Source organism: Alteromonas pelagimontana (assembly GCF_002499975.2).
Taxonomy (GTDB): Bacteria; Pseudomonadota; Gammaproteobacteria; order Enterobacterales; family Alteromonadaceae; genus Alteromonas; species Alteromonas pelagimontana.
This window is the reverse complement of the sequence record NZ_CP052766.1, coordinates 57,672-115,342: the sequence shown is the minus strand read 5'-3', so window position 1 is coordinate 115,342 and position 57,671 is coordinate 57,672. Positions and strand designations below refer to the sequence as shown.

The window sequence follows — 57,671 nt, the reverse complement described above, 5'->3', positions numbered from 1 at the left end:
CCATCTGGGCGCAAGTGGTGTGGCTCACGGTTTGTTTTTTTATTTATTTGTTGTATCTGTTATGCGGCGCGACGCGCGTTCCGTCGGGCTTATGATGATCGCGTTTTTTATGTATGGCGGGATGGTAATGACTATTTTTCCCCGCGATCCTGAAATTTCCTATGAGGCGCATTTTTTCGGTGCTTTAGGCGGTACCGTCTGTGCCCTGCTGTTTTGGAAGCGGGATCCAAAACCCACGCCCAAGCATTATGAATGGGAAGGAAAAGACGAAGACGATCCGCTCATCGGCAATTTATGGGAGAGAAATTCGGCTTCAGACGATTCACGAGAAGTGAGCAACAAAACTCAGTAATCGGTTTTTCTGTTAAATAGCAAAATAGACCTTAATTCCGGCAAGCGTATTGGCTGTTGCCAGTGAAGCCAGAATAAGGCCCATTACCCGGCTGATAATACTGGCTCCGGCTTCACCAATTACTCGAATGATGACATTGGCCATAATCATAAGAAGAAGGGTTAAAAACAATACGCCCACCATCACCATTGCTGTTTGAGCTTGTTCCCAAAGTGTGTAGACCTTATTTTCGGTGAGTAAAACAGCGGCGAGCATAGCGCCGGGGCTTGCAATAGAAGGAACCGCGATGGGGAAAACGGCTATTTCACGCGGCGACTTCATCATTCTTATTTCTTTTCCTGGCTTTCCTTCGCCAAAAATCATAGTTAACGCGAACAGGAAAAGCACGATTCCACCTGAAATTTGAAATGCGGGTAACGGAATTTTCATAACGGTCAAGATGAACTCGCCAGCAATGATAAAAAACAGCAGAATACTGGTGGAAGTAAGAAATGCCATTAGCGCTATTTTACGTCTTTCTGCAGCAGAGTGGCGTTGAGTACACGCCACGAATACTGGAATGGTGCCAATGGGATCGATAACTGCGAAGAAGTAAATCAACACTGGCACAATTTCAATCACTGATTCATGCTCCATTGCGGGTTGAAGATCTGGTTTCTACATTCTGCTTTTTGCAAAAGGGTATACTCTTTCATTATTGCGCCAGGTTCGAATGCCGGGCATAGCGCCTTTGAATTACCCATACTCGTGATCCCAACATCACCGCAGCGCTGCTTAATCCTACAATAAACCCAATCCAGAATCCGGCTGCGGACAAAGGCGCGTCGGTCAGCCAGTCGGTACGTCCTAATATTATCCCTGTAGGAAGTCCAATTAGCCAGTACGCACAAAAGGTAATTAAAAACATTGCCGTGGTATCTTTATAGCCGCGAAGTGCGTTGGCGGAAATAACTTGTATGGCATCAGAAAATTGAAACAGAGCGGCAAATATCAGCAACGAGTTCGCTAATTCAAAAACCTCATCATCGGTAGTATATAAACCAATAATGAAACTTTTAGCCAAGACAGTAAATGACGCGGTCAATATTGCTACTAGCAATCCGATTGTTAGTGCACTTTTTACTGCCACTCTGGCCTGTCGATAGCGATTTTGCCCAATGCGATAGCCAACGCGAATCGAAACTGCCATTCCTAAGCTCATGGGAAACATGAACATAAGTGCAGAAAAGTTTAGAGCAACCTGATGCGCAGCGACAGTAGTGGCACCAAAAGGCGCTAACAACAAAGCAACAACGGCAAATAAGGTGACTTCAAATAGCAGCGTCATGGCGACAGGCAGGCCGAGTTTAAAGATGCGCGCCATCATTCCCGCTGAGGGCGAAAATACCTGGGCAAACAGCGCGTATTGTTTCAGGCGAGAAGAAAACCTTACATAAACAGCAGTCGCTATCATCATTGCATAAATGACAATGGTGGTGGCAATGCCGCAGCCTGCGCCACCAAATGCGGGAATAGGCCCGGCACCGTAAATAAACAGGTAGTTTCCCAGCACATTAAAGGCCAGGCCAATGACGGTAATCACCATGGTGGGCTTAGTATTACCCAGCCCTTCGCAGAAGTTTCGTAACCACTGATAGAGCGCAAAACCTGGCATAGAAAGAAGCACAAAATGTACATAGTCTACGGTGATTACTGCTAATGCATCTTCCATCGGAAAGAGTGTTACCAGCGACTCGGTAAACGGATAAATACACATTATTATCAGGCTGACAATCACCAGTAAGTAGCCCGCTTGCTGGGAGGCGCGAGCAATATCGCTGGTCGCGCCTTTACCGTGAAAACGGGAAATGATAGGCGGCAATGCTAAAGCGATACCTTGAATAAAACATAACAGCGGTACCGTTATGCTAAATCCCAAGGCTACGGCGGCCATATCTACGGCATCGTAGTGTCCAGCCATAACAGTATCTACCACGCCCATCAACATCTGCGTTAGCTGCGCAACCAATAACGGCCAGGTAAGTGAAACTAACCGTTTGCTTTCAAGGGCAGAACGGCGGGAAATAATGATCATGTTAAGGTGGTGTCCAGTTACCGGTTACAGAGAAGGGTTGGATTATTACGGTGTCTCCAACTGCGAGGTTACCTTGTTGGGCAGGGATCACCAAAAAGCAATTGGCTTGCGTCATCGATGTCATTACACCTGAGCTTTGCTTAGGCAGAGGCTTTACACATAGCTGATTATTATTATCAGTGAACATGGTTGCACGCTGAAAGTCTTCTCTGCCGGGGCGTCTGACAACCTCTTTTTGAAGTATGGCGTGTAATGTAAGCTGACTGCTTGTATTTGGTAACTGTTCACCCTGCAGCTTTCGAATAAGCGGCATTACTAACTTCTGCGTGGTCACAAACGCCGACACAGGATTACCGGGCACGCCACAAAAAAGACAACGCCCCAGTGTTCCAAAAGCAAAAGGTTTACCGGGTTTAATGGCAATTTTCCAAAAATCGATGCTGCCTAATTCGCCCACTATTGCCTTTACAAAATCGGCATCGCCCACCGACACGCCACCACTGCTAATAAGAATATCTTCTTTCTCAGCGGCGCGAGTAAATATGCTCTTTAATGCGGCAGGATCGTCCTTCACGATGCCATAATCTGTGATTAAGACTTGAAACGGGGCCAGTAAACTGCAAATGCCAGCGCGATTGGATTCGAAAATCTGGCCGTTACTCAATGAACCACCAGGCGCAACCAGTTCATCACCGGTAGCCACAACGCCTACCTTAACTTTGGGAGTCACATGCAAATGCGCCAAACCCAAAGATGCCAGCAACATAATGTGACTGGCTTCGATTCGAGTGCCACGTTCGATCACAGTTTCACCTTTGACTATGTCGCTTCCACAGCGGCGAATATTGTCTCCCACTGAAGCAGATTGAAGCACAGTAAGGCAGTCACCTGCACGATGGGTATCTTCCTGAATGACAACGGCATCAGCACCCGCGGGAATAGGCGCACCTGTCATTATTCTTATCGCTTCGCCATCTGCGACTGTGAAAGGGGCTGGGTCCATGCCTGCGGTGAGAGTGCCAGTAATGGTTAATTTACCTTCTGCTACCGCGTTACCTGATTTCACAGCGTACCCATCCATGGCAGAGTTATCCCACGGTGGTACATTGACTGGAGCAGTAATATCATTGGCAACCACACGTCCCAGGGCGTCTTCTAATGCAATAGACTCGGCGCTTGAAACAGCGGGCGCCGCCTGCAATATTCGATTAACGGCTTCGGAAAGTGGCAGCCAGGCAGAAGAACTCTGTAACACCATTATATCTCCCAAAGTTGAATAAAAATAAGTGAGTTAATTCTCGGAAATAATCGCTTCATATACTTTAATTAGCAGTTACGAGGGCTCATTTTATGAGTGCAGTTTGAGAAAAGCGACATGGATCACCCGCACCGCTAGCGTAGTGGCGATTACGTCAGTTTTTCCAAAGAGGGGATTATCGCGTACTTACAACAGCTTGCCAACGAAAGTGTAGAGAATAAACACAGATAGCGGGATGCTATCTGTGTCGGTTACAGACGAGTGAATAAGAGGGACTTTTTATTCGATATCCTGATTACTGATCCACAACGTTTGATAAGGTTTTAACTGTATAAAGCCGCCCACATCAGTAATTTCTTCACGAGTGATTAGATTTATCCACACATCCGTACCAATCAGATTAATATCTGAAAGCAAGACGGCCTGTTCTTCATCGCTGATGTTATTGATGCAAAAAATGCTTTGTTTGCGATCAAGGCTTTGGCGCCAATAGCCAAACAGTTTGTTGCCCAACTGCAAAGTAAACTGTGTGGCGTTAGGATGAAACGCAGGTTGCGCTTTTCGGATGCGAATTAGTTGAGACATGCGAGTCAACACTTTGTGATGTTGCGAGTGAGGGGAATCCAGTAATGTTTCCAGCTCACCATAATCCCAACGCCTGCGATTTATAGAGCGATTTTGGCCGGTATTCGCCACTTTCTCATAATCGTTCGACGTTCCCAGCAGACTATGGATATAAATTCCCGGCATGCCTTCCATCCCTAACATTATGGCGTGGGCGCAAATAAATCTGTCGACCTGCCATTTGTCAGGGCCGTTTGCTGTGCCTTGTAGCGCATCAAATAACGTAATATTGATTTCGTATGGCTTTTGTTGCCCATGTGCAGAAGCGCGCCAGGAAATCTTGCCGCCAAAACTTTGCATGGTATGAACAAGGGTGGAGATTTCCTCATCGCTGAGCAACCCTTCTGCCGGACGTAACCCGATGCCGTCATGGGAGGCGATGAAGTTAAAATACGTCGTTCCGTTTTGCGCCGGTGGCATGCTCATCATCCAGCTTTTCAAATACCGACAGTCTCCGGTTACGAGCGTATTCACCAGTAAGGGTGGTAATGAGAAGTTATAAATAGCATGGGCTTCATTGGCATTACCGAAGTAAGTCAGGTTTTCGCGGTTCGGAATGTTGGTTTCAGTAATAAGAATAATACTTGGATCAACATGTTCAACTAAGGTGCGGATTAAGCGAATCACCTCATGGGTCTGCGGAAGATTAATGCAACTGGTGCCTACCACTTTCCACAGAAACGCTACAGCATCCAACCGAAATATCTTGGTGCCCTTATCAATATAAAGCCGAATTATGTCGACAAAGGCGACTAATACGTCAGGATTGGAGAAGTCGAAATCGACCTGATCATGACTAAACGTACACCAAACATACTTTGTACCCTCGGCGGTCTGAGTTTCCCGAAGTAACGGCGACACTCTGGGACGGGTAACTTGTGATAAATCATCGCCAGGATCGGCGGTAAAGAAGAAATCGCTTCCTGGGCCTTCACCTTTGATGAAATTATCAAACCATTTGCTTCTGGCTGAGCAATGGTTTACTACCAAATCCACCATTAAGCCATACTCATTGGCAATCCGGCTTATCTCATCCCAGCTGCCTAGCGCTTCATTTACGCTGGAGTAGTCAATAACCGAAAACCCATCGTCTGAGCTGTAAGGAAAGAACGGTAAAATGTGTACATTATTTATGCTGTTTTTGCAGTAGGTGTGCAAAAATCGCAGCAATGTAAACAGCGGTCTTTCTTGCTCGTTTGTAATGCTATCACCATAGGTGATCATGACGATGTCGCCTTCGTCCCAATAATTGTTATGGGCCGCCGACACGATAATATCTTCGTCTTTTGTAATCCTCATCTTCTGCAGCAGTATCGTGGCCAACTCACCAACGGGAGTCTTAATGACCACGTCAACATATATGGCCTGCAAATGATGACTGACCTTTTCGTGTAAGAGGTTCCAGTTTGTACTCATTCTTTACCCTAATAGTTCTGAGGTATCAGCTTCTACAGCCTCCAGTAATCGATCCAAAATATCTGGCACTGCGCTTGTTACCCGGTTCCAGCTAGGAATAAATGGGGTTTCCATAGGATTTTCGAGAAAGCTTTGGCCCGCTTTCATAATATTACTGGCAAACATTTCTACTGCTTTTTCTTCGCTATGGATATCCAGGTTCAAGCCGTTCATTACCGCATCGTTATGATAGGTTTCTACGAAGTCCAGCGCTATTCGATAATACGTCGCTTTAATCGAACGGAACATTTCGTTACTGAACGCTTGCCCCTGAGTGGCTAGTTTTCGAAACACCGCTTTGGTGATATCAATTGACATTTTTGACAAGCCGCCCTGGTCGTTGTTCAACGACAAATCCTGGTGTTTATGATCGTAAGCATCAGCGATATCAGCCTGACACAGCCTGTTATGATTGTAGTTACGATGCATCTCAGAGAGTACGCCGATTTCCAAGCCCCAATCACTCGGAATACGAATGTCGTTAAGCACATCCCGGCGGAAGGAAAATTCGCCAGCCAGCGGATAACGGAAGCTATCCATAAATTCCAGATATTCGTTATCGCCTAATGTTCTTTTCAGGGCGCGAAGCAGGGGCGTTACCAGCAGGCGCGACACCCGCCCGTTAATTTTACCGTCAGCCACCCGCGCGTAATAGCCTTTGCAAAACTCATAGTTAAACATGGGATTGGCTACAGGGTAGATCAGCCGCGCCAGTAAATCGCGATTATACGTCACAATGTCGCAGTCATGTAATGCTACCGATTCAGCTCGGTTAGAAGCCAGAATGTAGCCCATGCAGTACCAGACATTTCGGCCCTTACCCAATTCTTTCGGCGCCAGGCCTAGTTCCATAAGTTCATCATCAATGGCTTTTAAGCGAGGACCATCATTCCATAGCACCCTATGATGCTGTGGCAGTCGCCCAAAAAACTTGAGCGCGTGTTGATATTGTTCTTTTGAGGCTCTGTCTAGTCCGATAACGATTTCAGACAAGTAAGGGACGTTTGTCAATTCGTCAACGATATGCGGTAGCGCTTCACCTTCGAGTTCTGAAAATAATGAAGGTAAAATTAGCGCCATGGGACGTTTCTGAGAGAAGCGCAGCAGTTCTGCTTCGAGCTCTTCTGTGGGACGGCGCGATAAGTTATGTAATGTCGTGACGACACCATTTTGATAAAAGTCAGCCATGTATCCTCCTAATCTTCTAAAGAAAGCAAACGTGTAAGTATTTCTGTCCAGCCTTCTGGCCCATGCAGGTTACTGGTATAAACCTTTTCTTCTTTTTGTAGTGGTGGAGGAGGGTGACTGGGGGACGCTATACGTACAGCAATATTTGCTGCTTCCAGCATTGCTATATCGTTTTTACCGTCACCTAATGCGATTGAGGTAGCATTCACACTGGTCTGCCGGTGATACTCTTCCATAAACCATTGCAGTGCGTTTCCTTTATTGCAATCTCCAGATATGTGAATAAAGCGGCCGCCTTCCAAGGGAAAAGCGCCGCGCTCTCGAATTGCGCGAATAAACTCTGTTTTGCGCTCTTCAGAGCCCAGCCATAGCACTGGTTCGCCAAATTGCCTCTGCGCAGCACGCCCGGCGGAAGCCTCGTCCAAGCCGGTGGCATCCTGAATGTCAGCAAGAGTCATATTGCTGAAATGGGTAAACTCCCCGGCAAAGTCATTCTTTATTATTTCCAGCATTTTCAACCAATAATGTTTGGAAGAAATAAAGGCTTTGCACCAAAAGCCATCTTGCCAGACCGTTCCTGCTGGCTTTTGTTGAAAAAAGCCGTGCGGAATGTAAGCCGCTGCGCCATTTTCTACGATAAAAGGGCCAGAAAGGCCAATTTTCTTTCGCAAATCAACCAGCTCCGCGTAGGTCTTGCTGGTTGTCGGCAGTACCGGAATATGCCGTCGGGATAGCAATTCAAGAGTAGGGCGTGCGGCTTCAAAACTATAGGTATGGTGGTCCAGCAAAGTACCATCCATATCAGTAAATATTACGGTGTTCGCGTTTTGCATTACTTCGCCTTTATTACGTTTACTATCTGACGGTTCCCATCTAACTCAAATACCTGATCACATTGGGCAGGAAGCGTAGCGAAGCCGTGTTCCGTTAGCCTTTGGTAATGTTGAATAAAACGCGCTATCTGCTCGTCAGTCATAATACCTGCTCCGCGGTTACCAAGTTTTGCTGCCAACTTATGTTCTTGCTCACAACGCCACTGATAGACATGCTCAAATGACGGCCCTTTAAGCATGACCCAATAATTCATTTCATCAAAGAGAGTCTGGTAATCGCCAGCTAATTGAGTATTCACAAACTTCCGCCAGATGCCAACGGGATCTTCTTCCTGTTCGAGTCTGTTTATCGGAAATTTAAGTTCAGATTCGGCTTGCGGGGGAACGCCCCAGCACCATCCTTCCATTAAAACGATATCGGGCGGCGTATTGATCACTGGCCATTCATTAACAGGAAAGGGATTATCCACCGCTTTATTAAAGCGAGGGAGCGGTGCGTTACCTTCATGCCTTAATTTCGCGAAGGTTGCCAGCGCCAGTTCGGTATTGTGAGTTCCGGGAACACCGCGAGTAGCTAAAAGAGGATGCACGTCTTTCGCCAGCGACGCGCGGTCTGATTGCGGTAAGTAGAAGTCGTCCAACGACACGCTTACCGCGTTTAGGTTATAGGTAGCGTTCAGATAACTAACCAGAAACTCACACAGCGTGGACTTTCCTGATCCCTGACATCCATTTACACCCACAAAAAATGGCTTAGCTGCACCATCTGCGTGCGTTTTAATCTCATCAGCAAGGGGAATGAACCATTGTTGTGCGATGGATGCGTAAGAAGTTGGCAATTGATGCTGGGCTAAAAAATCAGCTATATCCATGAGCTACCTATGTCGGTGCAATATCCTGCATTCGTTTTGTCGAATCAGGTTACAACATCTGTGCCAACTTCTTTTATATCTGGAAGATAACGCCCGCTATTTGCGTGTGGCCACGATTACGGCACGTTGTGGTGCAGGATATCCTTCTATGGTGCGTGAAAGATCTTCAGGATCCAGAAAATCTTTCAGTGACTGGGAGGTCATCCACGGCGTCTGGCGTTGCTCATCCAGCCTGGTGACATTCACATCCACCATTTTAATATTGATAAATCCCAGCCGCTCAAGCCAGATTATTAACGCTGCTACGCTAGGAAGAAACCATACATTTCGCATCTGCGCGTAGCGTTCACCGGGCATAAATACCGTGTTTTCGTCTCCCTCTACCACCAGGGTTTCTAATACCAACTCGCCACCGGGGCGCAACTGATGCTTCAGTTGGGTTAAGAACTGCAACGGGTCTTTACGATGATAGAGCACTCCCATGGAAAAAACGGTGTCGAATGCGTCAAGTGCCTGCATCTGTTCAATTCCCAGGGGGAGAAAGTGAATCCTGCTGTCTTGAGCAAACCGTTTAATAATTTGAAACTGCATAAAGAATAAAACGGTAGGATCGATACCAATTACGCGGCTGGCATTCTGCCCCAACATGCGCCACATGTGGTAGCCGCTGCCGCAGCCAACATCTAATACGGTACGGCTTTCCAATGGTGAAATATGTGGAACGACACGATCCCACTTCCAGTCAGAACGCCATTCAGTGTCAATATGAATGTCATGTAAGAAATATGGTCCTTTCCGCCACGGCATAAACTGTTTAAGCAATCCCTGTAACTGCTTTGACGTGTAATCATCAATATCTTCTGCACAGCCGATGCGTACCTCACTTGCGAATTCGATTTTCGAAGGTGTAGTGTGAGGCATCTTTTCGATTAGCCGCGTCCATTTATCGAATTCGCCGTGCCGATCATGTTTTAACCAGTGGCTGATTTGCCCAGGCAAGGTTTCCAGCCAGTGAGACAATGGTGTGCCTAAGAGTGATTGATAGCATTCTTCAAACCAGGTTACAGCAGTATTATTCATCACGATCCCCGCGCTTTGCTTTCACTGCCAGCATCGAAGTGAAGTTGTAGCACTTAAACCACATTACCACATCACTGAAACCCGCTGTTTTGAGACGCGCTTCATGTTCGCTGAAAGTATCAGTAAGCATGACGTTTTCAAGAGCCGCGCGCTTCTGACTGACTTCAAGCTCACTATAACCATTATTGCGTTTAAACTGGTGATGAAGGTCAACCAGCATTTCGTTGCCCGTAACGGATGGGTGACGGATTTTCTCCGATAACACCAATATGCCGCCAGGCAGCAGCCCATCGTAAATGCGTTTAAGTAGTGCAGGGCGGACATCAGGCGGTATAAATTGTAAGGTGAAATTCATCACCACCATAGATGCATTAGTGATGTCGGTGTCTAGTGCGGATTCACATCTTACGCTGACAGGGTTTGGCAAACTAAAACTTTGTATAATGCGTTCGCAACGCGAAACCATAGCCTGTGAGTTGTCAATAGCAATAATATTACAGGGAATTTGTGCAGTGCCGCGGGCAATGGCAAGACTGGCGGCGCCTAAAGAGCAGCCAAGATCATAAACATTTGTAGAGGGAACAACGAAGCGGCTTGCCACTTCGCCAATGGTGTCTACTATTGTTTGGTAACCCGGAACTGAACGCTGAATCATGTCGGGAAAAACATCGGCCACCGCTTCGTCAAACTTAAAATCTTCTACTGACGTTAGCGGAGTAGCAAAAATATTATCGGATTTTTGCACGTAATTTGTCTCTGCTTAGGCTGTAATTGGGCGCAATTCTACCGCGTTGACCGCAATTTCCAAACCCAAGAGAATACTTTAGAGCAATTAATTGCCATAGATACATTACGACGTAAAGCAGTATGCTGCACACCGAATTCTCCTACGCCCTTTTAAGCCCCGCAAAAGATGCAGCGTGTTAGTCTGTGCTCAGGAGAAGGGAATTGTTGTTCAAGTGCGCAATAGCGCGGTTGCGCTACGCCACCTTCGCTATGGAAAGCTATTGTTTTGTCTGTGGAAGCACCTTTTCTTTTGTTGTAGGAACTGTCATCTCGATATTTTTTGTTTATTTTTCATACATGCAGGGTCTGAAAACTTCTAATGCAATTATTGTTTAGCCGTTTTCGTTTACCTGCAGATATGGGGATACAAAATCGCGGCTAAAATGTCACAAATATACCGTTTTACTCTTGCAGGCTCTCTTAAGTCTTTGAAAGGCAGCAACGGGGAAGGGAACTTCCTGACAGCCCAATGAGAAGGAAAATTGAGCCGTCCGGAGATAGTAGCTGATTTATTATGCGGTTCGTTTTACCAAAAAACGTTTATTGTTTTTTAACGGTTTGATTGGCAATAAGTTCGTCATGTGCAAAATCATCCACATTGATAGTACGTAAACGTCCTGCTTCCGTTTTGTGTAGCAGCGCCGCTTCTTGGTCATCAATGATGCCTTCGTTTAATGCCTCCTCTGCGAGCTTATCCAGGTTGGTAAACGGAAGTTTCGCTTGTCTGTGTTTACATATACGTTCAAATATGGGTTCGCATGCTAAGACATCTTCAAGGGTTTGCTCCAAATCACCATAAAGATTCCCTTCCTCGCGAGTAATGTACTGTCCATCGCCCAGCCGGGACCTTGCAGAGGAAGGTTTTTGCAGAATTTGCGCGATAACGTGTTCAAGGCGATCAGATGGTTTTTCACAGCGTCGACCAAACGGTATTACTATTGCTTTAAGCGCAAGAGCCACGGTTCTGTTAGGAAAGTTAGCAAGAAAACTCTCAATCGCAATTTCTATATTATACAAGGTATCTTGCACTGCCCAATGCATCAGTGGGGCGTCTTCGTGAAGACGTCCATCTTCATCGAACCGTTTAAGTGTGGCGCTCGCAAGGTAAATACCGCTTAATATATCACCAAGCCTGGCTGACAATCGTTCGCGTCTTTTTAAATCGCCGCCTAGCACGCCCATCGATACATCAGCGAGCAGCGCAAGATTGGAACTGTAACCTTGCAGTAACTTATAATAGCGAGCGGTGTCATCAGCAAAAGGCGAAGTGTGGAAAATGCCGCCGGTAAAAGAAAACCACAAGCTTCTTACTGTGTTAGCAATGGCGAAACCAATATGACCAAATACAGCTTTATCAAAGGCGGCAAGTTGTTCGCGCCGATCTTCCATTGCAGCAGCTTGAATTTCCTTTAGCACATAAGGGTGGCAACGCATCGCTCCCTGACCAAATATCATCATATTACGTGTCAGGATGTTGGCACCTTCAACGGTAATTGATATGGGGGCGCCCTGGTAACCACGACCCAGGTAATTATTTGGCCCTAACATGATGCCTTTTCCGCCATGGATATCCATGGAATCATTAATAACCTGACGCATCTTCTCCGTTAAATGATACTTACTGATAGCCGAAACAACTGACGGTTTCTCACCTAAATCCACACCTACGGTTGAAAAGCGAGTGACTGCGTCCATCAGGTAAGCATTGCCGCCAATTCTTCCCAGCATTTCTTCTACACCTTCCATCATTCCTACAGGAATACGGAATTGGCGGCGAATGCGTGAATACGCGCCTGTAGCCAATGCGACAGTTTTAGCGCCGCCCGCTGCAGTGGAAGGCAGGGTAATACAACGACCGACTGATAAACATTCCATCAGCATCCGCCAGCCTTTACCAGCCATTGGCGCACCGCCAATAATGTAGTCTAAGGGAACAAAAATATCTTTGCCGCGGATAGGTCCGTTTTGAAAGGGAGTGTTCAGTGGCAAGTGGCGCCGTCCAATTTCAAGCCCTGCGGTGTCCCGAGGTATCAACGCACAGGTAATTCCCAGTTCTTGCTTACTACCCAATAAACCATCCGGGTCGCGCAGCTTAAATGCAAGACCGATAACGGTCGCAATTGGCGCAAGAGTGATATAGCGTTTATTAAAGGTCAGCCGCATTCCAACAACTTCCTGGCCTTCCCATGTCCCTTTACACACGATACCTACATCGGGAATGGCGCCAGCATCGGATCCTGCCTCTGGGCCGGTTAAAGCAAAACACGGGATCTCGTCACCATTGGCTAACCGCGGCAGATAGTGATCTTGCTGCTCTTTTGTTCCATAGTGTTGAAGTAATTCCCCCGGTCCAAGCGAATTAGGGACACCTACGGTACTGGATAATACTGCACTACGGCCTGCCAACTTTTGCAATATGCGCGATTGCGCAAAGGCTGAAAATTGTAACCCCCCGTATTTCTTTTTAATAATCATGGCAAAGAATTTGTGTTCTTTGAGAAAATCCCAGATATCAGGCGGCAAGTCTGCATCGGTGTGGTTGATTTGCCATTCATCAACCATATGGCAAACCCGATCTACCGGGCCTTCTAAAAATGCTTTTTCTTCTGGAGTTAATCTCCCCTTTGGAATCGCGTGCAGCTTTTCCCAATCAGGTTTGCCGCTAAAGATATCGCCGTCCCACCAGACAGTGCCGGCGTCAATGGCCTCTTGTTCTGTGGTAGACATCTCAGGCATGACTTTACGATAAAACGACAGGATCCGGCTTGAAATGTACTGCTTCCGAATGTCAGTAATGCTTAACGGAACAGCAATAACGACGAACAACAACCAACCCAACCAATCGATGTCGCCGAACAACGTACCCAACACCATAACGGCCGCCACAAGAGCAACCGTATTGATTAAACTCATACGTTTATAACTGGCAACAGCCAGGGCGACGACTATTATTAAAAACCAGACTAACTCTGCCATTCTTCAACTCCTGAATATAAATCTCGGCCATTTCCTTTCATTTCCTACGTTACGCAAACCACCTGCAATGTCGTAGAAATTTTCGAGGTCAGACCAGAATGAGTTAAAACTATAGTTTCATTTCAAAAAGATCAAGAAAATAACGTTGAAGGATAGTAAACGGTTTAAGAAAAACGCTGCCGAATGCAGCGCAGCTTCAGCAATCGGGAGACACTAGGTTAAATGAGAAATTAATTTATGCCGATGGACTTACAAATGCCGATAACTTTGCAGGCGGATCTCTCCTTGTTCATCACCATCTTTAAACTGTTGCAGACGAACCAGGTTGTAATCCAGCGATGGCGCGAACCAGGCAAAAGTCACACGGGATTGGGACTGGCGAATCAGTTTTACTTTAATAGTCTTTAGCTCACCGTAAGGCAGAGAGAGGGTTTCACGCCCAAGAATTTCTATGCCGTAGGTTTTTAACTGGCCGCGATAGTTAATGAAGTGATATTCGACGTTTTCTTCGCCTGCGGCGAGCTGCCGGGGAAGATCAATTCGGTAAAGCTGGTTATCCGTTTCAGCGTGCCAGGGTAGCTTCTTCTGTTTGTCTATTACAATTTTAGGCGAGGGGGCAGGTTGAAAATCAATCTGAAGGTGTTTGTCTGATCCGGTTCCGGTGCGGCTGTAATAGTACTGATCAGGTATTAGTTCGCCATCGATCACGTTAAAGATAGAGTGTTCAAAACGTTCGTCTGAGAGAAAAAACTTTGAGACATCCGAAGAATAGGTTAAGGAATACTGCGCCTTGGCAAGCTTTTCCAGTTTTAGCTCTGCTTTACCTACATCATCCTGCCATTTATACGCTGTATAGGTGGCATGAAAAGGAACCAGTGGGAGACGATCTGCTTTTTCGTCAGCATGTGCTGACATGGAAGATATTGCCAGAGCAATACATGCTCCGGCAAAGCGTGATCTAATCGTTTGCATATCCTGAAACCGGAAGCAATTCATTATCCAGTACCGCCTTATTACCCTGCATGGTCAGACGACCTTTTGCAAACCATTGTAGCACTAAAGGATAGATACCGCGTTCCTGTTCTTGCACTCTACTGGCAAGTTCTTCTGCAGTATCGCCAGGAAAAATCGGTACCCGACACTGGACAATGACAGGTCCGCCATCAAGTTCGGGTGTCACAAAGTGAACGCTCACGCCGTGTTCTTCATCCCCGTTGTCAATGGCGCGCTGATGAGTATGTAGCCCTTTATATTTTGGTAACAGGGAGGGATGAATATTCAGCAGCCTTCCAGCAAAATGATGCACAAATTTCTCTGTAAGAATGCGCATAAATCCGGCGAGCACTACGCAGTCCGGCGCATACTGTTCAATATGCTGTTGTAGCTGCTCATCGTATATTTGTCGGTCGGCAATGTTTTTATGATCAAGACAAACTGCAGGAATACCAGCATTCCTGGCGCGCTCGAGCCCGTAGGCATTCGGCCGGTTTGCAATGACGCACACCACCTCAGCCTCTAACCGGCCCAGAGCAATCGCATCAATAATGGCCTGCAGATTTGAGCCATTTCCCGAAATCAATACACAAAGTTTAGTTACAGCAGTCATCGATCAGTTTATCTCAACCTGACTATCGCCGTCTTTAGCTTCAATATGGCCGATTAGCCAGGCATTCTCGCCGTGAGACTGCAGCATTTCTATTGATGCTTCAACGTCACTTTCATCCACTACTATTACCAGACCTACGCCGCAGTTAAACGTGCGATACATTTCATGACGGGTTACGTTGCCTTGAGTTTGTAACCAGTTAAAAATGGCAGGCCATGCCCAACTGCTCTCATCAATTACTACTTTCGCATCGGCGGGAAGAACACGGGGGATGTTTTCCCAGAAGCCGCCGCCGGTAATATGAGAAATGGCGCTTACATTGACTTTATCCAGAAGCGCCAGAACCGATTTCACATAGATACGTGTGGGCGCAAGTAAATGAGATTTCAAAGATTTACCTTCAAGATCACTTTCCAGATCTGCACCGCTCACTTCAATAATTTTCCGCACCAGTGAATAACCGTTAGAGTGGGGACCGGATGAGCCTAGCGCAATCAGCTTTTGCCCAGGCTTAACCTGGCTGCCATCAATGACGTTATCCGCCTCTACCACGCCGACGCAGAACCCGGCGATATCATAATCTCCACCGTGATACATGCCAGGCATTTCGGCTGTTTCGCCGCCAATTAATGCACAGCCGGCTAACTCACAGCCTTCTCCAATTCCCGCAACCACAGTCGCAGCAGTGTCTACATCAAGTTTGCCGGTAGCGTAGTAATCAAGGAAAAACAGGGGTTCAGCACCCTGTACTATTAAATCGTTTACACACATGGCAACCAGATCGATACCAACGCCATGATGCTCGTTGGCATCCATGGCAACACGAAGTTTTGTTCCCACACCGTCGGTGCCGGATACCAGCAGCGGACGCTTGTATTTCGCTGGAATTTCACACAGCGCTCCAAACCCGCCCAGACCGCCTTTTACTTCCGGGCGATGGGTACGCTTGGTTACTGATTTAATGCGTTCAACAAGCTGATTACCGGCGTCAATGTCTACACCAGCATCTTTATAACTTAACGAAGTTTTATTCTCGCTCACGGTGGGGCCCTGATGCTAAGGATGGAAAAACGCGGATTCTACCAGCAAGTGGACGCAAGTCCAATCGACAATCTATGCCCTACGCATCAAGGTGGATTAGTATTACAACCGCAGGCAAAGTTTTCGTGAAATTAAAGATGAAAAAATTTTATAAATGACAGACAATGGCTGCTCTTTTTTATCGTCTGTATTTTATCGTGATCACGGAGCGACAACGTAACTTGATGAGCTATGTTAAGCAGCCTGCGCTACACCTTCTGACCTTTTCTCTCTTTTTCCTTTTTCTCGAGAGTGCTTTGTGCCAGCCGGCTTTTGCCAGTAGCGTTATAGAGGCCAACGTTGCACGGGTGAAAGTTGAGAATCAATCACAAGCGACGCAAAATAAAGCGGTAAAATCAGCATTAGGCGCTGTTTTTGTCAAAACTTCAGGTAGCAACGAGGTACTGAATAATTCGGCAGTTAAATCTGCCTTACGTTCCGCTACCCAATATTTGCGTTCCTACCGCTTCGAAGACAACGGAAGTTCCCTTATTTATATAGCCGAGTTTGATCGCCAGGCCGTGGTGTCTTTACTTCGGGAACAGCAACTTCCCGTTTGGGGAAACCGTCGACCTGACACAATATTTTGGCTAGCTATTGAAGATGAGCACGGCAACCGTCAAATCATCGATGAAGCAAATTCCAACGGCGTAAGACGAGCGGTTCAAGACACTGCTAAGCGTCGTGGTATCCCGTTAAATTTCCCCTTAATGGATCTGGACGACAACAACGCTATTTCTATTTATGATATATGGGGCAGGTTTGCCAGCACGTTAACGCAAGCGTCTAAGCGTTATGGTGTTGATTATGTTATTGGGGCGCGTGTGTATACAGCTACCGCCGATAAGGTAGCGGATTCTCTGAGCGAAGAAAGCAGAGAAGCCCGTACCGCAAGAGCGTTGGAAAATGCCGATCAGTTTTTACAGGACTTCACGCAGAAATCGGTACCGGCGGCTGCGGATTCTTCTGCCGAAAACGCCCCGGAAATTAATCAACAAGAATTACACTCTATTGCCACTCAGTCTGGTGAAGGCGAGTTTGCGCTGGACTGGGTAGTCATTACGGGTGAAAGAGTACAGTTTGGCACTATCTACGGCGACGATCCGCAAGTGCTGTCAACGCAATTCATTGACGTTTATGCCGATTTTCTGGCGACGCAATTTGCCATTACACCGGGTACCGAAAAGGGTGCCACTACCAGGCTGACTATTTCTGTGGCTAACCTTAACAGTCTCGCAAAATATGTGCATGCTCAGCGTTACTTAAATAATTTAAGCGTAGTCGGTAATGCCATCTTATCTGAACAGAAAAATTCTGTTGCTAGCTTCGAAGTCTCGCTGCTGGGCTCTGTTGACGATTTTCGAAATTCGTTATCGTTAGATTCCCGGTTACAACCTGTCAGGGATGCCTTCGGCCAACCTGTTGAAGGATTGAATTTTTACTGGAACGAATAGCGATGCAACTACCGTTGCCCGTCACTTTACCCACTGATGAAACCTTCACCAGCTTTGCGAAAGGGACGAATGAAGAACTGGTCGGGTTGCTGCAAGCCATAGCGGATGCCAGCCCTGCATGGCAGGAAGCGCAAGCCCTGCGTTCGCTGGTGGTTTCGCGGTTGCCCCTGGTAACGATGGTCGGTAGCGAAGGGCGAGGCAAAAGCCATTTACTCTACGCGCTGTGTCATCAATTGGCCGCTAAGCAGGCGCAACATATCTATCTTAACCTTGAAGAAAGTAAGCAGTGGACGCGCCACGCCTTTGATGGGCTGGAAAACCTGCCATTAGTTTGTCTGGACAATATTCATTGCTTGGCGGGTAGCCATGAGTGGGAGGAGGCACTGTTTGATTTGATTAATCGAATAGTGGAAACTCGACGCGCCATTTTAGTGTGTACATCTGAATTTGGCCCTAGTCATCCGGCCTTTGTTTTGCCCGATCTTCGCTCACGCTTAGCTTGGGGAACAACGTATCAGGTCCAGGGGCTTAACGATGAAGAGCGCAAAAGTGTCGTTCGCAATCGTGCCGAGCAACGGGGTCTGAAGTTGTCTGAGCAGGCGCTTCAGTTTTTGTTACATCATTGTGAGCGAGATCTTCCAAGTTTAATGGCGTTGTTAGAGCGCTTAGATAAGCGCTCTTTGCAAGAACAGAAAAAACTATCGGTGGCGCTAGTGAAACGAGAGCTGGAACTAGATTAATATAACCCGCGCCTTAGTTTTTACCTTCAAAATATTCACGCTCTCTCTTCATCTCGTCTTTTAGCTTCGTTAGACCCAACCCCAGTTCCTTGCCTCTTCTTCTGGCAAATACGCAACAACCCGTGAACATCAGCATTACCAGTATGAGTTCGATAGCTGCATAAAGCCTTTCAGCTTCTATAGCGTACATAACCGTACAACCATGAATGAGATAAAACAAAACCACAAAATTTGCCCAGGCGTGGGTGTAAGGTTTTCCTTGTATCATTCCTTTGGCTGGCAAGAGTAAGGGCAGTAGATAAATAATTGCAATAAATGTTAGCGAGTAGGAGTGATCGGTATTTAACAAAAGTTGCCATACCGCCACCCAGGCGAGTAATCCGATATAGCTTCCCAGCGCGAGGTAACGGTAAAAACGTGTGGTAGGGGACATGCTGTCGCTCCGGTTATGCATGGTGATGTAACTTCCTTGCCAGTGAGCCCAGCCTGAATCCCTGGGCCATGGCCAACGCCTCTTCGTGGGAGGTAAGTACAGGACTTTCTGTTGATGTCGCGTGGGGAGTAGCCACATGAGATACACCGTAAGGTGTACCACCAGACTGGGTCTCGTGGAGGGCAGGTTCCGAGTATGGTAAACCGCAGATTATCATGCCGTGATGAATCAAAGGTAACATCATACTTAATAATGTCGATTCCTGACCACCGTGCATACTGCTCGTTGAAGTGAACACACATCCGGGTTTATCTATTAAAGCACCTTTCAACCATTGCGTGCTGGTGGTGTCCAGAAAATGCTTAAGAGGAGCTGCCATATTGCCAAAGCGGGTAGGGCTGCCTAACGCCAAGCCACTGCACAGTTCCAGATCCCGAGCGGTTACATAAGGCGCGCCACTTTGGGGAACAGTATCAGGGGCGTGATCAAAACAGGTGTAAATAGGAGGAACGGTGCGTAACATGGCAGGCGTGCCAGAACTTTCCACACCCTTTGCAATGGTTTCAGCAAGCTTTTTTGTCGAGCCGTGGCGGCTGTAGTACAGCACAAGAACAGGAGCCACTAAAGAATATCCAGAACGGCTTCTGGCGGACGACCAATTTTGGCTGCATTGCGATTTATTACAATCGGGCGCTCCAGTAATTTAGGATAATTGGCGATGGCTTGAAAGTGCTCTTCGTCAGTGACATTTTCACGATGCAGTCCAGCTTCTTTAAATTCCGCTTCTTTGGTTCTCATCATGTCAGTGACTTCGGGTAACGCCAATTTTGTAAAGAGCTGCTTTATTTCTTCTACCGATAGCGGAGACTTTAGGTAATCCACAATTTTGGGGGCTATTCCCTTCTCCTCGAGCAGCGCCAAAGTTTGACGGCTTTTAGAGCAGCGGGGATTGTGCAGAATGGTAATGCTAGACATGGCAATACTCACTGTGTTGTTATGATACAGCATGCAATTTTAACAAGGTTCATCAAGAGTTAAACATGGGATTGCAGAATTCTTCAATAAACATTGCCGGTTTCGCTAAACCTGTCTTTTTTGCGGCGCTGGCTATACTGGCTGTCAGTACCGGAGCGCTGACTTATCAGTTTTCCCGGTACGATATACAAACCTTACATGGCGAACGCTATCGTTGGCAGGCATTAGAAGGAAAATGGGTAATCGTGAACTACTTTGCCCAGTGGTGCGCACCTTGTCTTCGGGAGCTTCCTGAGCTTAATAGTCTGAATCAAAGTTTGCCAGAAGATGTCGTGCTCCTAGGCATCAATTTTGATCCGATGACCGAGACACAAGCCCGAGCAATGGCAGAAAAACACAATATCAGCTTTGACGTGATTATTGCTGACAACCAAACCTCCATGCCTATGACTACGCCCCAATATTTACCTGCCACCTATATTATTAATCCGAAAGGACAGGTAGCGATTAAATTGGCAGGTGAACAAACCGAAGCCGGTTTGCTGGAAACGCTCAATAAGCTGAAATTACAGACGCTTTAAACGTTCCTCTTCATCCCGCAACTGCTTGATACGCGCACGTATACGTTGTTTCGCTAAATAATTGTCACCACTAAAGTTGTAGGCAAACTGCAACTCGTCCACTGCGCGGCGGTAGGCGCCATTCAGTACATAAATTTCTGCCTTGTTCTCGTGCATGTCCTGATAACGCTTGGATGACTGATACGCTTCGTCGAGTAACTGATATGCCACTTCATAATGTGGATTAATCAACAAAAAATCTTTGAGAATAGAAATGGCTTCCCCGTGCCGTTTTGCTGCAATTAAGGCGTTAGCCTGATTCATTGCTAATACGATGTTTCTTGGTGTTCTGCTTAAATGCGGAGCCAGCCTTTCAATGGCGTCGCTATATTGTTCTTGCGCCAGAGAAATATCAGTAGCGGCATCCAGATAAAAGAGGTTTTCACTGTCTTCATTTAATAGTTTATCAATGATAGGTTTCGCCTTGGCTATGTTCTCAGTTCTTAAGTAGGACAATGCCAAGCCATACTCGGCGGCTTCACGTAGAGCATAATCATTTTTCTCTACTGCGGCCTGAAAATACTTAAGACTATAATCTTTATCCCAGGTGTACCGAGCCATAATTCGTGCTTTGGCTAGATGAAAAGCCAGGCTCTCCTGCACCCGAACCTTCGGAAAATCAGCGGCTCTGGCTCGGGCATCTGCAATCCGGGATTCAGTAAGTGGATGAGATAGGAGCCGTGCTGGCGGACGCGATACCATACGGGATTGTTCGGCCAGGGTAGAAAAGAAGCCAGCTGCCGCATCGGGATCGAAACCTGCGCGAGCCAGCATGGCTATGCCCAGACGATCGGCTTCTTGCTCATTTGAGCGGGTATAATCGATTTGCATCTGGGCAGAGGCCGCCTGACCTCCCGCCATTGCCGCCATACCTGCTTGCGGATTTGCCATCGCCAGCAATACTCCACCAAGCATAGAGGCTATTGCAATGGGCGCAGCTCGCTGCTGCGCTTGCATGCGCCGGGCAAGATGACGCTGGGTAACGTGAGCAATTTCATGAGCCAGGACAGACGCCAGCTCGCTCTCACTTTGAGCATTGTGAATGAGGCCAGAATGCACGCCAATGTGACCTCCAAAAAATGCGAAGGCATTGATGGCATCATTGTTAACCCAGAAAAATTGAAACGGAAACTTGGCGTTGTCGGCATATACCACCAGCCGGTTGCCTAAATCCTGCAAATATTCATCCAGCAGTGGGTCCATGATCAGCGGCGCCTGACCGCGCATCTGGCGCATCACAGCATCACCAATGATCATTTCTTTACCTAAGGGCAACGCATCCGATGCGACCACGCCAATTTCAGGTAATGCGTTCTTATCATTGAATTTATTGGTTTGGGCAACGGCAGCAAGACTCATGCTACACAGCAACAGCCCTACCTTTAATCCTTTTTGCGCTATTAATCTCATTGAACCTTAGTCTATCGAGAACTACTCTTGCGTTAAGCCTTAGAGTAGGCTTAGAAGCGATCAGTTTCATTTTTCTATCGTGATATTTAAGCATTGTGCCGTACCTTGCAAGGGAATACCACTTGCTGCAACGTGCAATTTGATAATCACCTTCATTTGCAGCGACAAGCCGTTGTATTTCTAAAAGTTCTGATTGTTGCGGCCACCCCCTGTATTACTCTATGATGCGGGTCACTGACGAAAGTCCGAGAATATTACATGAGTTTAGTTACGGTGTTCGGGCGCTGGTACCGACGCAAATTTTCTGATCCTGACGCAGCTATGCTGTTGATTTTAATTCTGCTTACTGCCGCCGTGCTAGTTGTATGGGGGGAGATAATCATGCCAGTGCTGGTGGCGGCGGTGATTGCCTATCTGCTGGATTGGCCTGTGAGCAGGCTCATTCGTGTTGGTGTCAGGCGTTCGGTGGCTTGTAGTCTGGTATTAGTCGGCTTTATTACCCTCACCATTATGACGTTGGTCGGGCTGGTGCCTATCATATCCCGGCAAAGCATCAATTTAATCCAGGAAACGCCCCTAATCTGGCAAAAAGCGCAGGATTGGATCCTGACCCTGCCGGACAAATACCCTGATTACGTCCAGGTTTATCAAATCCATCAGATGATGGAAGGGTTGAATGAGAGGCTGGTGGAAGTCGGGCAGCAGCTGATTTCTGCGTCGTTTAGTTCTCTGGGCGATGTAGCAGCGTTGTTGGTGTACCTTATTCTGGTGCCTCTTATGGTCTTTTTTATGCTGAAAGATAAGCTTTTCTTCCTAGCAAGCATTCATAAGGCATTGCCCCAGGAGCGGAGATTGATTACGCAGGTGGGACATGAAATGAACTCTCAGATTGCCAATTACATTCGCGGCAAAGTGATAGAAATCGTGATTGTGGGTATTGTTTCCTGTATTACTTTTATTTTAATGGACTTGCGCTACGCTATTTTGCTGGGCGTGCTGGTGGGCCTTTCTGTGCTAATTCCTTATATCGGTGCTGCGGTCGTTACTATTCCTGTTGCGGTGGTAGCAATGTTCCAGTGGGGGATCAGTCCTGAATTCTGGTATCTCATTATTGCGTATAGCATTATTCAGGCACTGGACGGTAACCTGCTGGTGCCGTTGTTGTTTTCCGAAGCGGTAAGCCTGCATCCTTTATACATTATTGTAGCGGTACTCTTTTTTGGCGGCTTGTGGGGTTTCTGGGGTGTCTTTTTCGCCATTCCCTTAGCCACCCTGGTCAAAGCTTTAATTACGGCATGGTCGGGGAATCCTGATCCTCGTTTCCATCAGCATCCCAACTAATAATAATCCGCGAGAAGAATGCATGATCAGCTCAGGGATTGAGAATTAGTATAAATCTACAGAAAATAAAGGAGTCGCTGGACTCCTTTATTTTTGCTTCTTTCTCTAAAAGGTCGATGTAGCTTATCGTTTAATAGGTTAATTTTTTTGCAAAAATACTCAATCTCTTACAGATTGGTATAAGCTTACTGACAAAATAAAAATGCTGGCAGCAATCGCTGTTGTGACTCGCACCCTAAAATTCCGATAGAGGAGGGGCTATGATCTCATTCAAGCTTAACGGAAAATCTGCGCAATTTGATGGCGATCCTGATACGCCCCTGTTATGGGTTATTAGAGACAACCAAAAACGCACCGGCACAAAATACGGCTGTGGTATTGCCCAATGTGGTGCTTGTACTGTTCATGTGAATGGCATGAGTCAACGTTCCTGCGTAACGTCAATCTCATCTGTACAAGGAAATGAAGTTACTACCATTGAAGGAGTAAATGGTAAAGAAGCCGAAGCAATCCAGAGCGCATGGATGGATATTGATGTGCCGCAGTGCGGCTATTGCCAGTCCGGTCAGGTAATGTCGGCGGTGGCATTGCTAAAACAAATAAAACAACCAACAGACAAAGACATTGATGGCGCAATGGTAGGCAATGTTTGCCGATGCGCCACGTATCAGCGTATCCGCCAGGCCATACATCAGGCAGCCAAAAACGTGGAGGCATAAGCCATGAAGGATTCACCAAATAATGTGAGCCGGCGGCATTTTCTCGCTGGTACAGGTTTGGTTATCGGGCTGTCTATTATACCAAAATCGTTGGCTGCAGCCATGGTCGCAAACACAGACAGCCAATCACGCGCGACGCCCATGAATGCATTTGTCAGGGTGGCGCCCGACGGCGTAGTAACGGTGATGTCGAAGCATTTGGAAATGGGACAAGGGCCTTACACGGGTTTAACGCAATTAGTGGCCGAGGAAATGGACGCCGATTGGGAGCAAATGCGTGTAGAGCCGTCACCTGCAGACGACAGTACCTATGCAAATCTGGCTTTCGGGATGCAAGGAACAGGTGGATCTACGTCCATTGCCAATTCTTACGAACAGTTTCGAAAAGCGGGTGCTACGGCAAAAGCCATGCTTATCGCTGCTGCGGCCGCGGCTTGGCAGGTGCCCAGCGCTGAGATAGCAGTGAAAAAGGGGCGTATTTTTCATCAACAGTCAAATCGCTCGGCGGGATTTGGTGAAATGGCAGAAAGTGCAGCTTTGCTTTCACCCCCTAAAGACGTAACGTTAAAGCAACCCAGTGCGTTTAAAATTATCGGTAGCAATAAGCAACGGCTGGACACACCGGCAAAAACTACGGGCAAAACCACCTTTACGTTAGACATTTACGCTGATGAAATGTTAATTGCACTCGTTAAGCATGCGCCTTATTTCGGCGCTAAAGTCGCGAGTTTTGATGCCAATAAAGCCATGCAGATTCCTGGTGTGGTTGATGTTAAAGCTGTTTCTCAAGGTGTGGCAATTTTTGCAGAAAACACATTTGCAGCGCTAAAAGGCCGTGATGCTGTAGAAGTTCAGTGGGATCTAAGTCAGGCGGAAACCCGTTCATCTGAAGCAATCATTGAAGACTACCGTAAACAGATGAACAAGGAGGGGTTAAAAGCCACAAATCGGGGAAACGTGTCGCAGACTTTAAGCGCTGACGGTGTAACAGTGTTGGAAGCCGAGTACGTGTTTCCTTATCTTGCTCATGCTCCCATGGAGCCTCTGGATGCGGTATTGATAAAAAACCAGAATGGCGGCATAGATTGCTACAGCGGTGCTCAATTTCCAGGTATGGATAAAAAAGCCATTGCCGATATCTGCGAGATTGCGGAGGAAAAAGTCACTATTCATGTTCAGTATGCCGGGGGCAGCTTTGGGCGCCGTGCGCAATTTGGATCGCCTTACATGCGTGAAGCCGCTGAGGTATTTAAAGTGTCCGGCATGAAACGCCCTGTAAAGCATATGTGGACACGAGAAGATGATATTCGCGGTGGCTTTTACCGCCCGTTGTTCATTCATCAACTACGTGGTGCCATTGATAAAGAGGGAAAAATTATTGGATGGGATCAGGTAATTGCTGGCCAATCGATAATGCAGAAAGATGAACTGGACGAAACCAGTGTGGAAGGCGCCTCAGATCTTCCTTACAACATTCGCGATCTCCGGGTGTATTCGCACAACATGCAAACGGGCGTACCTGTGTTGTGGTGGCGCTCGGTAGGCCACACTCATACTGCGTTTGCAGTAGAAGCTTTTCTTGATGAATTACTCGAAAAGGCCAATGTCGATCCTGTTGAAGGAAGGCTAAAGCTGCTAAAGCCTGAGTCGCGGCAGGCGGGCGTGTTAAAGCAAGTGTCGGAACTGGCTAATAAGGCCGGAACTGTGCCTGCTAACCGCGCTCGCGGAGTTGCGGTACACAAAAGTTTTAACACTTACGTTGCTGAAATTGCCGAAGTTTCAGAAGGCAAAGATGGTTTGCCCGTGGTGCATAATGTTTGGGTTGCCGTCGACTGCGGCGTAGCCGTGAATCCCAACCATATCCGCGCGCAGATGGAAGGGGGAATTGGATTCGGTTTGGGCGCTATTTTGTATAACGCTATTGTCCTTACAGAAGGTGGTAAAGTAGAGCAGTCGAATTTTCATGATTACCGTTCATTACGTATTAATGAAATGCCCCATGTTGAGGTAGCAATTGTTGAATCGTCTGAGCCACCCACAGGTGTAGGTGAACCCGGTGTTCCACCTATCGGCCCGGCAGTGGCCAATGCGTGGCGAAGACTCACAGGGACTCCTGTCCGCCGTTTACCCATTCAACCCAGACAAACCACCTAAGGAGCCGTCATGAAAGCAATTACTTGTCTCGCGATGCTCTTAATAAGCGCTGTTGCCTTTACATCGTCTTTGCAGGCTAACGCAAACGCATCTGAGAAAACTCAGTTGCTTTCTGCTAGCGATTTTGCGGACATAGCAGATAAAACTGCGCGCGCTCAAGCCATGTTTGAGGAAATTGGCAAGGTAATTCAGCATCCTCGCTGCCTGAACTGTCATCCCGCCGATAATCACCCATTACAGGGAATGGATATGAAAATTCATGAACCGCTAGTGTTTCGTGGGCTGGGAAATTTTGGTGTGCCAGGAATGGAGTGCAATACATGTCATGGTGCGAATAATGTGGAAATAATTGCTCAAGCGGATGATATTAAAAGTATTCCAGGCAATCCCAAATGGCACCTTGCGCCTCTGGAAATGGCTTGGGTAGGCAAGTCACTGGGCGAAATTTGTCAACAGTTAAAGGACAAAGAGCGCAACGGCGGAAAAACAATGGCGGAAATGATTCATCATATGGCCGAAGATGATTTAGTAGGCTGGGGTTGGTACCCCGGCAAAGGCCGCGAGCCGGTGCCGGGGACACAGAAAGCGTTTGGCAAACTGTTCAAAGCGTGGGTGGATAATGGCGCGCATTGTCCGACAGCATAGCAGGTGAAAGCCCGCTCTCGGGCTTAATTCGATGTGTGGACTCCACCACCTTAGCTAAGCAGGGATGTGGAGTCACTACATTGAGCTGAGCTTAGTTACTGACTGCTTAAGTAGTCAAGAACAACAGTATGATGATCTTTGGTTTTGAATTTATCGAAAACTTTTTCAATAGTCCCTTCCTCGCTAATGAGAAAACTGAGGCGGTGAATACCCTCGTATTCTTTTCCCATAAATTTCTTAAGTCCCCACACGCCAAATGCATCGGCAACAGCGTGATCTTCATCAGACAGTAAAGTGAAATTCAGGCTTTCTTTTTCAATAAATTTCGGTAATCGCTTCACCGGATCGGGGCTAACGCCAAGTACAACAACATTTTTAGCATCAAGTTCCGCTTTGGTATCGCGCAGATTTTGTGCTTGCACCGTGCAGCCCGGGGTCATGGCTTTGGGATAAAAATAGACTAAAACTTTCTTCCCCTTAAAATCACTTAAAGAAACACTGTCACCGTGTTGGTCAGGTAAACTAAAAGTGGGAGCGTTGTCACCAGCTTGCAGAGTTTGCATATTTATCCTTTTTGTATTTATCAATGACTTTGCCAGTCAATTTAAGGCTATCGAAGAGGATCTTTAAAGAATACTCAAGCTCGCCAAAATCAACAGAATCCGGAACGGTGACCATTAACTTGCAACGCATCATCTCTTCACCTGATTTTTCATCGGTAAAGGTACGTTGGCGAAATGCGTTGATAGAAGCATTGCGATCGGCAAAGAAGCGGGTTACTGACTTAATCAAACCTGCGGCATCAACACCGCTAAATTCCACCTCAAAAACATGTTCGATATTTTGCTTTTCATGATGGCTGGTGCGTTTCATCAATGAAAGTAAATCCAGGCGCTGGCAAAGTGGCGGAATTAAACATTCCGCACGCGTAATTGCCTGGTGATTACCTTCTAATATCATGGTCAGGGAAAATTCCTTTCCATAAATAGCTTGCCGACTATCCAGAATATTACATTGGACTTCGGAGACAGTTGTCGCAATTTCGCTAAGAATGCCACTTCTGTCAGTACCGAGAATGGTCACGATCAATTGCTGCTTCATACGTGTTCAGTCCAGAAACTAAGTGAGTAGATGGTAGCACAGAGTTTTTTTTCTATGCTAGCACCTGGAGCGCTCAAATAATCGAAAATTCCCTCTTTGCGCGCTTGTGTTTACTGCGTTAGATAATTAACATGTGCGCTCACTAAAAGCGGAGACATTATGTTTACAGGCAGTTACGTGGCACTGATCACGCCGATGAATGACAATGGCGACATTGATTATCCTGCACTGGAAAAACTTGTCCAGTTTCATATTGAACAGGGTACTCACGGCATTGTGTCTGTGGGAACTACAGGTGAATCTGCTACTTTACCCTTTGACGAACATATTGAAGTTGTTCGACAGACGCTGGCGATGGTAGATAAAAAAATACCAGTAATTGCCGGCAGCGGCGCCAATTCGACTGCAGAGGCTATTTTTCTTAGTGAACAGATGGCAGCCCTTGGCGTAGATGGCTTTCTTAGTGTTGTACCTTATTATAATAAGCCGCAGCAGGCGGGGATGATCGCCCACTTTAATGCTATTGCTGACGCCACCGACGTACCGGTATTACTTTACAATGTTCCTGCCCGTACTGTAGCAGACATGTTACCTGAGACAGTGGCTGCGCTTGCAGAGCATAAAAATATTGTGGGTTTGAAAGACGCCACTGGCGATATTCAACGATTAAAAGCAACCCAAAAGCTGGTAAAAAATGATTTTCTGCTATTAAGCGGAGATGACGCTTCCAGTTGTGAATTTCTTTGTGAAGGTGGTCACGGAGTCATTTCCGTCACTGCGAATGTTGTGCCTAATGCCATGTCGAATATGTGTGATGCGGCGTTAGCTAAGAATTTTGATGCGTGTCGACAATTCAATGACAGCGTAAAGTTACTTCATGACGCGCTTTTTATTGAGCCGAACCCGGTGATGCCAAAATGGGCCTTATATCGGATGGGCCTTACCAAAAGCGCGATATTACGTCTACCGATGGTTTTACCGGAACTTGCAAGCCAAAAACATATCGAACAAATACTACAAAAATACGAATTGATTTCTGGTTAATAAGGAACGCGGATGAAAAAATCCCTGGCTTTGATAAGCGGCCTCACTATTTTGGCGCTTACAGGTTGTGCAAGCCAACAAGAACGACGTACTGCTTCGGGTAATTACGATTATCTGAAATCAACACAGCGCGCTACTATAAAAATTCCTGCCGATGTAGATCAGCCTGAGTTCTCAGAAGAATATGAACTGCCGAAGCTGGGCGAAAAGGTTAATGAAAATCTGATTGGGCGTGAGCTGTTGGTATCGTCTCCAGCTCTTGTATTGCCTCTGGTAAGCGGTTCTCATGTTGAAGAAGGAAGTCGAGAAGCCACAGTCTGGTTTGATCAGGTTGATGATAGTAAACCGTTAAAACAAGCGATCTGGGATTCGCTGTTAAGTTTTCTTGAACAGCAAAAAATTGAAGTCGATTCTTTTGATCCTGAAGCTGGCATTCTCATCACCGACTGGGTAGTGGAAAATAAAGACGAAGACAGCAGCTGGTATGAATTTTCTGCTCCTAAAAAAGGCGAAGTTAAACGCCGCTTCGAGTTTTCAATGGAAGTTAAACCACACGGCCGCACGGCATCTTTGCACGCTGAACTCAAAGATTTTCAAGCCAACGGGGAAGCTAAAACGGCTGCTCAGTTAGGTGAAATAGAAGAGCGTCGTGAAGAAGTGACCGTATTGAATCAGTTCATTAATCATTATGAATACCAGATCCAGCTCGAAGACAGTAAGCGTATCGCGCGAATTCGTCAGGGGCTTAACGCTGAAATGGGCTTTAATGCTAACGGCGAACCCGCTTACGTAGTCGATGCGCAATATGACGTGGCATGGCCACGTCTGTTATTGGTGCTAAGAAAGCTTGGATTTGATGTGAAAGATTTGGACAAGTCTACTGGCCTGTTGTTCGTTACCTACAATGGTATTGATAAAGGCTGGTGGAGTGGTCTGTTTTCTGATGAAAAAGACCTTCTGAAAAAAGATGACTACCGCCTGAAAGTCGGAAATATGGGTGAAAAAACATCCATTACTTTCATGAACGATGAGAGCGAGCCTTTTGAAGTGGATGTAGTTACAGAAATGTACGAGCCCTTTTCAAAGGTGATGTCACAAGACGACCTCGACATTTAATTTTTTGAGAGACATCATGGAAAAACGCGAAGAACTATACCGCGGTAAAGCAAAAACTGTCTACCTGACTGATGACAGCGATAAGCTTATCTTGTTATTCAGAAACGATACTTCTGCTTTCGATGGAGAAAAAATCGAACAGCTTGAACGTAAAGGTGAAGTAAACAATAAGTTTAATCATTTTATTATGTCCAGGTTAGAGGAAGCCGGTATTTCTACCCAGGTAGAGGCGCTGGTTTCGGATACGGAGTCGCTGGTTAAGAAGCTGAAAATGATTCCGGTGGAATGCGTAGTTCGAAACGTAGCAGCAGGTTCTTTAGTACGCCGCTTGGGTGTTGAAGAAGGACAGTCGCTCAACCCGCCGGTTTTTGAATTCTTTCTGAAAAACGATGCGTTGCACGACCCAATGGTCAATGATTTTCACATTGTGTCGTTTGGTTGGGCAACAGAAGCGCAAATTGCTAGCATGAAAGCGTTAACTTTCGCGGTTAACAACGTTCTGAAAAAGCTATTTGACGACGCTGGTATGATTTTAGTGGATTATAAGCTGGAGTTCGGTTTAGACAAGGATGGCGAGATTGTTCTTGGCGATGAATTTACTCCAGACGGTTGCCGTTTATGGGATAAAGAAACCCGCAAAAAAATGGATAAAGACCGTTTCCGTCAGGGGCTAGGGTCAGTGGTTGAAACCTATATCGAAGTCGCAGAACGATTGGGCATAAAATTATAGGGTACGAAGAATTCTCCTGAAATTAGAATAAGCCGATCCGCAATTGCGATCGGCTTTTTTGTACTTGCGCAGGCGCTAACGTTATACAGGCTACGAAAAAAGAACATTCGTGATAGCAAGTATGAAGTGAGACTTTTTGAAAGCTTACCCTCTTTAAATAACTTACGCACTCAAAACAACATTGGTGCCAAGTGCCATACTGGTGGAGTCGGTGAATTAAAACGCTAAACTGCGTTTCTACTGTTAATTACTAAGACCGCAAAGAAAGCCCTTTAAGGACGAGAATCATGCAGACGAAAATGGTAATGCTGGTGATAATGGCCATGATGGCTTTTGCAGGTAATTCGCTTTTGTGCAGAATGGCGCTGGTTAGCTCAAGCACTGATCCCGTTTCCTTTACCTATATCCGTCTGCTAAGCGGCGCTCTTGTACTTTACTTACTGACGGTATTTCGCCATTCCCCAAGTATTTCTGCTGGTAGCTGGGTCGGCGCTGTTGCGTTATTCGTTTATGCCACTGGCTTTTCCTTAGCGTATGTGGCCATACCTACTGGAGCAGGTGCGTTACTACTTTTTGGTGCAGTTCAACTGACCATGATCCTGTGGGGGATGTTTAAGGGCGAACGTTTCAATAGCATTCAAACTACAGGATTTTTTTTGGCGATAGTCGGGCTAACCGTGTTGCTGCTACCTGGTGCTACAGCTCCGCCCCTCTCTTCGGCAGTACTAATGGTTATGGCTGGTATGGCCTGGGGAATATACTCAGTCTTAGGTAGAAGTGCATCGAATCCTTTGTCTAGTACAGCGGGAAATTTCATTCTCACACTCCCGTTTGCAGCCATTTTATTATTGATCAATACGCATACTATGATGACTGATCTTCAGGGACTAATATTAGGGATTGTTTCCGGTGCAGTAACATCAGGGATAGGATACGCGCTTTGGTACGCCGTACTTCCGGCGCTAAAATCTTCCCATGCCGCCACTATTCAGCTAAGCGTTCCGGTCATTGCGACGTTTGCTGGCTGGTTAATTCTTGGCGAAACCTTGACCTTACGTATCCTGCTTGCCTCACTCGCCATCTTGAGCGGCATTGCTCTGGTAATAATAGAAAAGCGATAGCGTGTTCGGTAAATATTCAGTGTCACGTGCCAAAACTGAGCTTAGCGCTCAATCGGTTGTAAATGAGTGGCGTTAGCCCGGTACCTGAAGCTATTGCTTTCTCAAAAAAATGAAATGGATTTAAAAGAAAAGTTCGATTCGGCCCAGCGGAAGCTTGAAAGCAAGGGTTTTAATTTTACTGCTTCTTTTATTGAGGGAGACATTCATGCTTCTTTGATGGAATATTAAGAAAAGCATGACACTGATCTCATTGTAATGGGCTTTTGGCCACTCTAAGCTCAGGCAGTTCTTTGTTGGCAGCAACACGATGAAGATGCTCGAAAAAAATGATGTGTCACCCGTGGTTGCGGTAAGTACTTTTGGTACCACGAACGCCGGAATGCTATATCACGAACGTCAAGATGAGAAGCGTGTCTATAAAACTCGGACATGTAAATGTTACAGCCCATTTGTAGCCATCGCTAAAAGGCTATTATTTTACGTTAAAGTAATGCAGTCATTGCAAATGTAGCAACAAACCTTGATTGAAGCCGCGTGCGCCCGAATATCTTCCGCCTGGATGCTGGTGCTAAAGGTGGTACGGTTACTGCAATTCCACTTCCAAAATACTACGTCAGCGCTTGCGGAGGAGTTCATGACACAAAAAAAGTATCTTGGTACGGGCATGATCGTCGGTATTGTGCTTACTGCAATAGCAGGGATGGTTGCAATTCTCATCGTTGTTTACACGGGAAGCTACAATATCAGTGCGCGCGAGGACCATTCTTCTTTTGCGCGCTGGGCACTTTCAACCTCCATGGTAGCGTCAGTACGAAGCCGGGCAGATCAAAAGCCTCCAGGGTTTACGAAGAATATGATTGCGGCTGGGGCACACGAGTACCAAACCATGTGTGAGCACTGTCACGGCGGGCCAGGTATCGAACGCGCGAACTGGGCTGAGGGACTGGTCCCACAACCCCCTCATCTTACTGAAGCGGCTGCACACTGGACACCCTCAGAAGTATTTTGGCTAGTCAATCATGGCGTTAAAATGTCTGGAATGCCCGCATTTGGCGCTACACATGACGAAAAAACGCTATGGAATATCACCGCTTTTGTAAAGCAATTACCCGCCATGACACAAGCCCAATATCAAGAATTGGGAGACCACAACAAACATGACCATTGAGACAGAGGAGAACTAACAGATGCACATGTCCTATTGGCGTTTTGCAGCAATGATCGCTACGTCGACGATAATCATGTTCGGCTTAATGTATCTTAACACTTACGCTTTCGAACACGTATTGTGGAGTGAAACACGAGCATGGATGGCATTATTAATGGGCGCCACTATGGCGATCGTGATGCTTAGCTTTATGCTAAATATGTATAAAAAGAAATGGATAAATATAGGAATATTCGCAGGTAGTGCTTGTGTATTTGTCCTCTGTTTATGGATAGTAAGAAGCCAGGCTACGGTGACAGATGTTGAATATATGAAAGCGATGATCCCGCATCACTCCATTGCTATTATGACCAGCGAAAGAGCACAAATAAGCGACTCCCGAGTCCGAAAACTTGCTGATGAAATTATAGCAGCGCAGCGTAGAGAAATTTCTGAAATGAAATATCTAATTCGAGATATTGAGGAGGCCCAATAAGATGTCCTCTTACATTCGCTTGATGGTAATTATTATGACGGGTACAGGAATCGCTGCATGCAGAAACCCACCGCCGGATGCCGCTCTTGGCGCAAAACAAGCCCCCAAGCCATCACCGGAAATTGTCTCGGCGCAAGCCGCAGTTGAAAGTCCTGACATTCCTACAATCGACCCTATGACTTTAGATAGCGCAGAAGTCGATAAGGTTCTTTCTAAAACCCCCAGGTGCGCCTTTTCCTATACTGCTGGCAGCTCTCCCGTGCTGGTAGTCGGAGCAAATGCTGGTAAAGTAGCTGGCGTAATTAAAGTTCATGGAAAGTTGGTTAAGCTAACCGGCATGAATAAGAATTCAAGAGCGTTGCCAGAGGGGGGCCAATTTGCTGCGCAGCCTATTACGGTTACTATTCAACCTCAGGAGGAAGTCCGCAAAGACAGATTACAGAAGCAAACACATGTTTCTGCCATAATGCACTTTGAGTTGGACCAAGGCCTAACGGTCGGATATGAAGGCTGGTGGCGCTGTAATATGAATTAAGCTGCCGGCTCTTTTCGGTTGGCGGAGCCGGCCAACTTTAGCACTATGCCAAGTTGTTTCCTTCATATCGTTTACCCTTTCACTTGCTCTTGCGTCCCTTCGGACGCGGCTTGTCAGATTTTTAGCTGCGTCAATCGCGTTCGATTCAGGCCTTCTACACCTTCACAAAAGTGGCTTGTCTAAAGCATTGGCCATTTATTTAAGGTAAGACGTCGCTACCAGTTCGCTTCGCTCGGACGGGCTCATTGGTTGAAAGGCGAGGCTTTCGAGCATGGTAACTATCCTGATAACTACGTATTTGCATATACCGTACTGCTTATAAATTTGGATATTTTCCTCACAGCTGGTCACCTAACTCAGCGCCAAGCGCGGTCAATTTCCTGCTGGGCGACAAGACCTAAAACATCCTGGTCCAGTGCTGTATCAGATCCTAGTAAAGAACGAGCCAGTTCGCGATCAGTAACGACTGTTGCCACCAAGTCTAAGGCATCTTCCAGCGACTGGCCCTTTTCGCAGTAGTGCACATGATGCTCTGCATCAACATTCTGGATAGAATTCTCCGAGAACCAGCGTTTAAATATTAATTTTGCTAATTGCTTATACCGAGGTTGGTGTCCTCCAAGAGTGACTAAAAAAAGCCTGCTCGCCGACAACTCCATCTCCGCCGATATTTTATTTAATACAGACAGCGTCTGGCTGATTTCCAATCTTGCTGCTTTCGCTAAAAGCTGACCCTCAATCACTTCAATTTGCTGCCAGTATTGATTAAAACAGTCGAATTGTGAAGCTGCTTCGTCTTTCATTTCTGTTAACAACGCTTTTGTACGGTCGCAGATTTCAAGCAGCGCTTGTTTCTCAGGCTGATCACTTTCCAGCTCGCTTTCTAGAGAGCGAAGTACCTCTTCAATTTTTAAAGTAGCAGTTTCAATGGGAGATTCGCTGAGTAAATAAAAAAATAGAACAGGAAGATGACTGACAGCTTTTATCGTGTGGTAAGCCTCGTTATTAATTAAGTGCTGCGTAACCTTGTCGCCACACTTAACGATAATTCGGTTATCCATCCGCACAATAACCTGGTAGTTACCTGCATGAATATTTTCAAGCATTTGCGTTTTACGTTTTTGATAGTATGTGTGAAAAGCAACATTAATTTCGCCTAACACTGAATTGCGCGGTTCTTCATCTGTGTTTTGTATTGAGATAGACATAGCCCGATATTGTGGGAGTGATTTAGATAATGAACGTGGTAAACGGGTAAAATGATCAGGTGAGCGGCGGAAACGCTTCAGCAGTTAATGCTCTTCGTTGCGGATAGTAGAAAGGGACTTGTTTAAAGTGCAACGTTGCCTTGATTATTAAACGACGGATGCACGCTGAATGGGTCTATGTGACTGTGAAGTTGCGCCGATCTCACACGCTAAAGCCTCATGGGTTGCTCTGTAACTTTTTCAAAATTTCGTTAATTTGTCGATAGTACGCTGCTTCTTATTGATTTTAAAGAGTTCCGAAGTCTTTAGCACAGGAAAGGTTTCGGTATGGGAAAAACTAACGGCATCCATGACTTTGTATGATATTGAAGCAAGCGATCTCCACAAATAGAGCGTGTTTTAATTCCAATCGATAACATTCTTTGCTGCGTGGCACACTTCATGCTGTCCGTTATCTCTAGATATTCACGTTACTCACGATTGCGAGGTCAAACCCATGATATCTGGTTCTAGCACTAACACATCTAGCTATTCTTCTGAGCCATACGACCGGTGGTTCATTCATCACAGCCGCGGCCCGGTTATGGCCACTGCTGTTCACGCTGGACACGCGATGCGCGAAGAGCTTCTGCCCTTCCTTGAAGCTGATGATTCAGAACGCCGCCGCGAAGAAGATCCCATGACAGACGTATGGGCAAATACTGGCGACAACGTATTCTCCTGCTATACGTCCCGGTTTGAAGTTGATCTTAATCGTGCTCGAAACAAGGCTTGCTCCACAGATCCGAACGATACCTGGGGGATGAAGGTGTGGAAGGAGTCTCCACCCGAGGAAATGATAGAGCGATCGCTTAAACAACACGACACGTTTTACGCGATGATGCGAGGATGGCTTGAGCAGATGATAGCCGAGCACGGTAAAGTACTGTTACTGGATTTACACAGCTACAATCACCGCCGGGCAGGCCCGAATAAGGCACCGGCTTCATTTCAGGATAATCCTGATATTGATTTAGGGCTTACCACATTGGATCACAAAAGGTTTGGCAATGTGGCCGATAAGTTGTCTCGCACTTTGGCTGATACACCTTGCCAGGGCCGTTATTTGGACGTTCGCGGGAACGTACGATACCCCGATGGAGGTTATTGGCCAGAGTGGGTTTTCGCAAACTACGGAAGCGATGTCTGCACGATCACGTTGGAATATAAAAAGTTTTATATGGACGAATGGCGGGCAGAGAGTTCCCTGGCGGCAATCGAAGATTTACGTACTGGTTTGAAAAAAGCAGTCGATGCAGTTCGGGAGGAAATTAAGAAATGTCGGTAAGTGAACTCCCCGCAGTAGCATCACGAATTGATAAAAAGCTGGCCGATATCGATGCTCGGGTAGACTGGCTTTATTATCTTTCCCCCTGCGACAATGACGGAATGTGGCAGCGTTTTCAGGAAAGTGATTATACCGTCAATCCCGTTATGTGGTATCCGGAGATTCCCGATAATTTTTGTGAGATTAAAGAAGCGCTACAAAATTTACCAATAGACGATGTCGAAGATCCTTCACTACACGCTCTTTTTTATGAAAAAAGGATGGAGTTGGAACTGCAGGTGGATCTCGTAATGATGCGGGAAAGCCGGGGGTTTATGGCGATTTCCGTGGAGCTGTTTGGTGAAGCCGAGCCGAGTTTAGTGCACAGTGCGCGCCAAATACTCAATGAAGTGCCGATAGTGAGCGGCCCTGCCAGTGACGCCAACTGCGCCGATATCGTCACCGCGGCCGATAAAGAAATCAATGCATATCGTGCTGAAGTTCCAGATATGGCGTCTCGGGTAGAGGTGATGGAAGATTTAAATTCCATGATGATGGTGCATCACGGGCACCTGAAAGTTGCTCAAAGTGTAAAGCTTCCCTCTGCGCGTATTTCTCCCCTTATTGCCCATGAAGTCGGCACGCATGTGGTTACGCGTTACAACGGCAGATGCCAACCTATACAACTGCTGGAGCACGGTTTGGCCCATTATGATCCGCTGCAGGAAGGATTGGGAACGCTAGCGGAATATCTCGCTGGCTATCTTCCTCCGCGCCGGCTAAGAGTGATAGCCGCACGAGTTATTGCCACTGAACTTGCTTTAAAGCGCCAATCCGTTAAAGAAATCTTTCATGAACTTCACGACGAATATCATTTACCCGCTGAAGATGCCTTTGACGTTGCAGTGAGAGCCTGCAGAGGCGGAGGTCTGACAAAAGATTCAGTGTATTTGCGAGGGTTAAGAGAACTTCTTGCCTATCTGGCTGATGGCGGGGACATTGAATTTTTATTTTTGGGTAAATTTGCCATGGGTCAGCGGATGCTGATCAAAGAGTTACTCAACCAGGGGTGGCTGCTGCCGCCAAGAATTATACCTCACCATTTGCGAGGCGAACGGGGTCGTGAACGTGTAAAACAAGTGCGTAATGTCAAACTTGAACAACTTTTCCAACTAGAGCCTATGTTATGAAAATAGCTTTTTTTATTAATGATATTCACACCGAAAAAGATAACTATACTACTATCCGTCTGGCGCGTCGGGCGGCACGTATCGGTCACGAAGTAGTTTTGGTTGGACTTAGCGATTTGATCTATGAATCAGATGAATCCATCGCTGCTATGGTAAGTCGCCCGCAAAGCAAAGATTATGAAGATGATGCACAATTGTTGGCTGAGCTACAGCATGAAGACTCAGCATTAGAGCGAGTGAATTTAACGCAGTTTGATGTAGTTTTACTAAGGTCAGATCCTGCGGACGAGGTCCTTACGCGGCCATGGGCACCCAATTCAGCGCTCTTATTTGCTCAGCTTCTGGCGAATCAGGGGGTATTGGTACTGAACGATCCAACTCATCTTACCGATGCTTCCAACAAAACTTACTTTCAAACATATCCTGAAATTGTACGCCCGAAAACAGCCATTTCCTGCAGGGTAGAAGAAATAAAAAGGGCCATTGAAAACTTTAACGGTAAAGCGGTAATTAAACCCCTGCAAGGCTCTGGAGGGCAGGGGGTGTTTATCATTAATCAGGATAGTCAGGCAAACCTTAATCAGATTATCGAAGCGACTATTCGTGATGGTTACGCCATTGTACAGGAATACTTGCCCTTGGCTGCTGATGGAGATTTACGTTTAATTACGTTAAATGGTCGTCCGCTTCAGGTTGAGGGTGTATATGCCTGCTTCCGCCGATTTAACAGCACTGGGGACGGCCGTTCTAATATATCCGCAGGAGGAAAATATGAAATGGCCACGCCTGATGAAGAAGCGTTGAAGGTTGCTGAAGCGGTAGCACCGAAGCTGATGCGAGACGGCATGTACCTTACCGGGCTGGATATTGTCGGCAACAAAATGATGGAAATTAATGTGGATACTCCTGGTGGCATAAACATGGCAGAAGATTTGACCGGAAAAGATTTCTCTGGTGCCATTATTGCCGACTTGGAGCGTAAGGTAAGATTAAAGCAGATGTACGGTCAGCAGCTAACGGTAACGGAACTGGCTGTTCTATAACATCTGTAGCAGTGGCTTCTACTGCGGAACTTTAATGACTAAGTTGCAAAGGGCGATGCAACAACAAGGCAGAATTTCGTCATCGTCAATATATGCCAGAGGATCTGTTGTGTAGGATACCTTTCCACTAAGCATCTTAGTACGACAGGCACCGCAAAAGCCCTCACGACAATGGTAGTGAACAATAATATTATTCGCTTCCAGTGATTCAAGCAGCGTTTTATCAGGTTGAGAAACAGCGCATCCCACATCGACAATATCGATGTGGAATGTTTTATCAGTTGTTTTCATTCATTTGAGGATCAGTTATAACTCAAAATCGGCAAAATCGTTATCACTGACAGAAGAGTCGATTTGTCCGACCAAATAAGAACTGATTTCGGATTCCTGCGGGGCCACCTGCACATTATCTGAATTCAGGTAGTTATTCATCCAGGGAAGCGGGTTACTTTGCACATCGAACGGAGCGTCGAAACCAATCGCAGACATGCGTTGATTGGCAATATACTCAACATACTGGCAGAGAATTTCTCTGTTCAGGCCAATCATAGAGCCATTTTTAAACAGGTAGTCCGCCCATTCTTTTTCCTGCTCGACGGCGCTGAGGAAAATTTGACGTGCCTGCTCTTTACATTCTTCCGCAATTTCCGCCATTTCGGGATCATCTTTGCCCTTCGCCCATATATTCAGAATATGCTGAGTAGAAGTGAGATGCAGGTTTTCGTCCCGCGCAATCAAACGGATGATTTTGGAATTTCCTTCCATTAACTCACGCTCTGCAAAAGCAAAAGTGCAGGCAAAAGAAACGTAAAAACGAATAGCTTCAAGCGCATTGACTGAATTCATACATAGAAACAGCTTTTTCTTCAGCTCCCGAAGATTAATAGTATGAGCTTCACCATCTACGGTATGTACGCCTTCCCCTTGGGTTTGCCAAAGCTGAGTGGCGAAAATCAAGTCGTCGTAATAACGAGAAATGTCCGAGGCACGCCGCTTAATTTCTTCGTTCACCACGATATCTTCAAAAATATCGCTAGGATCGGAAAACAGATTTCTGAGAATGTGAGTATAGGAACGCGAGTGGATGGTTTCAAAGAACGACCAGGTTTCAATCCAGGTTTCTAGTTCCGGTAGAGAAACAATAGGCAAAAACGCAATGTTTGGGCTACGTCCTTGAACTGAATCCAACAGCGTCTGATACTTCAGATTGGAAATAAAAATATGTGTTTCAGGGTCGGTAAGTTTTTGAAAATCAACCCGATCCCGAGATACATCGACTTCTTCCGGACGCCAGAAGAAGCTGATTTGTTTTTCAATCAGCTTCTCGAATATATTGTGCTTTTGCTGATCATATCGCGCAACGTTTACAGGATTGCCAAAGAACATCGGCTCTGCAAGCGGATTCACACTTTGTTGGTTAAACGTGGTGTATTTCATAACTGCCTAAATCACTTATAACGTTTATTAATGAAAGATGAGTCGCCAGGTGCGTGCTAAATTTTGCACGCACCACCTGCACAATCGTCATCTTCAGCGATTACTGCTTCTTGTGCCAGAGGCTTTTGCTGTTGCTCTTTGGCTTCCAGCGAGCTGGTATCTGAAGCGCCGTCGCGAGTGTTGTGATAATACAGCGTTTTCACACCCAATTTATAAGCAGTTAGCAAATCTTTAAGCAATAACTTCATTGGCACCTTGCCACTGTCATACTTACCAGGGTCATAGCTGGTATTCGCTGAAATAGTCTGATCAACAAATTTTTGCATAATGCCACAAAGTTGCAGATAGCCATCGTTGGAAGGAATATCCCACAACAGTTCGTACTTTTCTTTCAGCGTTTCGTATTCAGGCACAACTTGCTTTAGCACACCATCTTTACTGGACTTAATGCTGATATGTCCACGAGGTGGTTCAATACCATTGGTGGCATTAGATATCTGAGAAGAGGTTTCCGATGGCATTAACGCCGACAATGTTGAATTACGCAGGCCATGAGTTTTAATCTCTTCTCTTAACGCATCCCAATCATAGTGCAGTGGCTCATTGCAAATCGCGTCAAGATCCTTTTTATAACTGTCGATAGGTAAGATACCCTTTGAATAGGTGGTCTCATTGAACTTAGGACAGGCGCCTTTCTCTTTCGCTAAATTGTTGGATGCTTTTAACAGATAATACTGCATAGCTTCAAAAGTACGGTGAATCAAACCATTGGCGCTAAAGTCGGAATATTTCACGCCATTTTTCGCTAAATAGTAGGCAAAGTTGATAACACCGATACCCAGCGTTCGACGATTCATAGTGGCATTATAAGCTGCAGGTACAGGATAATCCTGATAATCAAGTAAACTGTCTAATGCACGCACAGCAAGATCAGAAAGTTCTTCAAACTCATCCAGCGATTTAATCGCCCCCAAGTTAAAAGCCGAAAGTGTACACAAAGCAATTTCGCCGTTTTCATCATTCACGTGCTCAAGCGGTTTGGTGGGTAACGCAATCTCCAAACACAAATTGCTCTGGCGAACTGGTGCAACTGCCGGATCGAACGGACTATGAGTATTACAGTGGTCAACGTTCTGCAGATAAATACGGCCAGTGCTGGCGCGTTCCTGCATAAACAAGCTGAACAGTTCCATAGCCTTCACTTGTTTTTTACGAATACCGTCGTCGTTTTCGTATTTTACATACAGCTCTTCAAATTTGCTCTGATCAGCAAAGAACGCATCATATAAACCAGGCACGTCAGAAGGACTAAAAAGGGTGATATATCCATCCTTCATCATGCGCTGGTACATTAGTTTGTTAAACTGCACACCGTAATCCAGGTGCCTTACCCGATTTTCTTCTACACCGCGATTGTTCTTTAACACCAACAGCGTTTCGACTTCCATGTGCCATAGCGGATAAAACAATGTTGCGGCACCGCCTCGCACGCCGCCTTGAGAACAGCTTTTAACGGCAGTTTGAAAGTACTTGTAAAAAGGTATACAACCGGTATGAAATGCTTCACCGCCGCGAATAGGGCTGCCCAGAGCGCGAATACGCCCTGCGTTTACACCAATTCCTGCGCGCTGACTCACGTATTTTACGATGGCGCTGGCAGTTGCATTGATAGAGTCCAGGCTGTCCCCGGTTTCAATTAATACACAAGAACTGAATTGGCGGGTAGGGGTACGGACCCCGGCCATAATAGGTGTGGGCAAAGAAATTTTAAAAGTGGACGTGGCGTTATAGAAACGGCGAACATATTCCAGACGAGTCGATTTTGGATAGTTCGCAAACAAACACGCAGCAACTAAAATATAGAGAAACTGGGCGCTTTCATAAATATCCCCGGTAACCCGGTTCTGAACCAGATATTTACCTTCCAGTTGCTTAACGGCTGCATAACTGAAATTCATATCCCGCCAGTGATCGATAAAAGAATCCATTTCAGCAAATTCTTCAGGCGTATAGTCTTTCAGCAGGTGGAGATCGTATTTACCTTGCTCCACCATCGACGTTACATGTTCAAATAGTGCAGGTGGTTCGAATTTGCCATAAGCTTTTTTCCGAAGATGGAAAATCGCTAAACGCGCTGCCAAATATTGGTAATCCGGCGCATCAGTAGAAATTAAATCTGCTGCTGACTTAATAAGCGTCTCATGAATTTCAGAGGTTTTGATACCATCATAAAACTGAATTTGAGCTTTGATCTCTACCTGAGAGACAGAGACATTCTTAAGTCCCTCAGCAGCCCAAGTAATAACTTTATGAATTTTATCTAACTCAATGGGCTCTTTCTCACCATGACGCTTGGTGACATATAAATTGTTATTCATTGTGCTGGCCGTTTATGTTAGCGCTTGAAGCGTGAGCTTGATGCTCGAGTTTGTTATAAATTTTCTAAGAAATGCCGATGTGGCATTAAGATCCTGTGAAAGATCGGCGCCTGTGACGAAATCGCAAACGCGTACTACCTGTATTAATCATGAATGCGAATTAATAATCTGATGAATTGTACCCATGTACGAACCACAAGATAGTGAGGTTTTAAGGCTAATGCAACCCCACATCTGGTGTTTATTCAAGCAGTCAGCCCCACTCGATTTTAAAGGTTAGTAGAGACTCACCTAACAATGAATAGCAAGTATCGACGGAATAAATTGCAAGCGTTATTTTTGATAAAAATTATCACCTAAAACAAATTATTCCAAAAAATATTTTTTTATAAAAACACGATATAGAGGGTGTAAAGATATCCCTTGACACCACATCTAGTGTTAAGAAGTTAGGGTGCGACTACGTGAAGCAAATAATTTACATCGATGTTTTTATTGGATAAGTAGAACGTGCGGCTAAACGGATTCATATGTAACCCTGTCGCATGGCGCGTCACCATTCCCGTCGCATCCACCATACCCATCAACTCTGAGGGTTTCAAAAACCGATCATGCTGATGCGTCCCTTTAGGAACCAGCTTCATTATATATTCAGCTCCCACAATCCCCATTAACCAGGATTTGATATTCCGGTTTAGGGTGGAAAAAAACACGTGGCCGCCGGGTTTTACTAATTGAGCGCAAGCACGAACTACTGACGCAGGATCGGGTACATGTTCCAGCATTTCCATACAGGTTACCACATCAAAGGTTGCTGGATGGGTATTGGCGTAAGACTCTGCTGTGGTGCAGTGATAGTCAACCGCAACGCCAGATTCAAGCCCGTGCAGACGCGCAATTTCAAGAGACGCTTCAGCCATATCAATACCTGTCACTTTGGCGCCTAATTTGGCCATAGATTCCGCAAGAATACCGCCGCCGCAACCTACATCCACTACTGCTTTATCAAATAGCCCATCGGCATGTTGCTGAATGTAATCCAGGCGTAAAGGATTGATAGCGTGAAGAGGTTTAAATTCTCCTTCGGGGTCCCACCATCTGGACGCTAACTCACCAAACTTACTGATTTCCTTTTGATCAACATTTACCATGTGTGCTTCATCTCTGGTCATTGAATGATTGCGGACATTACCCGCTAACATACCGCAATTCAGGACAAATTGGGACGAAAAAAGGCGGCAGAAAACCGATTTGTGTAAAAAATAAACATTTAATTGCACGCGCGTAAATTGGAATGATTAACTGCTACATAAATTCCTCTTCCAATGATACACTCAACGATTAATTTAATACCCCATAATAACAATGTGCGCGCCCTGGATTCTCCTTAATCGGGCTTATTTAACTTAACAGCGTACGACAAACCTAATATGAAGGGAAATAGCAGTTTATGACTGATAACGCTAAAGAAATTCTCCCCGTAAACATAGAGGAAGAGCTAAAGAACTCTTATCTCGATTACGCGATGAGCGTTATTGTTGGGCGTGCATTGCCTGATGTTCGGGATGGCTTAAAACCGGTACACAGACGTGTACTTTACGCCATGAATGAATTGAAAAATGACTTCAATAAGCCGTATAAAAAGTCGGCACGGGTAGTGGGCGACGTCATCGGTAAATATCACCCTCATGGTGATTCTGCGGTATATGACACCATTGTTCGTATGGCTCAGCCATTTTCACTTCGGTATATGCTGGTAGATGGTCAAGGCAACTTTGGTTCTGTGGATGGTGATTCTGCTGCGGCTATGCGTTATACCGAAATTCGTATGGCTAAAATTGCTCATGAATTGCTGGCTGACTTAGATAAAGAAACGGTCAACTTCGTTCCTAACTATGATGGTACTGAAAACATACCGGAAGTATTACCTACAAAGGTGCCCAACCTGTTGGTTAACGGTTCTTCAGGTATTGCCGTCGGTATGGCGACTAACATTCCGCCGCACAATCTTACTGAAGTTATTAATGGCTGTATCGCGTTAATTGAAGACCCCGATTTATCCATTGACGGCCTAATGGAACATATCCCTGGTCCAGATTTCCCTACGGCTGCGCTTATCAGTGGTAGAAAAGGTATTGATGATGCCTATCGTACCGGTCGTGGCAAAATTTACATGCGAGCCAAAGCGGAAATTGAAACCGATGCGAATGGTAAAGAAACCATCATCATCAACGAAATTCCGTATCAGGTAAACAAAGCCAGGTTGATTGAAAAAATCGCCGAACTGGTTAAAGAAAAACGCATTGAAGGTGTCTCGGCGTTACGCGATGAATCAGACAAAGACGGTATGCGTATCGTTGTTGAAGTGAAGCGTAATGAATCTGGCGAAGTTCTGTTAAACCATTTATATGCTAATACCCAGTTACAGACCGTATTCGGTATTAATATGGTGGCGCTGGATAATGGGCAACCTAAAGTATTCAATCTAAAAGAAACCCTTGAATGCTTTATCTTACACCGCCGCGAAGTGGTGACGCGACGCACCGTTTATGAACTTAAGAAGGCTCGCGATCGCGCGCATATTCTTGAAGGCCTTGCCATTGCGCTGGCAAACATTGATCCAATCATTGATTTGATTAAAGCATCCCAGAGCCCGGCAGATGCCAAGAAATCGTTAGTAGCACAAGGTTGGGAGCTTGGCGATGTCGCGCAAATGCTTGAGCGTGCTGGGAATGATGCGGCTCGTCCGGAATGGCTTGAACCGGAGTACGGCATTCGGGATGGCAAGTATTTCTTAACTGAGCAACAAGCTCAGGCTATCCTTGATTTACGTCTGCATAAGCTGACTGGCCTCGAGCATGAGAAAATTCTTGATGAATATAAAGAGCTCTTAGCCCAAATCGCAGAACTGTTACATATCCTGAACAGCCCGGAACGCTTGATGGAAGTGATCCGCGAAGAATTAGAAAAAATTCGTGATGAATTCGGCGACGCCCGTCGTACGGAAATCACGGCTGCCACACATGATATCGATATTGAAGATTTAATTGAGCAAGAAGATGTGGTGGTTACGCTTTCCCGCGAAGGCTATGTAAAATATCAAAAACTGTCCGATTATGAAGCTCAGCGACGGGGCGGACGGGGAAAATCTGCTACTAAGATGAAAGATGAAGATTTTATTGAACGTCTTCTAGTGGCAAATACTCACGATCATATTTTATGCTTTTCGACCCGCGGACGTCTTTATTGGTTAAAAGTCTATCAATTGCCGTTTGCCAGCCGCAACGCCCGTGGCCGGCCGATTGTCAATATTCTCCCGCTTGAAGCCAATGAGCGCATAACCGCCATTTTGCCGATTAAAGAGTTTGAAGAAGGTAAATTCGTGTTAATGGCGACAGCCAACGGAACCGTGAAAAAAACCGACTTGAGCCTCTATTCTCGTCCCCGTTCAAGCGGTATTATTGCCGTCAACCTGAATGAGGGTGACGAACTGATAGGTGTGGCTATCACACACGGCGACGATGACATCATGCTGTTCTCTGATGAAGGCAAAGTGGTGCGGTTTAATGAAAAAGCCCGCGACTCAGAAACCGGTGAAGTGAAAATTGATGCAGAAACTGGTGAAGAGATTCTGGCGCTTCGTCCCATGGGCAGAACTGCAACCGGAGTTCGTGGGATTCGCTTACAGGACGGTCAGCGCGTTGTCTCGTTAATCGTGCCGCGAAGTGAGGGCGCAATTCTTACCGCAACTGAAAATGGTTTTGGTAAACGAACGCCCCTTGCTGACTATCCAGCGAAAAGTCGTGCAACCCAAGGCGTGGTTTCGATCAAAGTTTCTGACCGCAATGGTAAGGTTGTGGGTGCCGTACAGGTAGATGAGACTGACGAAATAATGCTGATTAGCGACCAGGGAACCTTGGTACGTACGCGAGTTAGCGAAGTGTCTGTTGTAGGTCGGAACACCCAGGGCGTTCGCTTGATCCGCACCGGTGAAAACGAAAAAGTGGTCGGGTTACAACGTATTGAAGAAATCGAAGAAGAAATTTTACTCGATAACGAAGAAGGCGCGGAAGATACCGCAACGGCCGAAAGCGCTGAAGATAATTTAGCAAATTCTGACGATAAGCCGACGACAGAAGAGTAGTGCCGATTATTTCAAATTTGAAGTAACGGTTTCATTCTTTTTAAACAAGCGGCATTTGCCGCTTGTTGTGTTTACAGGTGTTGAAACTATCAATGAAAAACGTATTCAACTTTAGCGCTGGTCCAGCAATGTTGCCAGCTGAGGTCATGGCGCAAGCCCAAAGCGAATTTGTAAACTGGCAGAACAGTGGCACTTCCGTTATGGAAGTCAGTCACCGTGGCAGTAATTTTATTGAAGTGGCAAAGCAAGCCGAAACGGATTTGCGTGAACTTCTGGCTGTACCGGACGACTACCATGTGCTGTTTATGCACGGTGGAGGCCGAGGTCAATTTGCAGCGGTGCCGCTGAATCTATCTCGAGCAGATGAAAAATCCCTGCATATTGTTTCCGGCTCCTGGTCGAAAGGGGCTGTAGAAGAAGCCCACAAATATAATAATGCACAAGTCATTGGTGACGTGGCAGTAAAAGACGGTTTGACTTACATTGCCTGTCCTGATGCTTCTGATATTGATCAACAAGCCGCTTATCTGCATTTTTGCCCGAACGAAACGGTAGATGGTGTTGCTTATGACTGGTTACCTGAAAGCGGGCGCGTTCCCCTGGTGGCAGATTTGTCATCAACAATTTTGTCTCAGCCTCTGGATGTAAGCCGATATGGAGTGATATACGCAGGAGCACAAAAAAACATTGGGCCATCCGGTCTTTCGGTTGCCATAGTGAGAAAGGATTTAGCTGGAAAAGCGCGTAGCGTGACACCTTCTATTTTTGACTATGGCTTACTGGCGGAGTCTGACTCTATGTATAACACGCCTCCTACCTTTTCATGGTACCTGGCGGGGCTCGTGTTTAAATGGTTAAAAGAGCAGGGGGGCGTGGAAGCTATGGCGGCAAAGAATGCGGAAAAAGCAGCATTGCTTTATCAGGCCATCGATACTTCAGAATTTTATCGTAACACCATTCATCCCGATTGCCGCTCAAAAATGAATGTTCCTTTTCAACTGGCCGACGATAATTTAGACGCTGTCTTTCTTCGCGAGTCAGAGGCTGCAGGCCTGATGGCTTTGAAAGGGCACCGTTCAGTGGGCGGTATGAGAGCCAGTATCTATAATGCCATGCCTGTAGAAGGGGTGAAAACGCTGGTTGCCTTTATGAGCGAATTTGAGAGGAAATACGGATGAACCATCTTGACCAATTGACACTTTCACCAGTGAAAGCAGTCTACGGCGAAGTCAATGTGCCGGGTTCAAAAAGCTTATCTAACCGCGCGTTATTGCTTGCAGCATTGGCAGAGGGTGAAACGGTATTAACTAATTTACTTGACAGTGATGACATTCGGCATATGTTAAACGCACTGTCGGCGCTGGGCGTTCAGTATGAGCTGGATGCCTCTCGTACAGTGTGTAAAGTGACGGGAGTGGGAGGGGCCTTTGCGGTTGCCGAGCCGCTAACTCTATTTCTTGGAAATGCAGGCACCGCCATGCGACCTTTATGTGCAGCCCTTGCCGCCAGTCGAGTGAATGTAAGTCTGACCGGCGAACCCAGAATGGAAGAGCGTCCAATTGGCGATTTGGTCGATGCACTGAACCAAGCCGGTGCTACAATTTCCTACACCAAAAATGTCGGATATCCGCCGCTACGTATCACAGGTAGCCCCCTCGCTGGTGGAGAAGTTGAAGTTGACGGCAGTGTATCCAGCCAATTCTTAACCGCGTTGTTAATGGCTGCGCCTTTGTTTAACGAAAATACTCATATTGTCATTAAAGGAGAATTGGTTTCAAAGCCTTATATAGACATTACGCTTGATACCATGGCTCGCTTCGGGGTGAAGGTGGTGAATCATGGGTATGCGTCTTTTGAAGTCAAAGCCGGGCAAAAATATATCTCTCCTGGTAATTTTATGGTGGAAGGGGATGCATCGTCGGCTTCTTACTTTCTTGCTGCTGGTGCCATCAAAGGCGGCACGGTTAAAGTGACAGGAATTGGGAAAAATAGTATTCAGGGCGATATCCGCTTCGCTGATGTACTGCAAGCAATGGGAGCCTCTATTTCCTGGCACGAAGAATACGTTGAAGTTACGGGAGCTCCGCTGCGGGGCGTTGATATGGATATGAATCATATTCCAGACGCCGCTATGACAATCGCCACCACGGCCTTGTTTGCACAAGGGCCTACTACTATCCGCAATATTTATAACTGGCGAGTAAAAGAGACGGATCGTCTTCACGCCATGGCAACAGAATTAAAAAAATTAGGGGCATCAGTAGAAGAGGGTAAAGATTATATTACAGTCTCACCCAACACAACGTTAAACCATGTGGAAATTGATACGTATAACGATCACCGCATTGCGATGTGCTTTTCACTTGTGAGCCTGAGTCAAACTGCAGTGACTATCAATGATCCAGGTTGTACAGCGAAAACGTTTCCAGACTATTTCACCCGCTTTGCGACCATTTGTCATTAACGTGTTCATTGTTGCTGAAAACGGGTTAAATGACAAAGACGGTAATCGCCACAGCATTGCTAAACGTCCCCGAGTGCGTATAATCGCGCCCGAATTTTTAACCTTTTTGTAAAAACTGGAGCAGGCATGCATCCGATACCCGTAGTCACGGTAGACGGCCCAAGCGGGGCAGGTAAAGGTACGTTAAGTAGCCTACTTGCTGAAAAGCTGAAGTGGCACTTTCTGGACAGCGGCGCAATTTATCGCGTTTTGGCAGTAGCAACTTTACATCACGATTTACCTAACGATGATGAAGAATCTATTGTGCCACTGGCCACTGGTCTGGACGTAAGTTTTGAAACTGATGGTGACAAGCCGCGGATTATCTTGGAAGGCGAAGATGTAACGGATGATATACGTACCGAGCAGGTAGGTAGCGTAGCGTCTAAAGTTGCTGCATTGCCCCGCGTACGCGAGGCATTATTACGCCGGCAACGGGCTTTTCAGCAATCTCCAGGCCTGGTGGCGGATGGCCGGGATATGGGCACTGTCGTGTTTCCAGATGCAATTATCAAGATTTTCTTAACCGCCAGCGCTGAAGCAAGAGCGCAGAGGCGTTATGGCCAGTTGAAAGCTAAAGGGATGGATGTTAATATTGCGCGCCTTTTAACCGATATCAAGGCGAGAGATGAACGTGATACTCATCGTTCCGTTGCTCCATTGATACCGGCTGAGGATGCAATCATTATAGATTCAACCAGCCTGGATATTGAGCAGGTGTTTGAAAAAGCAATGGAAGTTATCTCCTCCCGCCTTTAAGACGTGAGCCGCATAGCCCCTAGCAGATGTCGTAACAGGATGTAACGACTTAAATTAATAACCCCACGTTAGCCGGACTGTAATGTGGATGTCAACTTTGATTAAATTTAAATAACCTTATGACTGAAAATTTTGCACAACTTTTTGAAGAAAGCTTACAGGAACTTGAAACTCGTCCCGGGTCAATCGTAAAAGGGACTGTCGTCTCTATCGACAAAGACATTGTTCTTGTTGATGCAGGGCTTAAATCAGAAAGTGCTATCCCAGTAGATCAATTTAAGAATGCCGACGGCGAGTTAGAAATTGAAATCGGTGACACAGTAGATGTTGCACTTGACGCAGTAGAAGACGGATTTGGTGAAACCATTCTGTCTCGCGAAAAAGCGAAGCGTCATGAAGCCTGGGTTGAGCTTGAAAAAGCATATGATGACAAGGCCACTATTAAAGGCATTATCAACGGCAAAGTGAAAGGCGGCTTTACTGTTGAAGTTAACACTGTACGTGCTTTCTTACCAGGATCTCTGGTAGATGTTCGTCCGGTGCGCGATACTACGCATCTTGAAGGCAAAGAACTTGAATTTAAAGTTATCAAGTTAGACGCTAAACGTAACAACGTTGTCGTTTCTCGCCGTGCTGTTATCGAAGCTGAAAACAGTGCTGAGCGTGAGTCTCTGCTTGCTAATCTTGAAGAAGGTCACGAAATCAAAGGTATCGTTAAGAACCTGACTGATTACGGTGCTTTCGTTGATTTAGGTGGTGTTGACGGTCTGTTGCACATCACTGATATGGCGTGGAAACGCGTTAAGCATCCAAGCGAAATCGTAAACGTTGGCGATGAAATTAACGTTAAAGTATTGAAGTTTGATAAAGAAAAACAACGTGTTTCTCTTGGTATGAAGCAGATGGGCAACGATCCTTGGCAAGAAATTGCTCAACGTTATCCCGAAGGTACTAAGATTACAGGTCAGGTCACTAACCTTACCGATTACGGTTGCTTTGTTGAAATCGAAGATGGCGTTGAAGGTCTGGTACACGTATCTGAAATGGATTGGACTAACAAGAACATCCATCCTTCTAAGGTTGTTAACTTAGGTGATACTGTTGAAGTTATGGTTCTGGAAATTGACGAAGAGCGTCGTCGTATTTCTCTGGGTCTTAAACAGTGTATCGCTAACCCTTGGGAAGAGTTTGCGAAATCTCATGAGAAAGGCGACAAAGTCACTGGTAAGATCAAGTCAATCACTGACTTCGGTATCTTTATCGGTTTAGACGGCGGTATTGACGGCCTGGTTCACTTATCTGATATTTCATGGAATAAGTCTGGTGAAGACGCAGTTCGTGATTATAAGAAGGGTGATGAAATTTCTGCTGTTGTTCTTCAAGTCGATCCAGAGCGTGAGCGTATTTCTCTTGGCGTTAAGCAAATTGAGGAAGACCCATTCAATAAGTATCTGACAGACAACAAGAAAGGTGCTATCGTTGTTGGTACAGTTACCGCTGTTGACGCGAAAGGCGTTACTGTGAACCTGTCTGAAGAAGTTGACGGATACATTCGCGTTGCTGATTTAGCACGTGAACGTATTGAAGATGCTTCTGAAGTAGCAAATGTTGGTGACAGCATTGAAGCCAAGTTCATGGGTGTTGATCGTAAGAACCGTACTGTTAACCTGTCTGTTAAAGCGAAAGATCAGGCTGACGAGAAAGACGCAATCGAGAAAGTAAACCAGCACGATGATTCTGGTTTCGGTAGTGCGATGGCGGAAGCTTTCAAAGCGGCTAAAGGCGAATAAAGCAGTTGATGCAGGTGTACCATAGGTACACCTGTCTCGCGGTAGCTGACTGGATTAAATTTTGACAAAGAGGTTACTATGACCAAGTCGGAACTAATTGAGCGGCTCGCGGATCAGGCTCGACACATTCCTGCGAAGGAAATCGAGATGGCGATTAAAGAAATTCTCGAGCAGATGGCGCAAACCCTGCAAAAGGGCGAGCGAATTGAAATTCGAGGATTTGGCAGTTTTTCTCTCCATTACCGGGCTCCTCGGGTCGGGCGTAATCCTAAGACCGGGGAAACTGTAAAGTTAGACGGCAAATATGTCCCTCACTTTAAACCGGGAAAAGAACTGCGAGAGCGTGTTGACGCTGCAATTCAATAATATCAAAAGGCCGTTAATACGGCCTTTTTTGTTAGTAATGCCCCGGTTTTTTAAACGACGTTCGATGGTCGTTGTAAATAAGGTAAATCTTTAAGCTAATAAAGAATATCCCTTTCTATACTTTATCTCATCAGCCTCATCCATGCTCGGTAGTGAGTCTCAAAAATGGAACCCATAGAATCCAGAAGTCTAAAAAGAATATTTTAATTTGCTCTACGTTTTATCTCACGTAGCGGCTCAAGTGGCGTCTCAGAGTTCGGCGTTATCGTAACGGCAAGCCAAAACCCTCCATTCTCGCTTTTTCTCAATAAACAATATTAGCTTTTCGCTATGGATAGGAAGCTCCTTCTCCGCGAATGGAACACCGCCTAACGTCAGACGTAGACCCTTTTACATCGCTTACAATATTTTGTCTAGCTCGTGCCTCACGACTTGGGCAAAACAGGTCTACTCTGGCCAAGTTCAAAACTTGAAACTTCGCGAGCTTTCCGCTTTTATTATTGCAGCTGAGTTACCACTCCGCAGTGACAAATGATCATCCAGCGACAATAGAAAACTTCCTAATTGTGGCGCTTGAATGAAAACGCTGAGCAGCGACACTATGGTGGTGCTCTTTCGAATTATCGCAACGTAAAGTATGGTACTGCTGAGTTGTGTGGGAGCATCTACAGTTACATCACATTCAATTACTCAAGCATACTGGTTGCGGTACTATATAGATATCTGTTATTGCTGCTCTACGATGACGGGGATTATGCTATATATTGATGTTATGTTGCCATTCGATTTGTTATGCTGATAACTAAGTAAGTGTACAAAGGCTTTTGTATTGAAAGGAATAATTTCGTTACTGATAATTGTATTTTTGCTGGCGATGGCGTTTGCTATCGGTTCGCAGAACGAAGCATTTGTTTCAGTTAATTATTTAATTGCTCAAGCTGAAATTCGTGTATCTACATTGATTGCGGTATCGTTATCTATCGGTGTGATCATCGGTGTATTAATTATGTTAGTAAGCTGGCTGAGTTTGCGTGTTCAGCTAGTTGCTGCTCGTGCCAAATTAAGAAAAGCGACGAAAGAGCAATAATATGCTGGAATTGTTATTCTTACTTCTGCCAGTTGCTGCTGGGTATGGCTGGATCATGGGCCGTAACAGCGTTCGGCAGGCGCAAAGGAAACAATCCAGTATATTGTCCCGCCATTACTACAAAGGCTTAAACTTCCTTCTGTCCGATCAACCTGATAAAGCAGTGGATACGCTTATCAAAATGATCAACCTTAATACCGATACCGTGGAAACGCATATTGCCATGGGTAATTTTTTTCGGCACAGAGGAGAAATTGATAGAGCCATTCGTGTTCATCAGAACCTGGTTAGTCGTGACGAAATACAACCTTCCCAGCGCGAAAATGCATTACGCGAACTAGGCAAAGATTATACGCAGGCCGGTTTTCTGGAACGGGCAGAAAACGCGTTTTTACAGCTTTTAAACAGCGACAAACATTATCTGGTTGCTCAACAGCAACTATTCAGCATTTACCAAACCACAAAAGAGTGGGACAGAGCCATTGAGTTAGCCGAGCGAATGGTTGAGTGCCACGGTGACAATGATGATGTAAGTGAACGGCTGGCCCATTTTTATTGTGAACAAGCTCAAGTTGAAATTAACAGAAATGAGCAGGGACAGGCTCTTACCCTACTGCAAAAAGCAGTCAATGCCGATGAGCATGCAGTCAGACCATGGTTGATGTTGGGAAAAATCGCATTAGACGAAAAGCGCTATCATGATGCCAGCGCGTATTTTTTACAAGTCGCAGAACGTGATATCAGCTGGTTTAGCGAAGCGGTTCCTTCACTTGAACGCATTGCTGAAGAAACCGGTAACTGGGATGCGTTTGCCAAAGAACTGCAGGGGCACTGGCAGGAATGTGCAACTTCTTATCTCGCAATGGTGGACATTTTGGTAGCCAAAGGAGATGTCGGGCAGGCCGCCGACTATCTACTTGATCAACTACGTAAACGTCCGACTATGAAAGGCTTCAAAACACTGGTGGGGTTATATATCAATCAGGTAGAAGATGAAGCCTCAACAGCCAGCCTGAAACTGCTTAAAGAACTGGTGGAAAACCAAATCGCGCAACGCCCCAAATACCGTTGTCAAAGTTGCGGTTTTTCGGGACGCAAACTCTACTGGTTATGCCCTTCCTGTAAAAAGTGGGGAATTGTAAAACCAATTAAAGGCCTTGATGGAGAATAACAGAAATATGCACGATCCCCTTGTCATTATTGCGCTGGATTATGATGATGCAAATAAAGCGCTGGCCTTTGTCGACAAGCTTACGCCTTCACAATGCAAACTAAAAGTCGGCAAAGAGATGTTCACGCTTTTCGGGCCCGAATTCGTTAAGCGTCTGATTGAAAGAGGCTTCGATATTTTTTTAGATTTGAAGTTTCATGATATTCCCAACACTGTGGCTAAAGCTTGTAAAGCAGCCGCCGAATTAGGTGTGTGGATGGTAAACGTTCACGCCTCCGGAGGGGCTGAAATGATGAAGGCCGCTAAGGCAGCCATTGCCCAAAGTAGCCATCCGCAGACTAAGTTAATCGCTGTCACCGTACTAACCAGTATGGATGATGTTCAATTAAATGACATAGTGCCTGATACTACCGCTGAACAACAAGTGAAAAATCTTGCTGCTCTAACCCGTAGCTGTGGCCTGGACGGGGTAGTTTGCTCAGCCAAAGAAGCGGAAATGTTGCGTCTCGACATGCCAGAACCTTTCTTGCTCGTAACACCCGGTATAAGGCCGGCAGGGGCTGAGATCGGCGATCAAAAACGCGTCATGACACCCGTTGACGCGATGAATGTAGGCGCAAGTTATCTGGTTATTGGCAGACCTGTAACTCTTGCACCCGATCCTGTTGCGGTATTAGATGACATCAATCAGAGTTTATTAGCCGTAAGCTAGGAGAGTAAATTTCTATTACCCCAGTCGTAGAACCAGGTGGCGGTATAAACACTATGAATGCAAAAGCCCGGCAATGAGCAGGGCTTTTGCAGCTTCGCTTGAGAAAAAGCCGGGTGTGGTTACTGTAAAGCTTCTGCAGCTGGGGTATAAGTCAATCCAAGTTCTTCTCCCAAGGCATCGACCACTGCTTTATAGGTAACTTTGCCCTGATGAACATTTAGTCCATTTAGCAGATGCTTGTCTTCTAACATAGCTTTTGCAGGACCTTTATTGGCCAAAGCCAAGCCGAAAGGCAGCGTCGCATTATTTAATGCCATGGTAGACGTTCTAGCTACGCCGCCAGGCATATTAGCAACGCAGTAGTGTACTACATCATCAATAATGTAAATTGGATCTTGATGAGTGGTTGCTTTCGATGTCGCAAAACATCCACCTTGATCTATGGCGACATCAACCAACACCGATCCTGGTTTCATGGCTTTAATGTGTTCTGCGTTCAGCAATTTCGGTGCAGCGGCACCCGGGATCAATACCGCCCCTATTACTAAATCGGCTTTAGAAGAATAGGTTTCAATAGCGTCAACAGTGGAAAAAACAGTTTTAACTTGACCATTAAAAATATCATCAAGTTGGCGTAAGCGCGGCAGTGAACGGTCTAAAATGGTTACATCAGCACCCAAACCCAGCGCCATTTTAGCCGCTTGAGTACCTACTACACCACCACCGATAATCAGCACTTTACCTGGAGCCACGCCTGGTACACCACCAAGCAATGTACCACTTCCGCCGTGAGCTTTTTCCAGATAATGGGCGCCGGCTTGCACTGACATCCGTCCCGCCACTTCACTCATAGGCGCAAGCAGAGGTAATCCACCTCTGTCATCAGTGACTGTTTCATAGGCAATACAGGTAGCACCGGACTCAACCAGCAGCTTTGTCTGCTCAGGATCAGGCGCAAGATGAAGGTACGTATACAGCGTCTGTCCTTGACGCAGCATTTTACATTCGTTTGGCTGGGGCTCCTTTACTTTAACGATCATTTCAGCCTCAGCAAAGATTTGCTCTGCTGTTTGCGAAATAGTCGCGCCGGCAGCAGAATACATTTCATCAGAGAACCCAATTGCTTCGCCAGCCCGGGTTTGCACCATGACCTGATGGCCGTGAGTCACAAATTCTTTTACTGCTGCGGGCGTCAACCCAACACGATATTCATGATTTTTTATTTCTTTTGGAACACCAACTAACATAATTACCCTCTTTACGTTGCGGGGTTGTAGGGAAGGAGCGCAGTATACTCAACTCGCGAAAAAAGTATGTGCTGAAAAAGCATGTAAAGCCGTGTTATATTTTGCTGTATGGCAAATATCCGGTATTTTATATGTTAGTTAAAACGCCTAAGCACTTGGACAGAATCGACCGCAATATTCTGACGGAATTGCAGCGGGATGGACGCATTTCCAATGTTGAATTGGCAAAGAATGTGGGTCTTAGTCCAAGCCCTTGTTTAGAAAGAGTAAAGCGTTTAGAGAATCAAGGGTATATTATCGGTTACCATGCAGTGGTAGACCCTAATCTTTTGGGGGCAGCAATGTTGGTGTTTGTTGAAATTACATTAACAAAGACGTCTGTTGATATTTTCGCAGAATTTTCTGCTGCTGTACTGAAACACGAAGATATTCAAGAGTGTCATCTGGTTTCAGGGGATTTTGATTTTCTGCTCAAAACCCGCGTAGCAGATATGTCCAGTTACCGTCGATTATTGGGCGATACGCTGTTACGCCTACCTGGTGTGAGCGAATCTCGTACATATGTGGTGATGGAAGAAGTAAAAAGCACCACAGCACTTAAAATCAACCTGAAATAGTCGCGATTAAACGGTAGTTGTCGTGGTTTAACAATAGGTTTAGCGCAGCGCTTTATGGTAGGCTTTATCCATTAAAAAAGGTAATGCCGCCTTTTCTTCCATACCAGCAGAGGCTGGATTAAAGCTGACTTTAGTTTTTGGTGATAGGTTATGCAGATAAGCGGTATTCATGAATAGTAATATTAGGGTTATGGCGCGACTTTCTGGGGTTCAGCGATTGCTGGAAGCAGGCATGATAGTGGCCTGCGTATTTGCTTTTTTTCTTTTATTTGCGCTTGCTTCATTTCATCCAGGCGATCCGGGATGGAGTCAGGCAGGTCTGCAGCTGGACGTTCATAATTGGGTTGGAGCTACTGGAGCGTGGGTAGCCGACCTGTTGCTGTTTAGCTTTGGTTATCTAGCCTATTTACTGCCATTTTGTTGTGCGTTTATCGGCTGGTTCAGTTTCCAGCATATTAAAAATATTGAAGAGTTTGATTATCTGACCATAGGGCTCAGGCTTATCGGCGGGCTGCTACTGGCCTTAGGTGCTACCGGTATAGCCAGTGTGAATTTTAACGATCTGTTTAATTTTTCAGCTGGCGGTTTTGTCGGCGATATCATCAGCTCGGCGCTTATTCCTTATTTTAATACGGCAGGAACTATCCTGCTGCTGCTTTGCTTTTTCTGTACCGGTTTTACTCTTCTTACTGGAATCAGCTGGCTTACTATCATTGACTGGATGGGCAATATAACGCTGTGGACTGGT

At 46.0% G+C, this 57,671-nt stretch carries 54 protein-coding genes (2 of these 54 cut by a window edge); 29 read left to right on the top strand and 25 right to left on the bottom strand.

All coding sequences use genetic code 11. The features are described from left to right. A protein-coding gene (locus tag CA267_RS00560) for a rhomboid family intramembrane serine protease (RefSeq protein ID WP_075609275.1) crosses the window boundary here: on the top strand, window positions 1-352 show its 3' portion. The gene continues 335 nt to the left of window position 1, outside the view; the window shows 352 of its 687 coding nt (coding positions 336-687); its start codon lies beyond the left edge, outside the window; its stop codon occupies window positions 350-352. A 12-nt stretch (window positions 353-364) separates the two neighbouring features. Here CA267_RS00560 and CA267_RS00555 read toward each other — a convergent pair whose 3' ends face one another. The 13 genes from CA267_RS00555 to purM form a co-directional block, all read right to left on the bottom strand. After that, window positions 365-973: a MarC family protein gene (locus CA267_RS00555; RefSeq protein ID WP_075610054.1), complete on the bottom strand. Its 609-nt coding sequence runs from the start codon at window positions 971-973 to the stop codon at window positions 365-367. 73 nt (window positions 974-1,046) lie between these two features. Then, on the bottom strand, window positions 1,047-2,420 hold the full coding sequence (locus tag CA267_RS00550; protein ID WP_097349205.1) for an MATE family efflux transporter: 1,374 nt from the start codon (window positions 2,418-2,420) through the stop codon (window positions 1,047-1,049). Window positions 2,421-2,427: 7 nt separating this feature from the next. Further along, window positions 2,428-3,684, bottom strand: coding sequence for a molybdopterin molybdotransferase MoeA (moeA, locus tag CA267_RS00545; RefSeq protein ID WP_075609277.1), 1,257 nt, complete (start codon window positions 3,682-3,684; stop codon window positions 2,428-2,430). Between the two features lie 279 nt (window positions 3,685-3,963). Continuing rightward, window positions 3,964-5,724 (bottom strand): sugar phosphorylase, encoded by a 1,761-nt coding sequence (locus tag CA267_RS00540; protein WP_075609278.1) that lies wholly within the window; start codon window positions 5,722-5,724, stop codon window positions 3,964-3,966. Between the two features lie 3 nt (window positions 5,725-5,727). Beyond that, on the bottom strand, window positions 5,728-6,951 hold the full coding sequence (locus CA267_RS00535; protein ID WP_075609279.1) for a glycosyltransferase family protein: 1,224 nt from the start codon (window positions 6,949-6,951) through the stop codon (window positions 5,728-5,730). A gap of 8 nt (window positions 6,952-6,959) precedes the next feature. Continuing rightward, a complete protein-coding gene (locus tag CA267_RS00530; protein WP_075609280.1) occupies window positions 6,960-7,784 on the bottom strand; it encodes an HAD-IIB family hydrolase in 825 nt (274 codons plus the stop codon). Beyond that, complete coding sequence (locus CA267_RS00525; RefSeq protein ID WP_075609281.1) at window positions 7,784-8,656, bottom strand: kinase; 873 nt, start codon at window positions 8,654-8,656, stop codon at window positions 7,784-7,786. The genes CA267_RS00530 and CA267_RS00525 overlap by 1 nt, the downstream gene beginning before the upstream one ends. A gap of 96 nt (window positions 8,657-8,752) precedes the next feature. Beyond that, window positions 8,753-9,736, bottom strand: coding sequence for a tRNA 5-methoxyuridine(34)/uridine 5-oxyacetic acid(34) synthase CmoB (cmoB, locus tag CA267_RS00520; protein WP_075609282.1), 984 nt, complete (start codon window positions 9,734-9,736; stop codon window positions 8,753-8,755). After that, window positions 9,729-10,481, bottom strand: a complete 753-nt coding sequence (cmoA, locus tag CA267_RS00515; RefSeq protein WP_075609283.1) for a carboxy-S-adenosyl-L-methionine synthase CmoA — start codon at window positions 10,479-10,481, stop codon at window positions 9,729-9,731. Before cmoA ends, cmoB begins: the two co-directional genes overlap by 8 nt. A 581-nt stretch (window positions 10,482-11,062) precedes the next feature. After that, window positions 11,063-13,498, bottom strand: coding sequence for an acyl-CoA dehydrogenase FadE (gene fadE, locus CA267_RS00510; protein WP_075609284.1), 2,436 nt, complete (start codon window positions 13,496-13,498; stop codon window positions 11,063-11,065). Between the two features lie 249 nt (window positions 13,499-13,747). Next, entirely contained in the window at window positions 13,748-14,470 is a 723-nt protein-coding gene (locus CA267_RS00505; protein WP_075609285.1) for a DUF3108 domain-containing protein, read from the bottom strand. Beyond that, window positions 14,457-15,104, bottom strand: a complete 648-nt coding sequence (purN, locus tag CA267_RS00500) for a phosphoribosylglycinamide formyltransferase (protein WP_075609286.1) — start codon at window positions 15,102-15,104, stop codon at window positions 14,457-14,459. Before purN ends, CA267_RS00505 begins: the two co-directional genes overlap by 14 nt. Window positions 15,105-15,107: 3 nt before the next feature. After that, the gene (gene purM, locus CA267_RS00495) at window positions 15,108-16,145 is read right to left on the bottom strand and encodes a phosphoribosylformylglycinamidine cyclo-ligase (protein WP_075609287.1); all 1,038 of its coding nucleotides are present in this window, start codon (window positions 16,143-16,145) and stop codon (window positions 15,108-15,110) included. 164 nt (window positions 16,146-16,309) lie between these two features. Here purM and CA267_RS00490 point away from each other — a divergent pair, with 164 nt between their 5' ends. Further along, entirely contained in the window at window positions 16,310-17,638 is a 1,329-nt protein-coding gene (locus CA267_RS00490; protein ID WP_075609288.1) for a DUF2066 domain-containing protein, read from the top strand. 2 nt (window positions 17,639-17,640) lie between these two features. After that, complete coding sequence (hda, locus tag CA267_RS00485) at window positions 17,641-18,378, top strand: DnaA regulatory inactivator Hda (protein ID WP_075609289.1); 738 nt, start codon at window positions 17,641-17,643, stop codon at window positions 18,376-18,378. 13 nt (window positions 18,379-18,391) lie between these two features. Here the strand turns inward: hda and CA267_RS00480 are convergent, their stop codons facing one another. The 3 genes from CA267_RS00480 to arsC are packed head-to-tail and all read right to left on the bottom strand — an operon-like array spanning window position 18,392 to window position 19,786. Continuing rightward, on the bottom strand, window positions 18,392-18,832 hold the full coding sequence (locus tag CA267_RS00480; RefSeq protein WP_408609401.1) for a DUF2069 domain-containing protein: 441 nt from the start codon (window positions 18,830-18,832) through the stop codon (window positions 18,392-18,394). Further along, complete coding sequence (gene wrbA / locus CA267_RS00475; RefSeq protein WP_075609290.1) at window positions 18,825-19,433, bottom strand: NAD(P)H:quinone oxidoreductase; 609 nt, start codon at window positions 19,431-19,433, stop codon at window positions 18,825-18,827. Before wrbA ends, CA267_RS00480 begins: the two co-directional genes overlap by 8 nt. Beyond that, window positions 19,433-19,786, bottom strand: coding sequence for an arsenate reductase (glutaredoxin) (arsC, locus tag CA267_RS00470; protein WP_075609291.1), 354 nt, complete (start codon window positions 19,784-19,786; stop codon window positions 19,433-19,435). Before arsC ends, wrbA begins: the two co-directional genes overlap by 1 nt. A gap of 65 nt (window positions 19,787-19,851) precedes the next feature. On the opposite strand from arsC, the gene CA267_RS00465 reads away from it, so the two are divergent. After that, complete coding sequence (locus CA267_RS00465) at window positions 19,852-20,367, top strand: TlpA disulfide reductase family protein (RefSeq protein WP_083638436.1); 516 nt, start codon at window positions 19,852-19,854, stop codon at window positions 20,365-20,367. Here the strand turns inward: CA267_RS00465 and bepA are convergent. Then, a complete protein-coding gene (gene bepA, locus CA267_RS00460) occupies window positions 20,353-21,816 on the bottom strand; it encodes a beta-barrel assembly-enhancing protease (protein WP_075609292.1) in 1,464 nt (487 codons plus the stop codon). The genes CA267_RS00465 and bepA overlap by 15 nt on opposite strands. A gap of 258 nt (window positions 21,817-22,074) precedes the next feature. On the opposite strand from bepA, the gene CA267_RS00455 reads away from it, so the two are divergent. The 4 genes from CA267_RS00455 to CA267_RS00440 all read left to right on the top strand — a co-directional run bounded on the left by CA267_RS00455 (window position 22,075) and on the right by CA267_RS00440 (window position 26,675). Then, the gene (locus tag CA267_RS00455) at window positions 22,075-23,157 is read left to right on the top strand and encodes an AI-2E family transporter (protein WP_075609293.1); all 1,083 of its coding nucleotides are present in this window, start codon (window positions 22,075-22,077) and stop codon (window positions 23,155-23,157) included. Between the two features lie 260 nt (window positions 23,158-23,417). After that, the gene (locus CA267_RS00450) at window positions 23,418-23,876 is read left to right on the top strand and encodes a (2Fe-2S)-binding protein (protein WP_075609294.1); all 459 of its coding nucleotides are present in this window, start codon (window positions 23,418-23,420) and stop codon (window positions 23,874-23,876) included. 3 nt (window positions 23,877-23,879) lie between these two features. Next, window positions 23,880-26,030 carry a xanthine dehydrogenase family protein molybdopterin-binding subunit gene (locus CA267_RS00445; protein WP_075609295.1) on the top strand — a complete coding sequence of 717 codons (2,151 nt, stop codon included), beginning with the start codon at window positions 23,880-23,882 and terminating at the stop codon, window positions 26,028-26,030. A gap of 9 nt (window positions 26,031-26,039) precedes the next feature. After that, on the top strand, window positions 26,040-26,675 hold the full coding sequence (locus tag CA267_RS00440) for an Isoquinoline 1-oxidoreductase subunit (protein ID WP_075609296.1): 636 nt from the start codon (window positions 26,040-26,042) through the stop codon (window positions 26,673-26,675). A 95-nt stretch (window positions 26,676-26,770) separates the two neighbouring features. Here CA267_RS00440 and bcp read toward each other — a convergent pair whose 3' ends face one another. Together bcp and CA267_RS00430 are read right to left on the bottom strand one after the other, a co-directional pair. Then, window positions 26,771-27,238 (bottom strand): thioredoxin-dependent thiol peroxidase, encoded by a 468-nt coding sequence (gene bcp / locus CA267_RS00435; protein ID WP_075609297.1) that lies wholly within the window; start codon window positions 27,236-27,238, stop codon window positions 26,771-26,773. Further along, a complete protein-coding gene (locus CA267_RS00430) occupies window positions 27,216-27,776 on the bottom strand; it encodes a glycine cleavage system protein R (protein ID WP_075609298.1) in 561 nt (186 codons plus the stop codon). Before CA267_RS00430 ends, bcp begins: the two co-directional genes overlap by 23 nt. Before the next feature lie 159 nt (window positions 27,777-27,935). On the opposite strand from CA267_RS00430, the gene dapA reads away from it, so the two are divergent. The 7 genes from dapA to CA267_RS00395 all read left to right on the top strand — a co-directional run bounded on the left by dapA (window position 27,936) and on the right by CA267_RS00395 (window position 33,965). Further along, the gene (dapA, locus tag CA267_RS00425) at window positions 27,936-28,820 is read left to right on the top strand and encodes a 4-hydroxy-tetrahydrodipicolinate synthase (protein ID WP_075609299.1); all 885 of its coding nucleotides are present in this window, start codon (window positions 27,936-27,938) and stop codon (window positions 28,818-28,820) included. 12 nt (window positions 28,821-28,832) lie between these two features. Next, on the top strand, window positions 28,833-29,936 hold the full coding sequence (gene bamC / locus CA267_RS00420; RefSeq protein ID WP_075609300.1) for an outer membrane protein assembly factor BamC: 1,104 nt from the start codon (window positions 28,833-28,835) through the stop codon (window positions 29,934-29,936). A 16-nt stretch (window positions 29,937-29,952) separates the two neighbouring features. Then, complete coding sequence (gene purC, locus CA267_RS00415) at window positions 29,953-30,666, top strand: phosphoribosylaminoimidazolesuccinocarboxamide synthase (protein ID WP_075609301.1); 714 nt, start codon at window positions 29,953-29,955, stop codon at window positions 30,664-30,666. A gap of 287 nt (window positions 30,667-30,953) precedes the next feature. Next, complete coding sequence (locus CA267_RS00410) at window positions 30,954-31,787, top strand: DMT family transporter (RefSeq protein WP_075609302.1); 834 nt, start codon at window positions 30,954-30,956, stop codon at window positions 31,785-31,787. Between the two features lie 634 nt (window positions 31,788-32,421). Further along, a complete protein-coding gene (locus tag CA267_RS00405) occupies window positions 32,422-32,955 on the top strand; it encodes a c-type cytochrome (RefSeq protein WP_075609304.1) in 534 nt (177 codons plus the stop codon). A 25-nt stretch (window positions 32,956-32,980) separates the two neighbouring features. After that, a complete protein-coding gene (locus tag CA267_RS00400) occupies window positions 32,981-33,430 on the top strand; it encodes a DUF305 domain-containing protein (RefSeq protein ID WP_217358059.1) in 450 nt (149 codons plus the stop codon). Window position 33,431: 1 nt separating this feature from the next. Beyond that, entirely contained in the window at window positions 33,432-33,965 is a 534-nt protein-coding gene (locus tag CA267_RS00395) for a hypothetical protein (protein WP_075609306.1), read from the top strand. Window positions 33,966-34,321: 356 nt separating this feature from the next. Here the strand turns inward: CA267_RS00395 and CA267_RS00390 are convergent, their stop codons facing one another. Next, complete coding sequence (locus CA267_RS00390; protein WP_075609307.1) at window positions 34,322-35,173, bottom strand: hypothetical protein; 852 nt, start codon at window positions 35,171-35,173, stop codon at window positions 34,322-34,324. 496 nt (window positions 35,174-35,669) lie between these two features. Between CA267_RS00390 and CA267_RS00385 the strand changes: the two genes are divergently transcribed. The 3 genes from CA267_RS00385 to CA267_RS00375 are packed head-to-tail and all read left to right on the top strand — an operon-like array spanning window position 35,670 to window position 38,712. After that, window positions 35,670-36,500, top strand: coding sequence for an N-formylglutamate amidohydrolase (locus CA267_RS00385; protein WP_075609308.1), 831 nt, complete (start codon window positions 35,670-35,672; stop codon window positions 36,498-36,500). Then, the gene (locus tag CA267_RS00380) at window positions 36,491-37,669 is read left to right on the top strand and encodes a tyrosine/phenylalanine carboxypeptidase domain-containing protein (RefSeq protein WP_075609309.1); all 1,179 of its coding nucleotides are present in this window, start codon (window positions 36,491-36,493) and stop codon (window positions 37,667-37,669) included. Before CA267_RS00385 ends, CA267_RS00380 begins: the two co-directional genes overlap by 10 nt. After that, on the top strand, window positions 37,666-38,712 hold the full coding sequence (locus CA267_RS00375) for an ATP-grasp domain-containing protein (protein WP_075609310.1): 1,047 nt from the start codon (window positions 37,666-37,668) through the stop codon (window positions 38,710-38,712). The genes CA267_RS00380 and CA267_RS00375 overlap by 4 nt, the downstream gene beginning before the upstream one ends. An 18-nt stretch (window positions 38,713-38,730) precedes the next feature. On the opposite strand, the gene yfaE is transcribed toward CA267_RS00375, so the two are convergent. The 4 genes from yfaE to ubiG all read right to left on the bottom strand — a co-directional run bounded on the left by yfaE (window position 38,731) and on the right by ubiG (window position 43,678). Beyond that, complete coding sequence (gene yfaE / locus CA267_RS00370; RefSeq protein ID WP_075609311.1) at window positions 38,731-39,003, bottom strand: class I ribonucleotide reductase maintenance protein YfaE; 273 nt, start codon at window positions 39,001-39,003, stop codon at window positions 38,731-38,733. Between the two features lie 15 nt (window positions 39,004-39,018). Continuing rightward, window positions 39,019-40,149 carry a class Ia ribonucleoside-diphosphate reductase subunit beta gene (gene nrdB / locus CA267_RS00365; protein ID WP_075609312.1) on the bottom strand — a complete coding sequence of 377 codons (1,131 nt, stop codon included), beginning with the start codon at window positions 40,147-40,149 and terminating at the stop codon, window positions 39,019-39,021. A 56-nt stretch (window positions 40,150-40,205) separates the two neighbouring features. Next, window positions 40,206-42,527: a class 1a ribonucleoside-diphosphate reductase subunit alpha gene (gene nrdA, locus CA267_RS00360; RefSeq protein ID WP_075609313.1), complete on the bottom strand. Its 2,322-nt coding sequence runs from the start codon at window positions 42,525-42,527 to the stop codon at window positions 40,206-40,208. A 449-nt stretch (window positions 42,528-42,976) separates the two neighbouring features. Continuing rightward, window positions 42,977-43,678 carry a bifunctional 2-polyprenyl-6-hydroxyphenol methylase/3-demethylubiquinol 3-O-methyltransferase UbiG gene (ubiG, locus tag CA267_RS00355; RefSeq protein ID WP_075610057.1) on the bottom strand — a complete coding sequence of 234 codons (702 nt, stop codon included), beginning with the start codon at window positions 43,676-43,678 and terminating at the stop codon, window positions 42,977-42,979. A gap of 299 nt (window positions 43,679-43,977) precedes the next feature. On the opposite strand from ubiG, the gene gyrA reads away from it, so the two are divergent. From gyrA to pyrF, 9 genes are all read left to right on the top strand, one after another. Further along, window positions 43,978-46,671, top strand: coding sequence for a DNA topoisomerase (ATP-hydrolyzing) subunit A (gene gyrA, locus CA267_RS00350; protein ID WP_075609314.1), 2,694 nt, complete (start codon window positions 43,978-43,980; stop codon window positions 46,669-46,671). 92 nt (window positions 46,672-46,763) lie between these two features. Further along, complete coding sequence (gene serC, locus CA267_RS00345; protein WP_075609315.1) at window positions 46,764-47,849, top strand: 3-phosphoserine/phosphohydroxythreonine transaminase; 1,086 nt, start codon at window positions 46,764-46,766, stop codon at window positions 47,847-47,849. Then, on the top strand, window positions 47,846-49,135 hold the full coding sequence (gene aroA, locus CA267_RS00340) for a 3-phosphoshikimate 1-carboxyvinyltransferase (RefSeq protein WP_075609316.1): 1,290 nt from the start codon (window positions 47,846-47,848) through the stop codon (window positions 49,133-49,135). The genes serC and aroA overlap by 4 nt, the downstream gene beginning before the upstream one ends. 126 nt (window positions 49,136-49,261) lie before the next feature. Then, window positions 49,262-49,933, top strand: a complete 672-nt coding sequence (gene cmk, locus CA267_RS00335; RefSeq protein ID WP_075609317.1) for a (d)CMP kinase — start codon at window positions 49,262-49,264, stop codon at window positions 49,931-49,933. Window positions 49,934-50,052: 119 nt separating this feature from the next. Beyond that, on the top strand, window positions 50,053-51,723 hold the full coding sequence (gene rpsA / locus CA267_RS00330) for a 30S ribosomal protein S1 (RefSeq protein WP_075609318.1): 1,671 nt from the start codon (window positions 50,053-50,055) through the stop codon (window positions 51,721-51,723). Window positions 51,724-51,801: 78 nt separating this feature from the next. Further along, window positions 51,802-52,089: an integration host factor subunit beta gene (ihfB, locus tag CA267_RS00325; protein WP_075609319.1), complete on the top strand. Its 288-nt coding sequence runs from the start codon at window positions 51,802-51,804 to the stop codon at window positions 52,087-52,089. Between the two features lie 829 nt (window positions 52,090-52,918). Beyond that, window positions 52,919-53,176 carry a LapA family protein gene (locus CA267_RS00320; protein WP_075609320.1) on the top strand — a complete coding sequence of 86 codons (258 nt, stop codon included), beginning with the start codon at window positions 52,919-52,921 and terminating at the stop codon, window positions 53,174-53,176. Between the two features lies 1 nt (window position 53,177). Then, on the top strand, window positions 53,178-54,347 hold the full coding sequence (lapB, locus tag CA267_RS00315; protein WP_075609321.1) for a lipopolysaccharide assembly protein LapB: 1,170 nt from the start codon (window positions 53,178-53,180) through the stop codon (window positions 54,345-54,347). 7 nt (window positions 54,348-54,354) lie between these two features. After that, entirely contained in the window at window positions 54,355-55,059 is a 705-nt protein-coding gene (gene pyrF / locus CA267_RS00310; RefSeq protein WP_075610058.1) for an orotidine-5'-phosphate decarboxylase, read from the top strand. 119 nt (window positions 55,060-55,178) lie between these two features. Here pyrF and ald read toward each other — a convergent pair whose 3' ends face one another. Further along, complete coding sequence (ald, locus tag CA267_RS00305; RefSeq protein WP_075609322.1) at window positions 55,179-56,306, bottom strand: alanine dehydrogenase; 1,128 nt, start codon at window positions 56,304-56,306, stop codon at window positions 55,179-55,181. A gap of 131 nt (window positions 56,307-56,437) precedes the next feature. Between ald and lrp the strand changes: the two genes are divergently transcribed. Next, the gene (gene lrp / locus CA267_RS00300) at window positions 56,438-56,923 is read left to right on the top strand and encodes a leucine-responsive transcriptional regulator Lrp (protein ID WP_075610059.1); all 486 of its coding nucleotides are present in this window, start codon (window positions 56,438-56,440) and stop codon (window positions 56,921-56,923) included. Window positions 56,924-57,113: 190 nt separating this feature from the next. Continuing rightward, window positions 57,114-57,671: the start of a DNA translocase FtsK gene (locus tag CA267_RS00295; protein WP_075610060.1), read on the top strand. 1,932 nt of this gene lie beyond the right edge of the window; only the first 558 of its 2,490 coding nucleotides appear in the window; the start codon lies at window positions 57,114-57,116; its stop codon lies off the right edge, out of view.

Coding starts and splice junctions, on each gene's coding strand:
- moeA (WP_075609277.1), bottom strand. CDS start 3,684: ATGGTGTTACAGAGTTCTTCTGCCTGGCTGCCACTTTCCGAAGCCGTT.
- CA267_RS00540 (WP_075609278.1), bottom strand. CDS start 5,724: ATGAGTACAAACTGGAACCTCTTACACGAAAAGGTCAGTCATCATTTG.
- CA267_RS00535 (WP_075609279.1), bottom strand. CDS start 6,951: ATGGCTGACTTTTATCAAAATGGTGTCGTCACGACATTACATAACTTA.
- CA267_RS00530 (WP_075609280.1), bottom strand. CDS start 7,784: ATGCAAAACGCGAACACCGTAATATTTACTGATATGGATGGTACTTTG.
- CA267_RS00525 (WP_075609281.1), bottom strand. CDS start 8,656: ATGGATATAGCTGATTTTTTAGCCCAGCATCAATTGCCAACTTCTTAC.
- cmoB (WP_075609282.1), bottom strand. CDS start 9,736: ATGAATAATACTGCTGTAACCTGGTTTGAAGAATGCTATCAATCACTC.
- fadE (WP_075609284.1), bottom strand. CDS start 13,498: ATGGCAGAGTTAGTCTGGTTTTTAATAATAGTCGTCGCCCTGGCTGTT.
- CA267_RS00505 (WP_075609285.1), bottom strand. CDS start 14,470: ATGCAAACGATTAGATCACGCTTTGCCGGAGCATGTATTGCTCTGGCA.
- purN (WP_075609286.1), bottom strand. CDS start 15,104: ATGACTGCTGTAACTAAACTTTGTGTATTGATTTCGGGAAATGGCTCA.
- CA267_RS00490 (WP_075609288.1), top strand. CDS start 16,310: ATGGCTGCTCTTTTTTATCGTCTGTATTTTATCGTGATCACGGAGCGA.
- hda (WP_075609289.1), top strand. CDS start 17,641: ATGCAACTACCGTTGCCCGTCACTTTACCCACTGATGAAACCTTCACC.
- CA267_RS00480 (WP_408609401.1), bottom strand. CDS start 18,832: ATGCATAACCGGAGCGACAGCATGTCCCCTACCACACGTTTTTACCGT.
- arsC (WP_075609291.1), bottom strand. CDS start 19,786: ATGTCTAGCATTACCATTCTGCACAATCCCCGCTGCTCTAAAAGCCGT.
- CA267_RS00465 (WP_083638436.1), top strand. CDS start 19,852: ATGGGATTGCAGAATTCTTCAATAAACATTGCCGGTTTCGCTAAACCT.
- bepA (WP_075609292.1), bottom strand. CDS start 21,816: ATGAGATTAATAGCGCAAAAAGGATTAAAGGTAGGGCTGTTGCTGTGT.
- CA267_RS00455 (WP_075609293.1), top strand. CDS start 22,075: ATGAGTTTAGTTACGGTGTTCGGGCGCTGGTACCGACGCAAATTTTCT.
- CA267_RS00450 (WP_075609294.1), top strand. CDS start 23,418: ATGATCTCATTCAAGCTTAACGGAAAATCTGCGCAATTTGATGGCGAT.
- CA267_RS00445 (WP_075609295.1), top strand. CDS start 23,880: ATGAAGGATTCACCAAATAATGTGAGCCGGCGGCATTTTCTCGCTGGT.
- CA267_RS00440 (WP_075609296.1), top strand. CDS start 26,040: ATGAAAGCAATTACTTGTCTCGCGATGCTCTTAATAAGCGCTGTTGCC.
- bcp (WP_075609297.1), bottom strand. CDS start 27,238: ATGCAAACTCTGCAAGCTGGTGACAACGCTCCCACTTTTAGTTTACCT.
- CA267_RS00430 (WP_075609298.1), bottom strand. CDS start 27,776: ATGAAGCAGCAATTGATCGTGACCATTCTCGGTACTGACAGAAGTGGC.
- dapA (WP_075609299.1), top strand. CDS start 27,936: ATGTTTACAGGCAGTTACGTGGCACTGATCACGCCGATGAATGACAAT.
- bamC (WP_075609300.1), top strand. CDS start 28,833: ATGAAAAAATCCCTGGCTTTGATAAGCGGCCTCACTATTTTGGCGCTT.
- purC (WP_075609301.1), top strand. CDS start 29,953: ATGGAAAAACGCGAAGAACTATACCGCGGTAAAGCAAAAACTGTCTAC.
- CA267_RS00410 (WP_075609302.1), top strand. CDS start 30,954: ATGCAGACGAAAATGGTAATGCTGGTGATAATGGCCATGATGGCTTTT.
- CA267_RS00405 (WP_075609304.1), top strand. CDS start 32,422: ATGACACAAAAAAAGTATCTTGGTACGGGCATGATCGTCGGTATTGTG.
- CA267_RS00400 (WP_217358059.1), top strand. CDS start 32,981: ATGTCCTATTGGCGTTTTGCAGCAATGATCGCTACGTCGACGATAATC.
- CA267_RS00395 (WP_075609306.1), top strand. CDS start 33,432: ATGTCCTCTTACATTCGCTTGATGGTAATTATTATGACGGGTACAGGA.
- CA267_RS00390 (WP_075609307.1), bottom strand. CDS start 35,173: ATGTCTATCTCAATACAAAACACAGATGAAGAACCGCGCAATTCAGTG.
- CA267_RS00385 (WP_075609308.1), top strand. CDS start 35,670: ATGATATCTGGTTCTAGCACTAACACATCTAGCTATTCTTCTGAGCCA.
- CA267_RS00380 (WP_075609309.1), top strand. CDS start 36,491: ATGTCGGTAAGTGAACTCCCCGCAGTAGCATCACGAATTGATAAAAAG.
- CA267_RS00375 (WP_075609310.1), top strand. CDS start 37,666: ATGAAAATAGCTTTTTTTATTAATGATATTCACACCGAAAAAGATAAC.
- yfaE (WP_075609311.1), bottom strand. CDS start 39,003: ATGAAAACAACTGATAAAACATTCCACATCGATATTGTCGATGTGGGA.
- nrdB (WP_075609312.1), bottom strand. CDS start 40,149: ATGAAATACACCACGTTTAACCAACAAAGTGTGAATCCGCTTGCAGAG.
- nrdA (WP_075609313.1), bottom strand. CDS start 42,527: ATGAATAACAATTTATATGTCACCAAGCGTCATGGTGAGAAAGAGCCC.
- ubiG (WP_075610057.1), bottom strand. CDS start 43,678: ATGGTAAATGTTGATCAAAAGGAAATCAGTAAGTTTGGTGAGTTAGCG.
- gyrA (WP_075609314.1), top strand. CDS start 43,978: ATGACTGATAACGCTAAAGAAATTCTCCCCGTAAACATAGAGGAAGAG.
- serC (WP_075609315.1), top strand. CDS start 46,764: ATGAAAAACGTATTCAACTTTAGCGCTGGTCCAGCAATGTTGCCAGCT.
- aroA (WP_075609316.1), top strand. CDS start 47,846: ATGAACCATCTTGACCAATTGACACTTTCACCAGTGAAAGCAGTCTAC.
- cmk (WP_075609317.1), top strand. CDS start 49,262: ATGCATCCGATACCCGTAGTCACGGTAGACGGCCCAAGCGGGGCAGGT.
- rpsA (WP_075609318.1), top strand. CDS start 50,053: ATGACTGAAAATTTTGCACAACTTTTTGAAGAAAGCTTACAGGAACTT.
- ihfB (WP_075609319.1), top strand. CDS start 51,802: ATGACCAAGTCGGAACTAATTGAGCGGCTCGCGGATCAGGCTCGACAC.
- lapB (WP_075609321.1), top strand. CDS start 53,178: ATGCTGGAATTGTTATTCTTACTTCTGCCAGTTGCTGCTGGGTATGGC.
- pyrF (WP_075610058.1), top strand. CDS start 54,355: ATGCACGATCCCCTTGTCATTATTGCGCTGGATTATGATGATGCAAAT.
- ald (WP_075609322.1), bottom strand. CDS start 56,306: ATGTTAGTTGGTGTTCCAAAAGAAATAAAAAATCATGAATATCGTGTT.
- lrp (WP_075610059.1), top strand. CDS start 56,438: ATGTTAGTTAAAACGCCTAAGCACTTGGACAGAATCGACCGCAATATT.